Raw genomic sequence first — 51,581 nt, forward strand, 5'->3', positions numbered from 1 at the left:
CAGCACCTGGCACAATAGTGTCTGCAAAGGCTCCAGCATTAGCCCGCCACGCAATTGCAGCGAGCCACGACCTTCGACGGCCATGGCAAACAGCGCGAGCATGTTTGCCATCCGTTGTGTTTCGCAAGGCATCACGCTGATCAGTTGCCGCGGGCATTCCAATGCCAGCGGCGTGCGTGCCTCCCGCCCCGTCCCTGCAACGCGCAGCCATGGCCGGGACAACGCCAGGTCAACCACCTCCATTGCCGCCGACAAACCGATCAAGCCGGCGCCTGTTTTCTCACGTAGCACTTGCAGCGCAGGCGAACCGGCCAATGCGCCTGCGTCCGCCCAGTAACCCCAGTCGATAACGGCGACCGCACAAGGCAAGTGCTGCGCCAAATAGCCGCCCAGTTCATCGATGAAACAGCACCCGGCTGCATAGTTGCTCTGATTGGGCGATCGCTCGAAGGCATTGATCGAGGAGAAAAACACCAGGAAATCCAAGGGCGGTCGTTGCAGCGCCTGCTCCAGCGCAGCGCCGGTAGCGACCTTTGCCGCCAGCACCTGGCTGAACTCCTCGCGGCTCATACGTTGAACACTCTTGCCCCGCATGACCATGGCTGCATGGATCACGCCATGCACCTGGGCGTGCTGGCCGTGCACCCAGTCCAGAGCCTCGCGCAACGCTTGCGGATCGCCCGCATCGGCAGGCAGGTAAATCGGGGCCGGCCCTTCACTCGCCAGACGCTCGATGTCGGCGCGGATGTTTTCGTCCAGAGGTCGCCGGCCTATCCAGTACACCTGAGCCTGGTAATCGACGATCAGGCGTCGCGTCCAGGCCACACCGATCCCGCCGGCACCACCGATGATGATGTAGCACCCACCCTTTCGGTAGACCGGAGGCGCCGCGCAATAATTGACCTCCCGCAGCACCTGGCAATACCACTGACCTTCGCGCCACGCCCCGCTCGCGCCTACCGGCAGGGCAGCCAGTGGCGCAAGCGACGGTGAAGCCGCCATCGGCGCCAGGGGCAGGTCCACCACGCGGACCTGCCACGTTGGGCACTCGTTCGCCAGCGTGCCCGCCAGACCGTGCACGGGCGCATGCGTGGGGTCATGGCGCTCGCCCGGCAGCACCTGCAGTGCCTGGCGAGTCACCACCAGAAACTCCAGCGGGTGCTCCCGCACCTTCAGCATCAACAGCCCCTGGCACAGCGCGAACAGCGCCATTACCCCGTGTTCCTGCGCAGCAGTGGCAGCCTGTGCAGACCAGGCTTCGCCGCTCGGGATCGGGGCCAGCCAGATCAGGCGTTCGAAAGCGCCGGCATTGCCGAGCGCGTCCCGCCATTGCTCTGCCGACCAATCCGATTGGCCTGCCAGCACGCTGGCCTGGGTGCTGCCAGCTGACCAGGCCTGTGCCTGTGCCGGGTCGGCGCTGATAATCAACGTGCAGCGCTGTGCCTCTGCATGCCCTTCTTCAACAGGGTGCAGCACACGCCATTCGACGCTGTGGACCTTGGCCTTGGGCGATTGCTCTTGTTGGACTGGGGCGGCCTTGAGTACAAAATCTTTGGCCGTGGCGCAAACGCGTCCGTCCTCGGCGATCCATTCAATATTGAATCGGCACTGCTGCGCGCCCGTCGTGGCAGCGCTGACATGCACCCAGTAGCGCTCAGGCAACGGAGCCGACAGCTGCAACTGGCCGACCGAAAATCCCAGCCTGGCTTGCTCACCGGATTGACGTATGGCCAAAAGCACCGCTGCTTGAAAAGCCGCATCGACAGCGGCCGGAGAAAACGGCAGGTCATCGGCCGCACCCGCAGGCACCACGACCAACGCCAGCAACGATTGATCACCTTGCAGGTGGCTGTCCTGCAACACCCGGTATGTTGGCCCATATGCCATGCCGACGTTGCGTAATTGCTCATACAGCACCTCCCGCGTCAGCCAGGCGTCAGGGTGAGCCCGCCTCAACGCGTGCACGTCACGCCGCACCTCATCAGTCTGGCCGGGCGCCAGTGTGCCGCTGCACAACGGATGCACCAGGCCCTCGACGCGCACCTCGAAATCGGTTGCCCCGGCGCTTGCTGGTCGCAGGCTCACACGCAGCAGCGAACCCTGTAGCGGCACGTCCAGGGCCTGCAGCCACGCCACCTGGCTGGCGCACCAGCCCCCCGCCGGCAGCGCCCCCCAGGCGCGAGCCGCGACCGCCAGCGTCACAGCCCCGGCGACCCGATGCTGGTCGGCAATCACATGGTCACCAATCGACGGGTCATGCCGTTGCAGGTGGTACTCCAGTAGATCGGTCGGCGCGGTGGGCAACCAGAAGCGGTCACGGGCGAACGGGTAACTCGGCAGGCCCAGGTGGTGGCGCGTCTGGTCACTGAACAGCACGCTGAACTTCACCGGCACCGCGCAGCAATAATGCTCGGCCAGCGTTTGCAGGTGGGCCAGGTAGGCCGACGGCTCGTGTGCCAGCGTCGGCAGTGCCTTGATCAGGCGTGCGGCATCAAGTTGGCGCACCGCTGCGCCCTCCTCGTCCATCTCAGGTGCCTGGACCTCGGCCTGCGAGGCAGCCAGTAGTTGAGCAATCAGCGTGTCGCGATCACTGACCACCCAGGCCTGCCGGCAGGCCAGGTGTTCGCGGCCGGTGAGCAATGCCTGGCTGAGTTGCACCAGGCTGGCAGATGCGCCGGCACCCTGCAGCCAGTCATGCAACGCGCTGCATTGGCGGCGCAAGCTGGCCGGTGTCTTGGCCGATAATGCGATGAGCCAGCCGGGACGGGCCGCCACGTCGACCTCGGCACACGCGGGCGGTTGTTCCAGGATAAGGTGACCGTTGGTCCCCCCGAATCCGAAGGAACTGACCCCTGCCCTGCGTACCCCTGACGCTGGTTCCCAAGGCTGCAGGCGGGTCACCGGGTAGAAGGGACTGCCTTGCAGGTCGATCCGCGAACTGAGTGCAGAAAAATGGCAAAGGGGAGCCAGTTGCCCGGCCTTGAACGAGAGCAAGACCTTGATCACCCCCGCAACGCCCGCCGCCGCCTCCAAATGGCCGATATTGGATTTGGCCGAGCCCACCCCACAGGTCTGCGGTTCGCTTGCCTGCGGACAAAATGCCTGGCGCAGGCCTTGGATCTCGATAGGGTCACCCTTGGGGGTGCCGGTGCCATGGGCTTCGATATAACTGACACTCGACGCCGGAATGTGCGCATCCCCAAGCGCCTGCTCTATCACCTGCGCCTGTGCCGCAGAGCTGGGGTAGGTCAGCGTATGGGTCTTGCCACAGTGATTGACCGCGCTGCCCTTGATCACGCCGTGGATCGGATCACCGTCCGCCAGCGCCTTGGCCAGGGGCTTGAGCAGCAGCAAACCGGCGCCCTCGCTGCGCACATATCCGTCCGCCGCTTCATCAAAACTCTTGCAGGCCCCCGTGGGGGACAACATGCCGGTTTTCGCAAACGCGATATGCCGGGTTGGTGTCAGCAGCAGGTTGACCCCGCCAGCCAGGGCCAGCTCGGTTTCACCCAGGCGCAGTGACTGCACGGCATGATGGATGGCACTCAGCGAACCGGAACAGGCGGTGTCCACCAGCACGCTGGGGCCGTGAAGGTCGTAGAAGTGCGAAATACGGTTGGCAATCACGGCCGCTGCGTTGCCCGTGGAGTGATGGGCATCGATGGGCAACCCGGCGCTTTCCAGCAGTTGCTTGTAGTCATAATTGAACGCGGCAACGAACACCCCGGTGCGCGAGCCGGCCAGCGCGGACGGCACCACGCCTGCGTCTTCAAGGCAGGCCCAGCTCAGCTCCAGCATGATGCGTTGCTGGGGGTCCATGATCCGCGCACTGGCAGGCGCGATGCCGAAGAAGCGTGCGTCGAACGCATCGACCGCATCGATGCACCCGGCGTGACGTGCGTGACTTCTATCGTCTTCACTCGTGGGGTCGCCCCAGAATGCTCGCCAATCCCAACGGCTCGCCGGAATCTCCGTAACGCTGTCCCGCGCGTTCGCCAGGTTCTCCCAAAACTGCTGGTAGTCGCCCGCGCCCGGTACCCGGCAGGCCATCCCGATGATCGCGATATCACCGGGGTGACGATGCTTGCCGGCCTCCGCGGCATCGCCGAAGCCTCCCTCAGTGTGCGTGTGCCCGGCCAGACGACGAATCAAGGATGACAGTCGATTCTTCATGTCCGCACACTCCCGGCCATGCGTAAGGGGGCGCCCTCGTAGGCGGGCCGCCCCTCCGTCTGCGCCGGCGCTGCGGGCGTCAGCATGGCGCGCAAGCGGGTGTTCAAATAAGCGGCGGCGGCGTTCATCAGCCGCTCGGCCACGAGGTCGACGTGCCGGTTGCGCCAGTCCTCCAGGTCGGTACCCTTGACCCATTGGTTAAACGCGCCCATCGAGGGCCCGCAATGCACCTGGTAATCAACGCGCTGCGCCTCGCTGCCAGTCATGGCCAAGCGTGTGCTGTGAATGAAATACCAGCGGAACACCAGCGCCATTTTGTGCTTGGGGTTGCTAAGAGCCTTGTCGATTTCCTGCGGCGCAACCTTGCTGTAGTAGGCACGTGTTTCTTCGAAGACTTCATCAAAGCTACGCTTGAAGAAACTGTCCTGAATCTGCCGGGCGGTCTTTTCATCCAGCTCGTCCAGTGAGTCGTAACGACGCCACAGGTCGTAGAGTTTGTTGGCCCGTGCCGGGAAAAACACCCCGCGCTTGAGTACCTGTACCCTGGCACCCAGTTCGAACATGTCACCGGCAGGCGCGTAATCGGTGTCCTGCACGTTGATGTCCTGCAGCAGAGTCTTCACCACATCGCTGGTACCGGCCTCGGGCGTGCATTGGTTGATCGAACCGGTCACCACAAAGTCGGCCCCCAGCATGAAGGCCGCCGCCACAGACTCGGGTGAGCCGATGCCGCCTGCGGCCCCCACCCGTACCCGTTCGGTATACCCGGCAGCCTGGCATAGGCTGTCACGCAAACGGATGATCGTCGGCAGCAAGACCACGGTGACGCCCATGTCGGTATGCCCACCGGAATCGGCCTCTACGACCAGATCGTCCGCCATCGGCACCGACTGCGCCCACTGCGCCTGCTCGGGCGTCACCAGCCCTTGCGCAAGCAGCTTTTCCACCACCCGCGCAGGAGCCGGATCAAGAAACTGCTGGGCCACCTCCGGCCGCGAGACTTTGGCGACGATCCGGTGGCGCGCCTCGATCCGGTCACCCACCTTGATCAGGCCGCGCAACCGGTACAGCGCCAGCGCCGGGGTGATTTGCATGAAGGCCGCGGCTTCTATCACCGTAACGCCTTTACGCATGAACAACTCGACCAGCTCGATTTCCTTGTGGGGGTTGGACAGGTTGCAGACCAGGTTCATGCCGAAAGCGCGCGGTTGGGTGCGTTGAGCGATTTGGACAATGGCCTGTTCGACCGCTGCGGTACTCAAGCCGCCCGCGCCGAAGAACGCCAGATACCCTGAGTTGACAAGCTTGACCACCAGTTCCACCGACGCGATGCCCTTGTACATGCCACCGGCCATATAGGCATACCGCAGGTTGTAGGCCTGGCGGAATGCGGCGCTCCCCAACCCCTCGGCTGTCAGCGCCAGGCCCGGCACGCCGTCGTCATGCCGCGCAGCCAAAGGCAGCGGTGCAACCACGGCAGATGCCACGACTGGCTGGGCTGGCGAACGGTTTTTTTCGATTTTCGCTTGCAGATTGGTCAATACATTGCCGGGGCCAATCTCCTTGAACTGGGTGATGCCGGCCTGCAGTAAATACTCGATGCTTTCGACCCACTGCACCGATGACGTCATTTGCCGCGCCAACTGGCTGGCGATAGCTTCCTGCTCATAAGGGCGTGCGTCGACATTGGCGATCACCGGCAGCGTCAGGGGCTTGAAGGTCACACGGGCCAGCTCAGCCGCAAACGCTTCTTGGGCGCCACGCATGTAGCGGGAGTGGAAAGGCGCGCTGACATTCAACGCGACACAAATACCCGAGGCGTCTTCAATCTGCGTACGCACGCTTTCCAGTGCGTCGAGCGGTCCGGCCAATACGGTCTGTTGCGGGGCATTGAAGTTGGCGAAATCCAGCTGTGTACTCCCAGCCTGGCGCAACACCTGTTTGATCGTCGCAAGATCCAGATTCAGCACAGCCGACATGCCGCCCCCGGTGGCCTCGGACATGAGTTCGCCGCGCCGCTTGACCAGGCGCAATCCGGTTTCGAAGTCATAGGCGCCGGCGGCAAACAAAGCGCAGAACTCGCCGAGGCTGTGCCCGAGCACATAGTCGGGGGGCGCGGCATCGCCAGCCTGAGCCAGGTACGACAGTACATTGACCACATACAGGGCAGGTTGGGTGAAGCGGGTCTGGCCAAGTTCGTTGCGCGGATCGTTTTCGCACAGCTCACGGATCGAGTAGCCCAGCACGCGATCGGCACAGGCCGTCAGTTCGGCAAAGCGTTCGAACAAGCCCTCACCCATTCCGCGAAACTGCGAGCCTTGCCCGGGAAACATGTACACCGTTTTGCTTTGTTTCATAGCCATGATCTCCGCGCTGACAACGCGCTGTGCCGAAGAAGTGATGCGCCGCTCGAAGGAGCGTGCCGAGGTATCGAAGGGACTCAGAATGAGGCTGTCGGTGGATGCCGAGTGGGCACTGCGACAGCGTTTGGCGAAATTGGCCATCGATCCGGACGGGCCGGCGTCGAGGTATTCATGGGGGCCCAGGCCTTCAAGGTATTCAATGGCGGGGGCCAACTGCAGTGTCGAGCGCACCACATGCCACAGGTGCTCGGGGGCGAACTGGCTGACGGGGCCGCCAAGGGTTGACGAGACATAGCCCATCCGCGGTGTGCGCAGTTGCAATGCCTGGCTGGTTTGAATGAATGCGTCGCGCAATGGATCCATGTGCGAAGAATGAAATGGGCGGTTCACATCAAGCCTCTGAAACACCACGTTGCGCCGCGCCAACTGCATTTGCGCCGCAGCCAATGCAGAGACTGTCCCGCTGATGACCAGATGTTGCGGATAGTTGATCGCCGCCAGCTCAACCTCGATGCCGTCGGCCTGCAATTGCTCGAACACGGCGATATCGGCCAGTACGGCGGTCATCCCTCCCGCCGGGCAATGCTCATGGAATAATCGAGCCTGACGAACCACAAAGCCCAACGCCTGCTCGGCGTCAAGCGCACCACTCACAGCCGCCGCAGCCACTTCTCCCAGGCTGGAGCCGAGTACATGGTCGGGGTATACACCGTGCTCGATCAGCGACTGCGCCAACGCATACTCGACCATGAAGATGGCCGGGTGCGTCACCAGAATGTCGTCCAGCGCCGCTGCCTGGGGCTGGTCGCCATACAACCCATCCAGCACCGAATACCCGCCGGTTTGTCGCACGACCTCATCCAGCGCGCGCATGTGCCGGCCAAACCCGGCGTGCCGCTCATACAGCGCCCGCCCCATGTGACGGTATTGCGACCCCTGTCCTGAAAACATAAAAACAATGGACACGCTGGTTTCTCCTATGAACTGCTCAAACCCGGGCACGGCCGCGCCCTTGAGGCGGAGCCTTGCCGCTCCACCTTCAGAATTCGCCTGCGCGTCGCCCTTGGGACTTACCACCCGGTGTATCAAGGTGCAGGCGTAGCGCACGCGCCAAGGTATGGACGTTGCCCGGGTTGAGCATCGACATATGGCCACCGTCCACCGTGGCCACATGGGGGCTCGCGGTCAGGTAGGCGCAATAGCGCGCCAGGGTGTGGGGAAGACTGCTTGCGCCGAGAATGCTTTGCGCCGCGATGATCACGCAGGTGTCGCCGGTGAAGGTGTGGGTGGGGCGATAGTCGACACTCATGGCGATCTGCGCCGCCAGCCATGCACCCGGACCCTGTGCGGGGCCCTGGTTGAGGCTGGCATCACGCATCAGCTCGCGTACCTGCTTGAGGGACACCACGGCGCCTTTGTCCTGGGCGTCCAGCAGGCGTGCGCAGAGCGGTGTATCACCCAGGAAGTAGCGCAACTGCGCGCTGGTCAACACCTCACCTTGAAGCTCTTGAGGTACATAGAAAAAGCTGTCGAGCATGAACAACTGCACCTGGCGTCCGCGTGCCTGGAGTTCAACCGCCACCTCGAAAGCCACGCTGGCCCCAAAAGAGTGTCCGAGCAAACGGACGACGCCAGCGGGGCAGCGACGGGTGACGGTATGAACATGCGCAGCGACCATGCGCTGCATCGACAGATCTGGCGGTGCCTGCGTATCCAGCGGTGGGTACTCCAGCACCTGCAACTGCGCGACATCGCCAAGGGCCGCGGCCAATGCATGAAAAGACTGCGCGGCCGCACCCGCGGCGGGGAAACAGAAGAGCCCTTGCTCGCCAGCGTGATTGAGCAGCGTCACGACCGGGGCGGGCTCACGCAACGGCGACGCAGGCATGCGGCTGAGCGCGGACGCTGGCGAGTCCGCGCCCGCCAGCGAACGCCAATCCACGTCCAGGCCCTGGGACCACAGCTGCAATAACGGCAAGGTGCCGCCTTGATCCAGCCAGCCCTGCACTTGATCGGCCAGGCCTGGCAATGCCATGACGCGATTGAGCACACTGGCATCGACCTCGGCGTTACCCACTTGAGCGTAAGCGCTGTGCTCATCGGTTTGCAGATAGGCGCGCAACTGCTCGGCCAATGCCTCCAGGCTGACCACACTGAGCCCCAACCGTACGGGCATCAAGCCACTGCCGGCCTGGGTCACCCTGGCGAGGGTGTGCAGGTCCACGTCATGGTCGGCCTGGCCGTCGATCAGGTGCAACAAGTTGTCCGCCACCTGCCGTAACTGCGCCGCACTGCCGGCCGATAACAGCACCACGACCGGGCTTTGCCGGTCGGCCCGTTGCTCAGGCTCCGCCAGGGTAACCACGCGTTGAGGAGCCGGGCGCTCCTGCACCTGCGGCACCCGCAGCGAAGCCGGCTCTGCGCCATGGCGCTGCGCCTGTACCTGAGCCACCAAACCGGCCACGGTCGCATCTTCCAGAACACTCCCGGGGTCGAGTTCGACGCCGTAGGTACTGCTGATCTGTGCCAACAGTTGAGTCAGCAGTACCGAGTCGAAACCGAAGTCATGCAGATCGGTGTGCGGGTCGATATCGCCCGCGACGGTTTTCAACAATTGACACACCAATGCCACCAACTCATCGAGCAGCGCTGTATCAGCAATTACCCCACCGCCAGCGCTGGGCTGGCGCTCGATATCGGCACACGCCATCACCACCTGGATGTCGGCAATCGCGGTGGTCAATTCAAGCACGTTGCCAAAAGCCTGGAACGTATCGGCGGCCAATTGGATATCGAAGCGTTCGTTGAGCAGCCCGGTCATTTGGACACTGCTCACCGAGTCCATCCCGTAGTCACTCCAGGGATCATCATCGCCGATGTCCTCCAAACGCACTTTGAGGGCCTCGGCGACCACTTCCCGCACGCCCTGGGCAACCTGCGCCCGGGTCAAGCCCGGTGCCGGCGGCTGCGATTCGGCCGTCCGCGCCCCTTGCAGGTGCGCCGCCAGTGTTTGCAGCGTCGGATGCTCAAACAGCGCCGCGGTACCCAGTTCGAGTGTGTAGGTGCGATTGATGGCGGTTGCCAGCTCGGTCAGCATCACCGAGTCAAAGCCCATGTCCGCAAATGCCGTGGTGTCGTCGATCTCTTGCGCGTCGACTTTGAGGATCTGCCCGACCAGCCCACGCAAAGTATCGCTTGGGTCCACCTGACTGCGCGGTGCCACGGCAGCGGCAACCCCCACGCCAAGCCCGGCTACCAGTGCCTCAAAGGTGGCGCCCTGCCCTGGCAGTACCAACCAGCGTGCGCCGCCTTGGTGGATGATATGGCGCAGCACCTGTAGTCCCTGCGTCGTCGCCAAAGGCCGCAGGCCGGTTGCCTTGGTCATCGCGCCCATGTGCTCAGGGCTCAACTGCATGCCTCCGTCCTCCCACAGCGGCCAGTCGATCGCGATGGTATGGCCCTGTCGAGTGCCGTCAGCCACCTGTCGATTACGATATTCAGCGAATTGATCCATGAACGCGTTGGCGCAGGCATAGTCGCTTTGACCCGCATTCCCCAAGGCACCCGCGATGGAGGCAAAGGCCAGGAAGAACTCCAGGGGCTGGTCTTGCGTCGCGCAGTCCAGGTTCCACAGGCCGTCAACCTTGGGCAGCAACACCTGGCGCAGGTGCTCGGCCGATTTGTTCCTGAGCAACCCATCCTGACGACAGCCGGCGATGTGCAGCACACCCGTGAGCGATCCCACGCGAGCTGATACTTCCTGCACAAGTGCGCGTAAAGCTGTCGCGTCCGCGAGGTCGGCCGTGCGATGCAACACCTGCGCGCCCAAGCTCTCGAGTTGCTCGATATGGGCCGCCATGTCGTCATCCGGCACTCCACGCCCCACCAGTACCAGGCTCACGCCCTCTGCTGCGCGGGCGATATCCAGCGCGATGCTGCGTGCCAGGGCGCCAGAAGCTCCCGTGAGCAGGTAAACCCCCGTAGGTTTCCACGGCGCGGCACCCGGCTCGGCCGGCAGTTGTTCGTCAGGCCGGCGCTGCCAGCTGGCGCTGAACAGTTGACCATCACGACGGTGCAGGGCGAGTTCCGCATCTGCGGTGCAGGCGCTCTGCAGCAGTGGCGGCAACGCATCGCCCGGCTGCAGGTGGAGCAGTTGCACCCGCAATGAAGTTTGCTCGCGGGCAAATGATCGCAGCAGCCCGAACAACCCGGCGAACAGGCCTGAGCTATCGTCGTCGGCGACGACCAGTTGCGCCAGGCAACCTTGCCCGTCGTGCGGTAATTGGCGCAGGTGCTCGCTCAATGCTTGCGCGGCCCGGCAGTAGCGCTCAGGCAATGTCAGCCCCTGATCATCGCCGGATTCGAGCAGTACGCATTGGGCTTGGGGAAAGTGCTCGGCAACCTGGGCGGCGTAAGCTTCGCTGCCCGGGCACAGGTAAATCCGGTGAGCGTGTGAAAGGCCGGCCCAAGCAGGTTCGACAAATGCCTCAAGGCCGGGTGTCATCAAGGCCAGGCTGGGCGGCGCAGGCGCTCGTGCCATGACCCGTGAGCGCAGGCCATGCAGATGCACACAGGGCTCGCCTTGAGCGTCGAACACCTCCACATCGAAGGCAAAGCTGCCACGACCGCCACCCGATGTGTGTGCAGTAAGCCTCACCCAGGCGGGTGTGCGCCTGGAACGGCCCAGGGTCAATTGCTCCAGGGAGAAAGGCACCTGGGGCCCTTGCGATGACTCACTGCCTGTGGTGAAACCCATGGCTGCCTGCAGTGCACTGTCGAGCAGACAAGGATGCAAGCGGAACTCATCACCCGGCTTGAGGAAGTCTGGCAAGCGCACATGCCCCAGCACTTGCTCGGCGCCGCCACGCAAGGCATGCAGGCCCTGATGGCCAGGGCCATATTCGATACCCACGGCGGCAAAATGGCGATAGAACTCGGTGGTCGACGCCGCGCCTTGCGCCAGCGCCGCGAGTGCGTTCACGTCCAGGTGGGCCAGGGGGGCGGGCTCTGCAGGCACCGACGCCTGGCCGCGGCAATAGACCTGGCGCACCGGTTCGCCCCCCGGCTCACGGGTAAGCCAGGCAAAGAACTCGAACTCCCAACCGCTGCCCTTACGAGCCTGTTCCACAGCCAGGGTAAGGGTGACTGGATCGTTAAAGCACTCGAAGGGGCGCACCCACAGGATGCTGTTCAGGGCCAGGTCGGCTTGCCCAGAAACCCGCGAAAGCGCCGCCAGCGCCATTTCGAGGTAGACCACGCCCGGCAGCACCTTGCGCCCGTTGACACGGTGGTGGTCGAGAAAAAATTCGTCGCCGCAAAACTGCGCTTCAAATTGCTGGCTGTCACCTGCCGTGATCTGTCGTGACAGCAGCGGATGCGGGCCGTCGCCGGGTGCAGCGAAGCGCCCGAGCACTGCAGTCTGCGGCGCAGGTGGCACCCAGCAGCGTTCCCGAACGAACGGGTACAGCGGCAGGCTGATTCGGGCCGGCTGGAACCCTTGATACAACTGCGCCCACTCGACCTGACCGCCGCTGACCCAGTGACGCATCACCGCCTGGTTATCGTCCATGGCCGGCGATTGCACTGGCACCGCCGTTTCGCCCGCACGCAGGCGTACCGGCTTGAGCGCCTGGCCAATGAGCACGTCGGGATGCTGGGCCCCGTCTGCCAACGCAACCAAGCGTTCCTTGAGCACCTGCACTGATTGGGCCGTGAACGCGGCCCGCGCGTCCAGGGCTTCGCGGCCCACCTGCAAGGTGTAGGCAAGATCATGCAAACCCGCCAGGTCGCAGGCCAGTGGCGTTTGCTCCAGGCGCCCCAGCAACAGCGCCGCTACCGCCTGCAGGCGCTCATGCGTGCGTGCCGACAGCACGATGAGGACGTCGCTCGGCAACGTCGGTACGTGGGTGTGGGCCTGCGCCTGGGGGGAATACTCCTCGACCACCAGGTGCGCGTTCGAACCGCCGGCACCAAATGACGAAATACCTGCACGGCGCGGTTGCACAGCATCGGCGGCGCCCTTGGGTAGCCAGGGCTCCAGGGTTTGTTGGACGTGAAACGGGCTGCCGGCAAAATCAATATTGCGATTGAGCTGCGTGGAGTGCAGCGACGGCACCAACTGGCGGTGCTTGAGCTGCAACAAGACCTTGGTCAGGCCGGCTATCCCCGCGGCGCTTTCACAATGGCCGATATTCGATTTGATCGAGCCGATGGCGCAGGTTTGCGGTTCAAAGCCGTCAGCTTCGAACACGGTGCGCAAACCTTCGATTTCGATCAGGTCGCCTAGGGCCGTGCCGGTGCCATGCGCTTCTATGTAGCTCAGGTCGCTGGACGCCAGGCCGGCCTGGTGCAACGCCGAACGCACGGCCACGGCCTGGGCCGACGATTTGGGCACGGTAAACCCGGTCGCCCGTCCGCCATGGTTGATTGAACTGCCCTTTATCACTGCATGGATACGGTCGCCGTCGGCGATGGCCTGGGGCAACGGTTTGAGCAACACGGCGCCCACGCCTTCGGCCGGCACATAGCCGTCGCCCCCTTGGCCAAAGGTCTTGCAGCAACCCACACTGGACGCGAAACGGCCCTGGGCATGCAGCAGGTACTTGTTGGGATGGATCGACACATTAACGCCACCGGCAATGGCGTACTCCGACTCGCCACTGCGCAGGCTCTGACACGCCAGGTGAATAGTGGTCAGCGAGGATGAGCACATGCTGTCGAGCGTGAGGCTGGGGCCGCGAAAATCACAGAAGAATGACACGCGGTTGGCGATGGAGGCAGGCAGTGCGGCGACCAGCGTCTGTGCGGTGCTGAAGGCGGTGTATTCGGTGTACTGAACGCCAACATAGACGCCAACCCGGCCTTTGGCGCTCAAGCTCTGGCGTGTGTAGCCGGCGTCCTCGAGCACGTGGTAGGCGCACTGCAGAAACAGGCGCTCCTGCGGGTCCATGATCTCGGCTTCACGCGGTGAAATGTTGAAAAAGCGCGGATCGAATTCATCGACTCCACGCAGGAAGCCGCCCCACTTGCTGTAGGTCTTGCCGGAGACACCCTTGGATGGGTCATAGATCGCGTCGTGGTCCCAACGTTGCGAAGGGACCGTGGTAATGCAATCGCGACCCAGCTTGAGGTTTTCCCAAAGCTCCTCGATATTTTCGGCCTGGGGATAGCGGCCCGCCAGCCCGATAATCGCAATGTCGAAAGCATGCGGGTGGGTATCCGACCCGGACGCATTGCCGGCATTCTCATTGCTGTCGAAGTCTTTGACCATGTTCAGTATCGACCCTTGGAGAATTCTTGAGGAATGGCCGCCAGGCGACCCCACATCATTCTCAACTTACAAGAATTCGATCCTGACCAAACCTATGAGCGGTTATAGGTTTGCCCACACAGCCAAGGTAGCCCGCCGGTTTCAGGCATCACTCACCCGTTGCAACAATGTCTGGCAGCGCAGCCCATCGGCATTGGCAGTCAACATCACCAGGCCGCCATGCACCTGCTGCGCACGCGCCTGGTAATCGCACAGGTTGATCAGCGAATCAGCGGAAAAACAATGCCCCACCCGCGTCACGTTATCCACATACAACTGTGTACCGCTCACCCCCTGCCGGCCTTCCTTGATCTTGAGCACTGGCAGGAACACGTTGCTGCACACCACCTGTTCCAGGTCCGCCGTATTAATCTGCTGGCGGTGCATAAACTGCTCATGCACCTCACGGAACAGCCGGGTGTCATCCTCCTTGGGGTCGTGTGCCAGCCCGGCATTTGACCTGGCCAGGCTGCCGAGCATCTCGAAGCCGCGGCGGCGCCCTGAAGTCACCAGGCAACTGGCAGCACCGTCACTGAACAACGCGTAATGCTGGAACCGGAAAGCTTCGTCTTCGATACGATTGGCCGAGACCACCAGCACATTGTCCAGCCCGGCCAATACCTGGGCGCGGGCGACCTCAAGGCCTGCCAACAGCATGGTGCAATCGCCCCATGTCACGCCCAGCGGGAAGGCGCGAGCCAGTTGCAGCTCGCGCAGCAGCGGCAGATAGTCCACCACCTGGCCCGACTCGAAATTGCTGCTGCACACCACCAGCGCATCAATGTCACAGCCCCGTAAGCCGCTGCTGGCCAATGTGCCAGCGACTGACTCAACCAGCAGTTCGCCGACCGAGCGTGTCGTACGCCAGTAGGTGCCCCAGCCAAACACACTGGCGAAATCGGGCATGCTGTGTTGCTTGCACACCGCCTCGAAAGAAGCCGCGTCGCGATAATCATGGGCCTGTTCACCCAAGACATAGGCGGTGGAGGCCAAATAGGCAGTTCTCATCGTTACTTACCTGCGACATTGAAAGTCATGGTTGCTACCGCTGCGCCAACACGTCTTCGACCACTGCGCAAGCGCTGTCAGCCGCCAAGGCGCCACTCTGCACCTGGTTCAGGATCGTATCGAGCAAGTCATCGGAGCTGTGTACAACCTGCACCCGGCGATCGACCTCATCCGCCAGGGACTTGAGCGTGGGCCAGGTGTAGATCGCGTCGGCCGCTAGTTGAATGGAAAAGTGCCGGCTGACCCCGCGCATCCATTGTGTGCCTGTGACCGAGTCCATTCCCAGGTCCAGGAACTGCGCGCCACTGCGCAACTGCCCAGGGTCGAGAAACAACAGTTCACCCAGGCTTTGCTTGAGGTAGTCCTGGATCGACTCGCGTTGCGCACTTGCCTGCGCGCCAGGCTGCGGTGCCGATGCCACTGGCTCGCGCTGGACCGGCGCAGCCGTTGCTTGAGTTGGCTGAAGCTGGGTGCCCACCCATTGCGTAAAGGCCTTGAATACCGGATAGGTATAAATGCCGTCGGCGGGAATCTTCAACTGGTAGTGCTTGTTGATTTCACGGATCCATTGCGCGGCGATCACCGAGTCCAGACCCAACTCCAGGAAGCGGCTGCCGTCGCGTATTTGGCCTGGCTCGCAATACAGCATGGCCGCCAGGCTCTGGCGCAGGAACTGTGCACATTCGTCGTCGGCCACTGGGACAACCGGCGCCGCCTTGGCCGCTAAAGGCGCGGGTTGGCTGAGTATCCGCGGCGCGGGCGGCACGATGGGTGCGCTATCAGCCACAGGCAAAGTATCCAGTGCACGCAGGCGAATCTTGCCGCCCTGCGCCACGGACGCCACAGACTCAACCGAGACCGCCACCTCACTCGGCGCCCAATAACGTTGCCGGGCAAACGGGTACGTCGGCAGGCCAAGGCGCGCTGGACGGTGCGAGTGATACAGCGGTGACCAGTCAACCGCTTCGCCTTGCACCCAGCGACGCAGGATGCCCCCCAAGTCAGCCTGGTCGAACATCTGCCGAATGGCGGCGCAGGCTTGCTCACTGGGACGCGTCGCCAGGCTGTGCGCCTCGGGAAGGCAGCCGGACCACCAGGACGGCCCCTCTAGCGCGCCATCGATAAAGGCGCGCAGCTCACGCACCAGTTCGTCGCCCGAAGTGACCAACAGCGCCACCCGCCACTCCCAGGCCTCGCGCCCCACTTGCAGCGTGTAGGCCAGGGCTTGCAGGTCTGGCTCGCGATTGGCCGCAGCGTCCAACCACCAGTCCACGAGCCGCTGCGCCACCTCCAGCAAGGCTTCGCGAGAGCGTGCAGAGAGAACGATGGGTAACGGCGCAGTCACTGTCATCGCCGCGTGAGCAGCTTGGGCCAGCGGCGCCTCGCTGACGATCAGGTGAGCATTGGCCCCGCCGGCGCCAAAGGAGGAAATGGCAGCCATGCGCAGGCCCGGGACGCCATCGGAGCCGAGCGGGCGCTCCCAGGGTGCCAGCGTACGCTGCACACGAAAGGGGGTTTCGCTGAAGTCGATATTGGGATTGAGCGTTTCAGCGTGCAGTGAGCTCACCAGCAGTCCGTGCTTCATTTGCAGCAATACCTTGGTCAACCCGGCGATGCCCGCAGCGCTTTCGCAATGACCGATATTGGACTTGACCGACCCCAAGGCGCAGAACTGCCGGTCCGGCGTGTAAGCCCGCCACGCACGGGACAGGCCGGCCACCTCGATCGGGTCGCCCAACACCGTACCCGTGCCGTGAGCTTCTACATAACCGATCTGCCGCGGCTGCACATTCGCCTGGCGCAAGGCACGGCTGATCACCGCGGCCTGGGCTGCCGGATTAGGCACTGCATAACCGTTGGTTCGCCCGCCATGGTTGATGGCACTCCCGCGAATCACTCCATAAATACGGTCGCCATCGGCCTGGGCCTGATGCAGCGGTTTAAGCAGTACAGCCCCCACACCCTCACTGGGCACGTAACCGCTGCCACTGGCACCGAAGCTTTCACAGCGGCCACGTCGGGAGGCAAATTTGCCTGCCCCCAGCATGAGGAACTTGGCGGGGTGAATCGATACATTCACGCCTCCGGCCAGCGCTACTTGGCATTCGCCACTGTGCAGGCTCTGGCAGGCCAGGTGAATAGTCGTCAGTGAGGACGCACACATCGCATCGATGGCCATGCTTGGCCCATGGAAACCGTTGACGAACGAAACGCGATTGGCAATCGACGATGGGCTCATGGACAGCACCAGCGGCCGCCCCTCGGCAGTCTGTTGCGCCCCATACAGTTGGTACTCTTCGTACGTTACGCCGACGAATACACCGACCATGCCCTCGGCATCTTCGTGACGGGCGCTGGCTGCCAGGCCCTGGCGGGTATAACCGGCGTCTTCAATGGCCTCGTGAGCGGTCTGCAGGAACAAGCGCTCCTGGGGCTCCATGGCCATCGCTTCACGCGGCGAGATACCGAAAAACGCCGGATCAAATTCAGCCACTCCATCAATGAACCCGCCCCAGCGCGCGTAGGTCTTGCCCGGCGCGTCTTCATCAGCGCTGTAATAACGGGAGTGGTCCCAGCGCTCGGTGGGAATCTCACTGATACAGTCGCGCCCTTGGCTGAGTACCTGCCAAAACTCTTCCAGGGTGCGGGCCTGGGGATAGCGCCCGGCAAGGCCGATGATGGCGACGTCAAAGCGTTGCGACGTCTCCTTGGCGGATGCAGGCGATTGCGCGGCGTCGGCAGGCACGGGGTCGTGGCTGGCAATACCGGCCACCCGCGCCTCATCGGGGCCTGACGCCAGCGTGCCCGCTACGTCGGCGACCAGCGCCACCAACGTCGATGCATGCTCGCGACACAGGTATGCGGCCAAGGCGCGCAGCGTCGAATACTCAAAGAACAAGGTTTTGGGCAGCGCGCCGAATTGCGCCTCCAGCGCGGCGGTGATCGTCATGACCATCATCGAGTCCAGCCCGTAGCGCTCCAGCGGCTCATCACTGTCCAGACGATCCTCCGGCCATTGCACCACAGGGGATAGCACCCGTTTGAGCACTTGCAACGCATGCTCGAGCAGCACTTGCGCTGAGGCGGTGCCGGCCACGGCACGCGGCGCAGTGCCGGCGTGTAGCTGGGCAGGCAGGTGGGCCACCAGATCGTCGAGGCAACGCACTTGCCGATAAACCAATGGCGACACCTCAAGCCCGCATTCGCGATCAAGTGCCTGGATCAATTGATTAAAGCGCGCCTGATCCAACCCATAGCTGTCAAAGTCGTGGTCACCCTCAAGCTCGCTGGTCGCGATGCCGAGCACTTGCCCCGCCAACCTTTTCACCACGTCAAGCATGCGTGTATCAGCGGGCAGCGTCGCCTCGTTCGACAGCGGATGCAGACGCCGGCGCAGGCGCTGTTCATCCCCTTCTATCACCACGATTCGGCACGCATCACTGTCCATCACTTGATGAAACGCCGCAACGCCGTGTTCGCGACTCAACGGGATCATGCCCGACTCACGCTCCAGCAACGCACTGGCCTGTGCATCCAATTGCATGCCGCCGTCGCGCCACAGCCCCCAGGCAATCGAAACGGTTCGGCCTCGACGCTCGCCCATCTGGACCTGCTGGGTGCGCTGTTCGGCGAACCCATCCATGAAGCCGTTGGCCGCCGCGTAGAACGCCTGGCCCGGGTGCCCGACGGCTGCCGCGGCGGATGAAAACAGCACGAAACAGTCCAGGTCGCAGTGACGCGTCGCCTGATCGATCGACCAGGTACCGCCCACCTTGGCCGCCAGCACCCCATCGCCGTGTTGGTGTTTGAAATTACGCAAGAACTCATCGTGCAGCGTTCCTGCACAATGCAGCACACCATTGAGCGCACCGTACTGGGCTTGCACATCAGCCACGAGCCGTTCGGTAGCCGCCTCGTCACTGATATCGACTTGCTCATAGCTGACCTGGCCGCCCATGCGCCGCAGGGCATCCAGCCGATCCTGGCCGGCCTGGCCCAAGGGGGAGCGCCCCACCAGTACCACGGTTGCGCCTTCGACACGGCTGAGAATATCGGCGGCGAAACACTGCGCCAACCCGCCCATTCCCCCTGTCAGCAGATAGACACCCGCGTTCTTCCACCTACAGCGGTGCGTATCATCCAGTACTGTCGCCTGCGTCCACTGACGGGCATGGCCACCTTGAGCGTCGAACCGCAACCACGGATGAACCTCCAGGGCCGCAGCCTGCTCCACGGCGTGCCGAACCTGCGTAAAAGTGAAGCTCTGGTCGATTTCAACCAACTGCGTTCGCAGCTTGCTGCTTTCAAGTTGCGCCGACCTCAGCAGCCCATGAATGCCACTCAGCCACGCAGATCGATTGACGGGTATTACCACTTGTACCGAGATAACTTCGTGCGCCGCATCGACAATGATCTGGCGCAAATGCTCAGCAATTTGCCCGACACAGTGCACGTAGCGTTCTGTCGGCAAGCCCTTTGGCGTCAGCACCTGCCACCCTGGATGATCCGACCGTTCTCCAGGCCACTCACACAGGATGACGTGGCGCCGCCGAGGCGCCGCCGCCGCAGGTGAGGCCTGCACCGGCTGCCAGCGCGGGCGCACCAATAATGTCGCGGCGGTGGTAGGTGGTACGGGCGCCCTGCCAGGCTGCGCCGGGGGCCGGGCCACGCTGCCAAGAGGCACCAGTTGCGGTGCCCTGGGGATGGGTTCACGGTCGAACGAATAGCCCGGCAAACTGATAAGACGGGCAGTACCCGGCGCCACCAGGCGCGCCCAGTCGATCACCTCCCCCGCTCTCCATAACTGGGCTAATTGCGCCCATTTGCTCTCGGCATACCACTGATCAAGCAACGTCAGCGCTGATTCATCTTGACCGAACAAACTCAGGCGGTCGGCGTCCTTGAGCGTCGTGGACTGCACGCCCGGGTGGGCCTCACCGGCACAATAGCGACGCAATGCATCCATGAGGTCGGCAGTCGACGTGGCGATGCAACTCAATCGCGCATTCATGGCCTGGCGGCCCACCTGCAGCGTGTAGGCAATGTCACGCAAGGGCAGCGACGGATTGCGTTCCAGAAACACTAACAAGGTGTCCACTTGTCGTACAAGTGCAGCCTCATGGCGTGCCGAAAGGACAATCAGGTAGTCGGCCCGCACATCTTCGGCGGGTTCGGCACGCACAGGGGCCTGGCGCAGGATCACGTGGGCATTGGCACCGCCGGCACCGAAGGATGACAGGCATGCAATGCGCTCTTGCGCGCCCTCGCCGTCGACGTCCCACGGTTCCAGCGCCTGAGGCACGCGAAAAGGCGAGAGGCTGGCGTCGATATCCGGGTTCATCTGCTGCGAATGCAGCGACGGCGCGATTTGCCCGTGGCGCATCTGCAGGAGGACCTTGCTCAGGCCGGCAATACCAGCCGCAGCTTCAAGATGGCCGATGTTGCTCTTGACCGACCCCAGGCGACAGAAGCCGGTGCGCTCGGTGTCCTGGCGAAACGCCTCGACCAGGCCGCGAAATTCGATGGGATCGCCCAGCGCCGTACCGGTGCCGTGGGCCTCCACATAGGTAACCTGGTCAGCACTGACGCCGGCCCGGTCCAATGCCAGGCGAATCATGGCGCGCTGGGCTTCGGGGTTGGGCACCGTGTAGCCATTGGCTTTGCCGCCATGGTTGACCGCACTGGCGGCGATGACGCCGTGAACCATATCACCGTCCGCCAGCGCGCGTTCCAGCGGCTTTAGCAACAGCGCCCCCACTCCTTCGCCGGGAACAAACCCATTGGCCCCCGCACCGAACGCTCGCGACTTGCCATCGGCGGATAACACGCCCAGTCGTGCGAACTCGGCAAAGGTGGAAGGGTGGGTGTAGGCATTGACGCCACCGACAACCGCCACGGTGCACTCGCCTGCCTGCAAGTGCAGGCAGGCCTCATGCACCGCGGTCAGCGAAGAAGAACAGGCGGTATCCACGGGCAGGCTAGGCCCGGTAAACCCGAAGCGATAAGACACGCGGTTGGCGATCGAAAAAAACGAATCTTTATAGTTATCGTGCCCGGCCTTGGACACTCCCACGAATACGCCGACCTTCTCCTGCTCCAGAGACGCAGGCGTATACCCGGCATCTTCCAGGGCATGCCATGCGCACTGGATGAATTGACGTTCCTTGGGGTGCATGTAGGTAGCTTCGGCCAGGGAAAAGTTAAAGAACATTGGGTCGAAGTCATCCAGGCCTTCGATGAAACCACCCCATTTACCGTAGCTTTTACCCTCTTGGATCGCACGCTGGCGGTCCGCGTTAAAATGCTCGTCAAGGCTCCAGCGTTGCTCGGGCACGGTTTCGATGCAGTCCCCTGCGTTTGCCAGGCAATCCCAGAACGCCGACAAATCCGCTGACTTGGGATATACCCCGGCCATGCCGATTATCGCGATCTGCCCACGCGCGCCCGGACTGGGCAGGTGGTAAGGGGCGGCAATGCGCTGCGCAGGCGCGCAAGCCAGCCAGGCCACCAGTCGCGCCGGCGTAGCGTGCTCGAACAGTACCGCTGGCTCGACCACGATGTCCTGGTCGCGCATATGCCGGCAGAGTTGACGCACCATCATCGAATCAAAACCCAACTCACTGAACTGCGCGTCCAGATCCAGTGATGCCGCAGGCTGTTCCAGCGCTTGGGCCAATGCTTCACGTACCGCTTGCTCGGCGGCGTCCGGGCTCCAGGCTCGGCGCCCTGTACGCGATGTACCAGGAGCCGGATACGCCGCCATGGGTGCAGGCGCGTCATACCAGAACGACTGGGTATCAAAGGGGGTCGTCGGCAGGGGCACCCGTGGTGCGCGGGTGGCCTTCGCCATCGGGCGCTCACCCGCCAGCCAGAGCTCGGCCCAAGGGTCAAGCGCCGCGTCCGTAGGCGCTGCGACGTCCTTGGCGAAGACAACTGCGCCCGTAAGATCGCCCGTGTGTAACTGGGCTAGCACATCGAGCAAGCCTGGGCGCTCCATGGCCACGATGACCACGGCGGCGGCAAATTTCTCGCGCCCGAATTTGAGCGTGTCGCTGACACTTTCCAGGCACAGCGTCGGCTCATCGATCAAGGCCTGGTGCATTTGTGCCGCGAGCAGCGCCAGCAGCGCCGGGGTCGGCGCGCTAAGGGGGAACAGCAATGGGGCCTGACTCGGCACCACACGACCGGGCGCTTGGTGCACGTATTCTTCGACTAGAATGTGTGCGTTGTTTCCGCCTGCGCCATAGGAATGCAAACCCGCCAGGCGCGGGGTAGCCTGGCGTGGCCAATCAACGGTATGGGTAGCGAGCCTGCAAGGCTGTCCGGCGGTATGCAGGTGGAGATTGGGCTGCTCAAAGTCGAGGATTTTATGAATCTTTTCGGTCTGCAAGCTGCGGATGATCTTGAATAGCGCGCCAATGGCTGAAGCGGCATGCATATGTCCGCTCATCGGCTTGAGCGTGCTGATAGCGCACTGGCCTTCCTGCAACTGCACGCCTTGCTCCCGTCCCAAGGCCAGCAAGCCATGATTAAGGGCATCCCACTCAGCGATATCTGCCACGGGGTTGCCCATGCCCTGGGCTTCGATGTAGCTGACGTGGCGTGGATCGATCCCCGCCCGTCGGTAGCAATCCTGTACCAGGCTTGAATGTGCGGACACACTGGGCGCAGCGATTGACGCCGCGTCGCCGCCGTTGTAATTGACCGCCGTATTGCGGATCAGCCCATAAATATGATCGCCGTCGGCCTCAGCCTTCGACAACGGCTTGAGCAACAGGCTGCACACGCCTTCGCCGCGCAGGTAGCCGTCAGCGCCGGCGCCGAAGGATCTCACGGTCGGTTCGGGGCTCATTTGCCCGCTTTGCGACAACGTCACGAACACGTCCGGGCGCAGCAGCAAATTGCAGGCACCGACGATCGCAGCATTGATCTGGCCACTGCGCAGCGCGGTGACCGCGTGATGAAGCGCGACGGCACCGCCGGCACACATCGCATCGATTCGTTCGCTTGGCCCACGCAGGTCATAGAAATGTGACACCCGGTTGGCGAGCATACTGGCCGCCTGGTCCAGCCCTTCGCCGGGATCAATCTGGGCCTGGAGTAGGTTGAGGTGGTATTCGTTACGCTCGGCGGCGATAAATACACCGGTGGCCGAGCCTTTCCAGTCAGTGTGGCGATAACCGGCGTCTTCAAACGTCTGGCGCACCGACATCAGCAACAAGCGTTGTTGCGGATCCATCTTGCGCGCCTCCGCCGGCAACATGCCAAAAAAGACCGGATCGAATTGATCGATGGCGGGTATAAACCCGCCCCAACGGGTGCGCATTTTCCCTTCTTCAATATTCGATCCGGCGTACCAGGACGTGAAGTCAAAGCGCGTCGCCGGGATCTCCTCGATCAACGAACGATCATCATCCAGCGCCTGCCAGAACTGACGTACGCTAGCCGACTGCGCGACGTTGGCGGACAACCCGATGATCGCCACCGGTTCAGGAAAGGACGGGGCAGGCTGGGCCTTGAGCGAGGCATTGATGGCGGCGGCGAGGCGAGCTTTCTTGCGTTCGATATTCACTGTGCTGACCGCTCCTGGAACGAGGCTACGAGTTGTTCAAGGTAGGGCAAGGACTGATGCACCACGGCGTAGTCCACGCCGAAATCCATCAGGCAGGCAATCTCATCGACGCCGGTCTCAAGCACTTGGCCGACTCGATACCGAACCTCATCGACCGTACCGAACAACGCGCCGGTTTCGTAATACCGCTCAAATGCGTATTGCAGGACGTTTTCCTGCTCTGTGGCATCCAGGGGACGACCGTCAGGCGTCGCCCGTGCTTTCATGTGGGCTACCAGTGAGCTGCGGATATAGTCTTTGAACGGTGCTTCGACGGCTCGGCGAACCCAGGCGCTATCGGGCCCGACCAGGGTATGCAGCATAAGGGTGACGCGCCCGGAAGCCGGGTCGAATCCCGCATCGCGGCGCGCTTGGCGATAAAGCCCAATTTTTTCGGCCAGGTCCGGCAGGTCAATGCCGTACAACATCGTGAAGACGTTGAAACCCGCCTTGCCAGCGGCAATGAACGACTCTGTATTCTGCGCTACCAGGATCCAGACATTCAGGCTGGTCTGTAGGGGTCGGGGAAAGGTGACGACCGACACTGGATCGCCACCAGGCCCCGGGAATGAAAGGCGCTCACCCGCCCATAAGCGACGTACCTGCTCAATGCGTTGCCACATCACCTCGCGCCGGTCCTCGTAGGCGTGCGGCGCCAAGAGAAAATCAGGCCGGCTCCAACCTGAGCCGAACCCAAGGTCTACCCTTCCGCCAGAGAGTACATCGTTCATCGACCAACTTTCGACCACGCGCGCCGGGTGATGCAGGGGCAAACTGATGCCTGCGGTGCGAAAACGAATGTGTCGGGTTTGGGGGATGAGTGACGCCGCCATTACTGCGGAATCGGGGTAAATCGCGCCAAACTCGTGGAAATGACGCTCAGGAAAATACACGGCCTCAAAACCCTGCGCATCGCCAAACAACGTCAACGACCGAGCGAACTCATATTTCTCGCTGGCGCTGATGTCTTCGCGCACATCGGAAAAAAACAACAGGCTGAAGGCAGGCTGACGCGGCGCACGCGCAGCGTTCGTCACACCCAGGCCGAGTAATTGTTCAACTGACATGTCTTGAGGCCTCTTGTAGATACATCGGGTTCACGCCACCACAGACGGTCGGCTGAAACACTGTTCCAGTTCGAAGAACTGCGGCTTCATAAACGCCAGGGGGCCACGTAACTTGTCCAGCTCCTCTCGGGGCCCATGCACTTCATAGCGAACAATTGAAGCCAGGTGAAACGCCTCGGAATTCAGCTCAGCGATATTGACCAAGTGGTTCAAAAGCCCTTGGGCATCGCTGTAGACCTCCCGGCAATGGCCTTGAGTGCCATTGAAGCTGAAACCGTAGTACAGGCATCCGGGCTCTTTAGAGGTCTTTTCGATAAACACGGCGCAATACGCCTTGAACGCTTCAAGGTGACGTTCGGGGATTTCGAAATAAGGCATGGCCATGCAGGTGCGATTCATCTTCGGCCGTTCCGTTAGAACCAATGTCCACGAGACCTTACCGCAGCAAGACGAACTGGCACTCCTATCAGCACTTAGGATTGACAAGGTTCTTCAATAGGGATAAAGGCTGCGCACGAACCCTGAAGGCGTGACGATTGACAGCGCAGGATTGGCGACCCAAATAAGACGATGAGGACGCTAGGATGGGCGAGCGAACGCTATGGTTGGAGAGCAACGGCGAGAAAAAATCCGGGCACAAAAAAAGCGGCCAATGGCCGCTTTGTTCGTAGTTTCCAGGTGTTCAGTGGGCCTGGAAGCAAAATATGGCGCAGCGGACGGGACTCGAACCCGCGACCCCCGGCGTGACAGGCCGGTATTCTAACCGACTGAACTACCGCTGCGCGTAACACTTGAAGCGAATGGTGGGTGATGACGGGATCGAACCGCCGACCCTCTGCTTGTAAGGCAGATGCTCTCCCAGCTGAGCTAATCACCCTTCGTTTCGGTGTGGGCGCATCATACACCAAAAAATCGTAATGTCTTGATTTAAATGCAATTTATTTAAAAAAAGTTCCGCGTACGATTTTTTGCCATATTCCGGACAAAGAAAAGCCCGCGATTAAGCGGGCTTTCTGTGGTGACCTGGCGTTCAGCGTTCCAGGTGACCGAATATGGCGCAGCGGACGGGACTCGAACCCGCGACCCCCGGCGTGACAGGCCGGTATTCTAACCGACTGAACTACCGCTGCGCGTAACACATGAAGCGAATGGTGGGTGATGACGGGATCGAACCGCCGACCCTCTGCTTGTAAGGCAGATGCTCTCCCAGCTGAGCTAATCACCCTTCGTTTCGGTGTGGCGCGCATTCTACGTAGCGACCCCATGTCTGGCAAGCACTTTCTTAAATCTTTTTTTTCAGCCCTTCCAATGGCTTAGGCAGGGTTGGCCTACGGCGTGATCAAGAGAATAATGCCCCCCTTTGTATAGAGGAGAGACTCACCCCATGTGGTTCAAGAACCTGCTTATCTATCGCCTGACCCAAGATCTGCCTGTTGATGCCGAGGCGTTGGAAGCGGCCATGGCCACCAAGCTGGCGCGCCCGTGTGCAAGCCAGGAGTTGACCACTTACGGTTTCGTTGCACCCTTCGGTAAAGGTGAAGACGCTCCCCTGGTTCACGTCAGCGGAGATTTTTTGCTGATCGCCGCGCGCAAGGAAGAACGCATCCTGCCAGGTAGCGTGGTGCGTGACGCACTGAAAGAGAAAGTCGAAGAGATCGAAGCCGAGCAAATGCGCAAGGTCTATAAGAAGGAGCGCGACCAGATCAAGGATGAAATCATCCAGGCCTTCCTGCCGCGTGCCTTTATTCGTCGCTCGTCGACCTTTGCTGCGATCGCGCCGAAACAGGGCCTGATCCTGGTCAACTCGGCCAGTCCCAAGCGTGCGGAAGATCTGCTGTCGACCTTGCGTGAAGTGATCGGCACCCTGCCCGTCCGTCCGCTGACGGTAAAAACCGCACCGACCGCAATCATGACCGACTGGGTCACTACCCAGAAACCGGCCGATGACTTCTTCGTCCTCGACGAATGCGAACTGCGCGACACCCATGAAGACGGCGGCATCGTGCGCTGCAAGCGCCAGGACCTGACCGGCGAAGAGATCCAACTGCACCTGACCACCGGCAAGGTCGTGACCCAACTGTCCCTGGCGTGGCAGGACAAGCTGTCCTTCATGCTCGATGACAAGATGACCGTCAAACGCCTGAAATTCGAAGACCTGCTGCAAGACCAGGCGGAACAGGACGGCGGCGACGAAGCCCTGGGCCAACTGGATGCCAGCTTTACCTTGATGATGCTGACCTTCGGTGAGTTCCTGCCGGCGTTGGTGGAAGCGCTGGGCGGGGAAGAAACCCCACAGGGCATCTAAACAACACCGATCCAATGTGGGCACGGTCAGTGTGGGAGCTGGCTTGCCTGCGATAACGGAGTGTCAGCCAGAGTAGTGCCGACTGATACACCGCTATCGCAGGCAAGCCAGCTCCCACATTTGATCGCGTCGCCCTATTCAACACTCTAATAACAAGGACATCCCCATGCGTGCACTCGCTGCCTTGAGCCGCTTCGTCGGCAATACCTTCGCCTACTGGGTGTTGATATTTGCCGTGCTCGCCTTCCTCGAACCCAGCTGGTTCATCGGCCTGAAAAGCGCCATCGTCCCGCTGCTGGGCCTGGTGATGTTCGGCATGGGGCTGACCTTGAAACTTGAAGACTTCGCCGAAGTCGCTCGCCATCCATGGCGCGTGGCCTTGGGTGTGGTCGCGCATTTTGTGATCATGCCGGGCGTGGCATGGTTGTTGTGCCAGGTCTTTCACCTGCCGCCGGAAATTGCCGTCGGCGTGATCCTGGTCGGCTGCTGCCCAAGCGGCACCTCGTCCAACGTGATGACCTGGCTGGCCCGCGGCGACCTGGCGTTGTCGGTGGCGATTGCCGCCGTCACCACCCTCCTCGCCCCACTGCTCACACCTGCGTTGATCTGGCTACTGGCCTCGGCCTGGCTGCCGGTATCGTTCATGGAGCTGTTCTGGTCGATCCTGCAAGTGGTGCTGCTGCCGATTGTGCTCGGCGTGGTGGCGCAACGGGTGCTGGGCGAGCGGGTTCGTCATGCGGTGGACGTGCTGCCGCTGGTGTCGGTGGTCAGTATTGTGATCATCGTCGCGGCCGTGGTTGCCGCAAGCCAGGCGAAGATCGCCGAATCGGGCCTGCTGATCATGGCGGTGGTGATGCTGCACAACAGCTTCGGTTACCTGCTGGGCTACTTCACCGGGCGCTTGTTCAAGTTGCCGCTGGCGCAACGCAAGTCGTTGGCGTTGGAAGTCGGTATGCAGAACTCCGGGCTGGGTGCCGCGCTGGCCAGTGCGCACTTTTCGCCGCTGGCGGCGGTTCCCAGTGCGTTGTTCAGTGTCTGGCACAATATTTCCGGCGCATTGCTGTCGACGTATTTCCGCCGCATGAGCGAAAAGGAAGACCGTCGCGCCCTGGAAACCGCCCCGTAAGCTTGATCGCCTGATCCGTTTTCGGCACTCTACCAAGCTTCGCGAGGACGACCTCGCGACGCTATCAGGCGCTTACCAGGGGACGACCCCACTTTGTAGAAGCGAGGTCATCATGTCCTGGATCATTCTGTTTTTTGCCGGGTTGTTTGAAGTTGGCTGGGCCGTCGGCCTGAAATACACCGACGGTTTCAGCAAGCCACTGCCCACCGCCCTGACGATTGCCGCCATGGCCGTCAGCCTTGGGTTGCTGGGGCTGGCCATGAAAGAGCTGCCGCTGGGCACCGCCTATGCGATCTGGACCGGCGTAGGTGCCGTGGGCACTGTGATTGCCGGGATTATCCTGTTTGGGGAGTCCATGGCGTTGTTTCGGTTGGCGAGTGTGGCGTTGATTATTTGCGGGCTGATTGGACTCAAGATTTCCACTTAAGCCACTACGCTATCGCAGGCAAGCCAGCTCCCACATTTGACTGTATTCACAATTCAAAAGGTGGGAGCTGGCTTGCCTGCGATGAGGCCCTGACAAACAACGGAAAACTACCTGACACTCCCCCGCAAACCACCCACTACTGCCTGCAACTGCACTGGCGTTGCCGCCTCCACAACAATCGGCTCACCCGCCACCAACACCACCCGCGACCAGATCCGATGAAAGAAGCCCTTGTGCGGATCGCGACTGAAGAAACTCCCCCACAGCCCCTGCAACGCCATCGGAATCACCGGCACCGGTGTCTCCTCCAGAATGCGCGTCACCCCACCACGAAATTCATTGATCTCGCCATCGGCTGTCAGCTTGCCTTCCGGGAAGATGCACACCAACTCACCTTCCTTCAGATACTGGGCGATCCGCGCGAACGCCTGTTCGTAGATCTGCATATCCTCATGGCGCCCGGCAATCGGAATCGCCCCGGCGGTGCGGAAGATAAAGTTGAGTACCGGCAAACGGTAGATCTTGTAGTACATGACAAAGCGAATCGGCCGACGCACCGCGCCGCCGATCAACAGCGCATCGACAAACGACACATGGTTGCACACCAGCAACGCCGCGCCTTCATCCGGAATAGCCTCCAGGTTGCGATGCTCCACGCGGTACATGGAATGGCTGAGCAGCCAGATCATGAAGCGCATGGTGAATTCGGGGACGATCCTGAAGATGTAGGTGTTGACCGCAATATTGAGCAGCGACACCACCAGGAACAACTCGGGGATCGACAGCTTGGCCACGCTCAACAGCAGGATCGAAACGATGGCCGAGACCACCATGAACAATGCGTTGAGAATGTTGTTGGCCGCGATAACCCGTGCCCGTTCGTTCTCGGCAGTGCGCGATTGGATCAGCGCATACAGCGGCACAATATAGAAGCCACCGAATACGCCCAGGCCGAGGATATCGAACAACACCCACCAGGCCTGGCCGTAGCTGAGCACCGCGAGCCAATCGTTGGCCTGGACGTTCTGCGGGAAGCCGCCGGAGTGCCACCACAGGAGCAGGCCGAACACCGTCAGGCCAAACGAGCCGAAAGGCACCAGGCCGATTTCCACCTTACGCCCGGAAAGCTTTTCGCACAGCATCGAGCCCAGGGCGATGCCCACGGAGAAAACTGTGAGGATCAGGGTCACCACGGTTTCGTCGCCGTACAACCACTCCTTGGCGTACGCCGGGATTTGCGTGAGATAGATCGCACCGACAAACCAGAACCACGAGTTGCCGACAATGGAACGCGACACCGCCGGCGTCTGCCCCAGGCCCATGCGCAACGTCGCCCAGGACTGGGTGAAGATATTCCAGTCCAGGCGCAGTTGCGGCGTCGAAGCCGCCGCGCGCGGGATGCTGCGGCTGGCGAGGTAACCCAGCACCGCCACGCCGACAATCGCCACCGCCACCACCGGCGCGTAATGGGTGGAAGACATCATGATCCCGGCACCAATGGTGCCGGCCAGGATCGCCAGGAACGTGCCCATTTCCACCAGGCCGTTACCGCCGACCAGCTCGTCGTCGTGCAATGCCTGAGGCATGATCGAGTACTTCACCGGGCCGAAGAGCGCCGAGTGGGTGCCCATGGCAAACAGCGCCAACAGCATCAATTCAAGATGATTGGTCAGGAAGCCCGCCGCGCCGACGGCCATGATCACGATCTCGCCGATCTTGATCGCACGGATCAACGCGTCCTTGTTGAATTTCTCGCCAAACTGTCCGGCCAGTGCCGAGAACAAAAAGAACGGCAGGATAAACAACAAGGCGCACAGGTTGACCCAGATAGAGCGGTCGCCCTCGATGCTGAGCTTGTAAAGGATGGCCAGGATCAGCGATTGCTTGAAGATGTTATCGTTGAACGCGCCCAGCAACTGGGTGATGAAAAACGGCAAGAAACGCCGTGTGCGCAGCAAGGTGAATTGGGAAGGATGGCTCATCGTCGTCCGTGTTCCTGCGTGGCCTTTATTTATCAGGCCACGACTTTACCTAATCCTGCTTACTTATTCGCTAGTCCTGCAATGCAGGGCGAAACAAAAAGCTCGCCTTTATAAGCCCCCTGCACGGTGCGCTTGGCCACGATCAGCCACATCAACGCCAACGCCACCACCAGCGCACTGCCGAAGATGCTGAAGAACCCCAAATGCAACACGTTCGCCAGTTTCAGCGTGGCCAAGGCGTAAACCCCCAGCGGGAAGGTGAAGCCCCACCAGCCCAGGTTGAACGGGATCCCGGCGCGCAGGTAACGCAGGGTGATCAGCACGGCGATCAACATCCACCACAGGCCAAAACCCCATAGGGTGATACCTGCAATCAGGCCCAGGCCATGGGCCATTTCACCGACATTCTCCAGGCCATTGGCGGCGAAGATCGCTGGCGCATCGCCCCCCAACAGCAACATGCCCAAGGCACCGGTACCAATCGGCCCCAGCGCCAACCAGCTCGACGCCGCCATATTGGCGTGGGGCAATTTATGCAAGGCCATGCGCAGCATCAGGATGGTCAGGATGCTGAACGCCACCGGCAGGGAAAACGCCCATAGTACGTAGCTGGTCACCAGCATCACCAGTTGCGCATGGGCATCGGCCAGGTGCGGCGCGAGCAAGCCGCCGCTGGCCGCCGCCACTTCGGCCGCCACCACGGGCAACAGCCAGACGGCGGTCATCTGGTCGATGCTGTGCTCCTGGCGGGTGAACATCATGAACGGGATGAGTACGCCGCAGGCCAGGGACATGGCCACGTCCAGCCACCACAGGGCTTCGGCCAACGGGATGACATCACTGCCCCAACGTGGCAGGCCGAACAACAGCAATCCGTTGAGAATGGTCGCCAGCCCCATGGGGATGGTGCCGAAGAACATCGAAACCGTGGAGTGCCCGAAAATGCGCCGCGCCTCGTGGAAAAACATCACCCAACGGGCGGCATACAACACGCTGAACAACACGAACAGGCCGATGGTGAACATCCACAGGCCTTCAGCGACAGCGTGCAAGCCTGGCAAAGTGACCGGCAACTGAGCCAGGGCCAGCGCCAGCACCCCGGTGCCCATGGTGGCGGCAAACCAGTTCGGGGTGAACTGGCGAATCACTTCCCGGGGACGGGTCAGGTGGCTGAAAGGTTTGTAACGGTGGGTGGTCGAGCAGGTCATGATTTGATCCTCTTCCTCGCATGAGGTTGAGGTCATGGTAGAACCTGAATGAATATCTATATAACGGGTAATATCTCTAACTGTTATCTACTTTATAGATATTTGCCATATCTACGCAGCTGCCCGGCCCCGGGCAGAGCCCTGCCACAACTGCCCGCCAAGAGCCCCCAACGCCAACAGAATAAGGACCGCAGCGTAGCCATCTGTGGTGACGACGAGGCCAAACTCCCGGCTCAGATTGCCCGCCACCAACGCCGGTACGCAGAATGCCAGGTAGCTCAGTACATAGAATGCCGACATCAACCCCGCGCGCTCATGGGGCAACGCCAACCCGACGATACTGCGCACGCTGCCCATAAAGCCGCCGCCGAAACCAAAGCCGGCGATCACACTGGCGACAAAGAACAACCACAGGCTGGCCGTCTGTACGGCAACCAGCAACAGCCCCATGCCGACGGCCAGCAGCGCCGCCGACAGGCGCATGACCTTGTCAGCCGCACGGTTGCGCAGGCTGTAGATCATGACCGCGCCACTTAACGTGACCACCGCGACCAGCCCCCCGCCGATCAAATGCGAGGTCGACCCGGTGGCGACCCGCACCAGCGAAGGCGCCAAAGAAGAAAAGAACCCACCCAGCGCCCATACCGCCACATTCAACGGCATCGCCAACCACAAGGCCCGACGCGCTTGCGGTGGCACATGCAGGGTGGGCGCCAGGGACTTCAAGGCCCCCGGTATACGACTGACCGTCTCGGACAACCGCCAGACATACACGGCCTGCAGCACCATCAAACCCAGCAGAGTGAGATAGATCAATTGCGTCGGCCGTGGCGCGTACTCCACCAGCAAACCGCTACCCAGCCCGCCACTGGCCATGCCCAGCATCGGCGCAAGGCTGTTGAGCATCGGGCCGCGCACCCGGTCAGTATCGAGCAGCGTCGCACTCAGCACCGCTGTGGCAGTACCGGTCGCAAAACCCTGTAATGCACGTGCAGCGAGCAGATAGGCCGTACTGTCCGCGTTGATAAACAGCAGCATCGCTACGATATTCAGCAGCAACGCGGCAAAGATCACCGGCTTGCGCCCCAGGTAATCCGAAAGCGAACCCACCGTCAGCAGCGCCGCCAACAGGCTTAGGGCATAGACGCCAAAGATAGCCGTCAGCATCGCGGCCGAAAAATGCAGGTTGTCCTGATACACCTGGTACAACGGCGTCGGCGCGCTGGAGGCGGCGAGAAAGGTCAACACTGTGATCACGAGGAACGTCAGGCTGGACCGCTGGGAATTGACGCTGATCATGGCACACTCCGCTAAAGCTAATATTTTGCTTTTGTGGAGTGTGCTACTCGCTGACGCTTAAAGCAAATTCTTTGTGTTAAGGTTTTAGCCATGGCAATCAAAGAAGGCCTCCGCCCGGGGGGCCGTAGTGCCCGGGTACAAGAATCCGTCCACAGGGCGGTGCGCCAATTGCTGGAAACCCATGAGCGTTCCGGTGTCACCGTGCCAATGATTGCGGCGTGCGCAGGCGTCACGCCGTCGACCATTTACCGGCGCTGGGGCGACCTGTCAGTACTGCTCGCCGACGTCGCCCTGGCACGTATGCGCCCCGATACCGAACCGGCCAACACCGGTAGCCTGCGCGGCGACCTGCAAGCCTGGGCTGAGCAATATCTGGATGAGATGAGTTCGGACGTTGGGCGCAATATGATGCGCGACGTGCAAAGCAGCCCGACGCCGGGGTATTGCGTGAGCATCCTGAGCGGGCAGTTGCAGGTGATGGTTGATCGCTATCCGCTATCAGCGCCACCGAGCGTCGACCGGCTGATCAACCTGCTCGCGGCGCCGACGGTGTTTCGTATTCTGTTTTCGGCCCAGCCTTTGGCGGTTGAAGAACTGCATGCCCTGATAGAGCTGGCCCTGAAAAACTAAAAACCTACACAAACCAAATGTGGGAGGGGACTTGCTCCCGATAGCGATCTCTCAGTCACTGCATGTGTGACTGAACCACTGCTATCGGGAGCAAGTCGAATCGTCGCACCGCCCCTCCAACATTTTTACTGCATTAAGCTCAGTACTTATGTACGCATCCCGCGCCCACTCACCAGCAGCCGCGCACAACCGATATACAGCACCACGGTCGCCACGATCATAAAGGTGATCGCTACGCTGATCTTGATATCCGACACGCCCAGAATGCCGTAGCGGAAGGCGTTGACCATATGCAGCACCGGGTTGGCCAGCGACACGGTCTGCCAGAACGGCGGCAGCAAGGTAATGGAATAAAACACCCCGCCCAGGTAGGTCAGCGGCGTCAGCACGAACGTCGGGATGATCGAAATATCATCGAAGTTGCGCGCGAACACGGCGTTGATAAAGCCCAGCAGCGAGAAAATCGTCGCCGTGAGCACCACCACCAGAATGGTGACCCCAAGGTGATGCACTTGCAGGTGGGTAAAGAACAGTGACAGCAGCGTCACGATCACCCCGACCATCAGGCCACGCAGCACACCGCCCAGCGTATAGCCGATCAGGATGGTGTGCGGTGACACCGGCGAGACCATGAGTTCTTCGATGGAGCGCTGGAACTTGCTGCCGAAGAAACTGGAGACCACGTTGCCGTAGGAGTTGGTGATCACCGACATCATGATCAGGCCCGGCACGATGTACTCCATGTAGGTGAAACCACCCATGTCGCCAATCTGCCGGCCAATCAGGTTACCGAAGATCACAAAGTACAGAACCATGGTGATCGCCGGCGGCAGCAGGGTCTGCGGCCAGATCCGGGTAAAGCGTTTCACTTCGCGATAAACGATGGTTTGCAGCGCGACAAGGTTGGGTTGCAGTTCGGAACTCATACCGCCACCTTCGCCAGATTTTTCTCCACCAGGGACACAAACAACTCCTCAAGGCGATTGGTTTTGTTACGCAGGCTCAACACTTCGATGTTCTGAGTCGCCAGCTGGGTGAACAGCGCGGTGATGCCCATGGCTTTGTCCACCTGCACCTCCAGGGTGTGGCTATCTACCAGGCGGCTTGGGTAACCCAGCAGGTGCGGCGCCACCGACAGATTGTTCTTCAGGTCGAGCAGGAAGGTTTCCACATGCAACTGGCCCAGCAGGTTGCGCATGCTGGTGTTCTCGACAATGGTGCCGTGGTCGATGATGCCGATGTTGCGGCACAACTGCTCAGCCTCTTCCAGGTAATGGGTGGTGAGGATGATGGTGATGCCTTTCTCGTTCAGCTCGGTGAGGAAGGTCCACATCGAGCGACGCAGTTCGATGTCCACGCCTGCAGTGGGTTCGTCGAGGATCAGCAGGCGCGGCTCATGCACCAGCGCACGGGCGATCATCAGGCGCCGCTTCATGCCGCCGGACAACGAGCGCGAAGGCACATCGCGCTTGTCCCACAGGCCCAGTTGGGTCAGGTACTGCTCGGCGCGTTCCTTGGCGATTTTCGCCGGGATGCCGTAATAGCCAGCCTGGGTCACAACAATGTCGAAGGTCTTTTCGAACTGGTTGAAATTGAATTCCTGGGGCACCACACCGATGGAGCGCTTGAGCGCCGCCGGGGACTTGTCCAAGTCGTGGCCGAAGATGTTCACCGTGCCGCTGGTCTTGTTGACCAGGGTGGAGAGAATGCCGATGGTGGTGGATTTGCCGGCGCCGTTGGGGCCGAGCAAGGCGAAGAAATCACCTTCGGCGACGTCCAGATCAATACCACTCAGGGCCTGGAAACCGTTGCCGTAGGTTTTGGTTAGCTGCCGGATGGACAGAGCGGAACTCATATCGGAATACGCACCAAAGAAGGGAATAGAAAGAATAGATGAGGGCACAGCGCAGGTAGTTCAACCGACGATGCAATGCAGGCATGGTGCTTGCCCATGCCGCACAAGTACAGTCACCCGTATTAATAGTGTGTATTAAGTCAACGCGGTCATCACCGCTTTGCGATACGCCGGGCGCTGTTGCAGGCGCTGGTACCAGGCCTCCAGATGGGGCATTGCCGGCCGCTCGATGGGCATCTCGAACCAGGCATAGATGAAGCAACCCAGAGGGATATCACCCATGCCGAACGCCTGACCGGACAGGTAGGGTTGCTCGGCAAGGGCCTGGTCGACGGTTTTGAGCGCGTCGATACAGGCTTGGCGCCCGGCATTGATACTGTCCCAGTTTTGCCTGTCAGCCGGGGTGCGCACGATCCCCCAGAACACCGCCTTGAACGGGTCGGCGAGCGTGGAGGTGGTCCAGTCCATCCACTTTTCGGCATTGGCCCGGGCTTGCAGGTCGCATGGGTAGAAGTCCGATGCCTGTTTGGCGCACAGGTAGCGCACGATGGTGTTGGATTCCCACAGCACAAAATCGCCATCTTCGATCATCGGCACCCGGCCATTGGGGTTCAGGGCCCGATATTGCGGGGTGTCGACCACACCAAAAGCCCCGCCCGCATCAATTGCCTCATAGTCCAGGCCGAGTTCCTCGGCGCACCACAGTGCTTTCCTGACGTTTGATGAATTTTTACGACCCCAGATTTTCAGCATGACCGCGCCTTATTGTGGATGAACTTGGCTGGATGAAGGCAGCAGCATACGCCGGATCAGCCACGGCTTAAATCGTCCTGCAGATCGCCCAGCAGGGTCGGTGCATTGTCGGCAAACAAGTGCGGGTAACACTGGCGGATATGCGCGAAAAAGAATGCCTCGGGGACGTCAACAAATTGCCCGTGATCCGTCACATATTCCATTGAGCGACGGCCCTGGCGATTGAACGCATGGAAGACACTGTCATGCAAGCCATCGAATTCCAGTGGCGGCACATCAAACACGTCGCACAGTTGCTGATTGAACGCCGCAGTCGCTTTGACCCAGCGGCCGTTCAGGTACAACTCGGTATAACCGTGCATGGCGAACACGTCACTTTTGAGCAGGGCAAGCAGGCGCGGTGTGGACAGGTGGTTGCGCACGTCTGCCAAGCCAATGCGCGCGGGGATGCCACAGTGACGGGCGCAGGCGGCCAGCAAGGTGGCCTTGGGCACGCAATAGCTTTCGCCGGCAGCCAGTGCGAAGCTGGCATTCAATGTGTTGGGGTCGCGGCTGAAGGTGTAGGGGTTGTAGCGAATCGCCTCACGTACGGCGTAATAAAGACTGACTGCCTGGTCACTTAAATCCGTGCGGGTTCCGCGATGTTTTTCGGCGAACTCCACCACCGCAGGGTGGTCACTATCGATGAAGCGGCTGGGACTCAAGTACGCATTCATAAGCTTGATCTCCGAAGTGAGCCTGGAGTTTAACGACAGGCCTGCCACAGAGATAACGACGATTACGCCAAATGTCGGCGCCTGCTGATGGGTATCCCCAGTACAACTTGTAACACCCTGATCACCCGGCTTGTTCGGATGCGGACTAAGCTCCCTGGTGGTTTCGCCCCTGGTTTCACGGAGGATTGCATATGCTGTTGTTGTGGATACTGGTGCTGGTGGTCGGCATTGCCTACCTGGCACACCGCCGAACTGCCCCCCTGCCCGCCCTGGGCGTGGTCGCCGTCTACCTGCTGGCGATGGGCGCCTGGAGCCACGCGCCGGGCTGGCTGCTGCTGATCTTCTGGGTGCTCATCGCCGTGGTGGCCGCGCCGTTGCTGCTGCCTGACCTGCGCCGCCAATACTTCACCAAGCCGCTGTTCAGCTGGTTTCAGAAAGTACTGCCACCGATGTCCGAGACCGAACGCGATGCGATCGATGCCGGCACCGTCTGGTGGGACGGCGAACTGTTCAGCGGGCGCCCCGACTGGGATAAATTGCTGGCCTACCCCAAGGTTCAATTGACCGAAGAAGAACAGGCGTTCATCGACGGCCCCACCGAAGAACTCTGCGCCATGGTCAGCGACTGGGAGATCGGTCAAGCCATGGACCTGCCGCCAGCGGCCTGGGAGCACATCAAGACCCACGGTTTCTTCGCCCTGATCATTCCCAAGGAGTATGGCGGCAAGGGCTTCTCTGCCTATGCGCACTCTCAGGTTGCGATGAAGCTTGCGACCCGCAGCGGTGACCTTGCGTCCACCGTGATGGTCCCCAACTCCCTGGGCCCGGCCGAGTTGCTGCTGCACTACGGCACCGAAGAACAACGCAACCACTACCTTCCGCGCCTGGCGCGTGGCGACGACATCCCGTGCTTCGCCCTCACCGGCCCGCTGGCCGGTTCCGATGCAGGCGCCATGCCCGACACCGGGGTGATCTGCAAAGGCGAATGGCAAGGCAAGGAAACCCTCGGCCTGCGTCTGAACTGGGAAAAACGCTACATCACCCTTGGCCCGGTCGCGACCTTGCTCGGCCTGGCGTTCAAGGCTCATGACCCAGACCACCTGCTGGGCGAAGAAGAAGACCTGGGCATCAGCCTCGCGCTGATTCCAACCGATACGCCCGGCGTAGAAATAGGCCGTCGTCACCTGCCCCTCGGCGCTGCCTTCATGAACGGCCCCAACTCCGGCAAGGACGTGTTCATTCCCCTGGAATACCTGATCGGTGGCCAGGAAATGCTCGGCAAAGGCTGGATGATGCTGATGAACTGCCTGTCGGTAGGCCGCTCGATCTCCCTGCCTGCCGTCGGCACCGGTGCCGCCAAGTTCACCAGCCTGGTGACCGGGCAATACGCGCAGGTGCGCGAGCAGTTCAATGTGCCACTGTCAGCCTTCGAAGGTATCCAGGAAGCCCTGGCGCGCATCGGCGGCAATGCCTGGCTGATGGACAGCGCGCGTATGCTCACCGCCAATGCCGTTGACCTGGGGGAGAAGCCCTCGGTGTTGTCGGCGATCCTCAAATATCACCTCACCGAGCGTGGCCGCGAGTGCATCAGCCACGCCATGGATGTGCACGGTGGCAAGGGCATCATCATGGGGCCTAACAACTACCTGGGCCGCAGCTGGCAAGGTGCGCCGATCTTCATCACCGTGGAAGGCGCGAATATTCTCTCGCGCAACCTGATGATCTTCGGCCAGGGTGCAATTCGCTGCCATCCTTTCGTGCTCAAGGAGATGGCCCTGGCCGGTCGCGAAGACCATGACCAGGCGTTGAAAGAGTTCGACGGCCTGCTAATGCAACACATCGGTTTTGCCGTGAGCAACGCCGCCAGCACCCTGGTGCTGAACCTGGGCTTCGGCCATTTCGAAAAAGCCCCCGGCAACCGTTTGAGCCAGGGCTACTTCCGCGCCCTGAACCGCCAGGCGGCTGCATTTGCCCTGCTGGCCGACCTGAGCATGATGCTGCTGGGTGGTGAGCTCAAGCGCCGCGAACGCCTGTCCGCCCGCCTGGGTGATGTACTGAGCCATATGTACCTGGCGTCCGCAGCGCTCAAGCGTTATCACGACCTGGATTCGCCAGACCATCTGGAGCCGCTGTTTGCCTGGGCCATGGAAGAGAGCCTGGGTGAATCGGAACGCGCACTGGATGAACTGCTGAGCAACTTCCCGAACAAGGTACTCGGCTGCCTGCTGCGGGTGATCGTATTCCCGTTCGGGCGTCGGCATACCGGGCCCTCCGATGCACTGGATGCCGAAGTGGCGGCGGTAATCGGTCGTGCCAAGGGCGACCCGACCCTGGAAGAACTGCTAGCCGGGTGCTATCGACCGCAAGCGGCGGAAGATCCAGTAGGCGCTCTGCAACATGCCTACGATTTGCTCGGCGCCAGCCATCCGTTGCAGAAAAAACTGCATACCGCGCTTAAAAGCGGGCAGGTCAAACCGACTGCCGGTGAGTCTGCCATCGATGCCGCCTTGCATGCCGGCGTGCTGCAACCAGGTGAAGCGCAAACCCTGCGCGATGCCGAAGCGGCACGGCGCAAGGTGATTGACGTGGATGATTTCAGCAAGGAAGAGCTGATGCAGGTTGAGGGTAAAGTCCGCTGATACCGGCGGTCATATAAAAACGGGCGCGAGAGGCATATACTCTCGCGCCCGTTTTTGCTTTAGAGGACTTATCTCGTGTCCAACGTCGTTGCCGATCATCTCGTCTTGCTCGACCACTTGCGCAGCATCCTGGTTGCCGTCGGCGAAGCCGAACAGGTACCCGAGGAAAGCCACTCGCTGTTCCTGGAGCGTTTCGACGAACTGCGCGCCCTGTTGCCGATCGATCCGATCGAAAGCCAGTACCTGGGCCAGGACCTGATGAGCCAGGTCATCCTGCGCTACCCGCAAATCGCCCACTTGGTGCCACGCGACCTGCTGTGGTTCTTTGGCGGCGACTGCCTGCACTTCATGCCCGACGAAGAACTGGACCTGTACCAGGCCCTGGAAGAACGTCGCTATGAGGCCGAACAGAACGACGAACCGTTCGACTGGAACCAGGAAAAGCAACTGCTGGCCATGCCCCAGGACCAGAGCAAGCACTGACTTTTCAAGCACTGAGATTCAAATGTGGGCGGGGGCTTGCCCCCGATAGCAGTGGGTCAGTCAATGTAAAGGTGACTGACAGACCGCTATCGGGGGCAAGCCCCCTCCCACATTTAGCTTTGGCTCCTTGGCCATGCACTCCACCAGATAATCGATAAACACCCGCAACTTCGGCGGCAAGTACCGCGTTGGCGAATGCAGCAACCACGCCTCGCCATGGTAAGACGCAATAAAGTCCCACGCTGGCAACACTTGCACCAACTGGCCCGCCGCCAACGCATGCCGCGCCGTGAAATACGGCAAGCTGCCAATCCCCACATGCTGCAATACCGCATCCAACCGCACCCCAGTGTGGTTCGCTGCATAACGCCCGCGTACGCCAACCGTCACCGCCTTGCCGGCCTGGCGAAATTTCCAACGTGAATCGCCGGGCGTTTCCCCCAGGTAAATGCAACTGTGCTCGAGCAAATCATGAGGATGGCTTGGGGTGCCATGCTCGGCCAGGTACTGCGGCGTCGCGCACAGCAGGTGTTCGATGGGCAATAGCTGGCGCCCGACCAGGCCGGGAGGTGGACTGTCAGTGATACGAATGCTCAAGTCGACATTGTCGTCGATCAGGTCCACATGCCGATCTTCAAGGATCAATTGCACATCCACCTTGGGGTAGCGCCGCAGAAATTCCGGCATATGCGGATGCACCACGAACCGCCCCACCGCCTTGGGCACGCTGACCCGTACCAGGCCCTCGGCTTCATCGGTGAACTGGCCGCTGATTTCCATCACCGAGCGGGCCGCGCTGACCATCTCCTGGCAACGCTTGAACACCTCTTCACCGCCCTCGCTCAGGCGCAGTTTGCGCGTTGTGCGTTGCAGCAAGCGCGTGGCCAGGGCTTGCTCCAGGCGTGAAATGCTGCGGCTCACCGCCGAGGGGGAGACGCTCAGTTGCCGCGCCGCTTCGGAGAAGCTGCCGGTTTCCACGACCTTGACGAAAATCGCCATTTCACCCAACAACGGCAAAGGAAGATTGATGCTCATGACGCACAGGTCCATTGATAATTGAGCGGATTATCACTCATCTGCGCACTATTTATACTGCCCACAGAACCCTGATGCGGATGTAGACCATGACCGAGCGCCTGTTTTTTACCCATGACCACCTGACAGCCGAGCTGGAAGTGCTCAGTTGCACCCCGCACGAAGAGCAATTCGCCGTGATTGCGCAGTCGACGATTTTTCATCCCCAAGGCGGCGGCCAGCCGTTCGACACCGGCTGGCTCGGCGATAGCCAGGTACTGCGGGTCGTGCAGGAAACCGAACAGGTGGTGCATTACGTCGACCGGCCTCTGGAACCTGGACCGGTCATTGCACGAGTCGACGCACAGCGTCGAGCCTTGCACAGCCGCCTGCATTCGGCGGGCCATTTGATCGGCAACGCCGGCGAACGTCTGGGCTGGATGCCGATCAAGGCCCACCACTGGCCGGGCGAAGGCAAGATCACCTTTATCCGTGGCCAAAGCGCGCAAGACATGGATGCGCAAACGCTCCAGCAATGGGTCAACCAATGGATCGCCGCTGACTATCCACGGCATATGACGCTGGATGAAGGCACCCGCGAAGTCGGCTTCGGTGAATTGCCGGCTTACGCCTGTGGCGGCACTCATGTGCAAGCGTTGAGCGAGCTGGGCCAGGTGACGATCCTGGCGCTATCGGAGAAAAAGGGCGCATTGTCGGTGCGCTATGAAATTGAAACTAATGTGGGAGGGGGCTTGCTCCCGATAGCGGTGTGTCAGTCAGCTTACCTGTAACTGATCCACCGCTATCGGGAGCAAGCCCCCTCCCACAGTGGACCGATGCGCCACAGAGAAATAGGCTAGACGGCAATCGCCCCTGCCCTGCCCGGCTCGACCACGAACGACTTCAACGTCGACACCGTCGCCGCCGGGTCACGCGGGTCACTGATCGCCCGAAAATTCGTCAACATGCTATCGGCCGCCAACTCCACCGACACATACCCGCGCTGGCGGCTGTCGAAGAACTTCACATGGGGGTTAAGCGGCATGATCTTCATGAACGCGTCATAGGGCGGGCCGTCAGAGGTCACCGACGAGCCAACGAACTCGGTGGCAACCACCGCCGAGTCCGGATTGTCGGCGTTAGCATGCAGGTCAGTGGCCCAGAACGAATGAATGTCCCCGCCCCAGAACACCGGGTTCTTCACGCGATTGCGCACAATCGACGCCAGCATCCGTGAGCGGTTAGCCATGTAGCCATCCCACCCATCGGTCCAGCGCCCCGGCTTGTGGTTGGTGAGATCGCGCTGGATCAGCGGCGCCACCAGCAAATCCTGGGCGATCACATTCCAATGCGCCTTCGACTGGGCAAAACCCTGGTCCAGCCAGGCTTCTTGTTGCCAGCCGAGCAACGTGCGGGCGGGGTCGCGCAAGTTGCTGCAAGGGGTGGTGACAACATGCCCCTGGTGGCTGCCATTGGCTGCGATGCACGGTTGCTCGGAACGATACTGACGCCCGTCGAGCACATGGAAACGTACAAGCCGACCGTAGTCCAGACGTCGATAAATACGCATGTCCGCGCCCTTGGGCACGCTACTGGCGCGCAAGGGCATGTGTTCGTAAAACGCCTGGTAAGCCGCCGCCCGTTGCTGGAGAAACTGCGCCACCGCAACCTTGGGATCCTGGGACCAGCGGTTGGCATAGTCATTCTGCACTTCATGATCGTCCCAGGTCGCCACGCTGGGTGCGGCGGCGTGCAGGGCTTGCAGGTCCGGATCGGTCTTGTACAACGCGTAGCGGTTGCGATAGTCGCTCAGGCTTTGCGCATTGCCACTGCCGTGGGCACGAAAAACCTTGCCCGAATCCGCCGCGTAGGAGCTGTCATAGATATAGTCGCCGAGGAAAAACACCAGGTCGGGCTGCTCCGCGGCAAGGTGTCGGTAGGCGCTGAAGTAACCGCGCTCCCAGTGCGAGCACGACACAAACCCCAGCCGGGCCGATGCCATGGCCTGCAGCGGCGGCATCGTGCGGGACTGGCCCACCGGGCTCTGCGCACCGAGCCCTTCAAACTGGTACCAATACGGCCGATCCGCCGCCAGCCCCGCCACTTCGACATGCACTGCGTGAGCGAAACGCTGCGTCGCCAGCACCTCCCCCTGCCTAACAATACGCGTCATCGCCGCATCGCTGGCCACCCGCCAACGCACTGGCACTGAGCGACTCAGGCCGCCACGGCCATCCGCGGCGTTGAACAACGGCGCCAGGCGCGTCCATATCACAAAGCCATCCGGCAACGGGTCGCCGGAAGCCACGCCGAGGGTGAACGGATAATCCACCCCGGCACTGCGCGCAAACGGGCTGAGGATCGAAAACGCGGTAGCGACCGCCAGCCCGCCAAGTATCCGGCGCCGGTTGTGGTCTACCCCGCCGCTCACAGACAGCGCTCCCAGTCGTCACGCACGGCGGCAAGGGTAAAAAGCACCTCGGTCTGACGCATTTCAAGCGCTCGTAACAGCAGGCGTGCGTTAGTCAATTGAGGCAATGCTGTGTCCATGGAAGCTGGCTCTCAAGATAAATTTCTCAAGCATGTACGCCCCGAGTGTCAGTTTCATTACGTGCCAAAACTGACCGGTAAGTTTTCTGAAAGACCCGTCCTAGAGCCTTTAAACCGTCAATTAAAGTTAACCATTCGGTCATTTTTGCTTGCTAGCGTGTTGCCCCTAATTCAATAACGGGGTAACGGAATGAGAACCTGGGACGAACCCAAGAAACGCAAGGCGCACATCGAACTGATCCCGATGATCGACGTGATGATGTTCCTGCTGGTGTTTTTCGTACTGGTGAGCCTGAACGTGATTCCCGCGCTCGGCATGAAGACCCAATTGCCCAGCGCCAGCAGCTCGCAGCAGCTCAAACCGCAAAACAAATTCATCCTTACCCTGGGCCTGGAAGGCCAGTTGCAACTGGACGGCAAGGACCTGACGGTGGATGCCCTGGTGCCGGCCTTGAAGGCGGCCGAGAAGCCCGACACCAAGTCGACGATCATCGTCAACAGCGACAAAGGCGTAGAGGTTTCGCGCCTGGTGGAAGTGATGGACACCCTGCGCCTGGGTGGCTTCACCTCCGTGTCCATTGCTACGCGTAAGTCTTGATCATGTACGTTCTGTTTCGTGCGCGTCAGCTGCTGGGCAGTGTCCCGGCCCTGATCGCCCTGGTGCTGATTGCACTGGGTATCCAGTCCCAGACCTTGAAGGTCGAGCCGGTGTATGACGAGTCGGCGGTCGAATTGGCCTTGGTCGAGCCGGAACCGGAAGTCATACCGGAACCGGTGGTGGAACAAGAACCGCCACCGCCGGTAATAGAAGAGGAAGAGGCCGCGCCGGCGCCACCGCCACCGCCCAAGCCGCTGCCTAAACCCGAACCCAAACCCAAGCCAAAACCTGTGCCCAAGCCGGCGCCCGTGGTCGCCAAGCCCGCGCCAACGCCGCCACCGGTGGCCGCCAAGCCAGCCCCGGTCGCCGTCGCCCAAACGGCACCGACGCCCGCCCCACCGGCGCCACCGAAGGTCGACGGCCAGGCCCTGGAAGGCGGTTACCTCAAAGGCTTGCGCAACGAGTTGGACACCTACAAGCAGTACCCCACCGGGCGCCAGGCGTCGCTCGAACGCCCCAGCGGCGAGGTGGTGGTGTGGTTGCTGGTGGACCGCCAGGGCCGTGTGCTCGATTCCGGCTTGCAGACTCAGGCCTCAAGCATGTTGCTCAACCGGGCCGCCACCAACAGCTTGCGTCGCATCAAGCAAGTCAAACCGTTCCCCGAACAAGCCTTCGGGGGCCGCAATGAGCAGCGCTTCACCGCCACCTTCAACTACAGCGTGCAATAAGCACCCGACATCAGGACGACAGTGATGAAGTTCACCCGCATTCATCTGGCACTCGTTGCCGCGACCAGCATGAGCCAGGGACTGGTCATGGCAGAGACCAGCGACAGTGATGTCGGCACCATTGGGGTACAAGGCAAGGCGAGCGCAGGGGGCGGTTACATGGTCCCGGAAGAAAGCATCAAGGGCCGCTCCACGGTGACCAAGGAAGCACTGGACAAGCAGGCAGCAACAGGCAATGCCATCGATAAGCTCAAGTACACCCCAGGCTTGAACATCTCCAGTGAAGACAACACCGGCCTCTCGGGTTTTCGCTTCACCATGCGCGGCATGAACTCCGACCAGGTGGGCATGTCGGTGGACGGCATGCCGATCAACGACTCCGGCAACTACGCGCTGTACTCCAACCTGCTGGGCGACCCGGAAAACATCGACCAGATCTTCGTCACCCAGGGTGCTTCGGAATCCGACGGCCCGCACATTGGTTCCAGCGGCGGCAACATCGGAATCGTGACCATTCGCCCGACCAAGGAAACCGGCGCGTTCGTCAAACAGGTGGTCGGCAGCAACGCCACGCGCAAGACCTTCGCCCGCCTCAATACCGGTGAAATCAACGGCCTGAGCAACTGGTTGTCGGTGTCCCATACCGAAGGGGAAATGTGGCGTGGCTCAGGCGCGGTGCGTGCGGACAAGGTGGAGTGGAACAGCTTCTTCGACGCCGGCAACGGCAACACCGCCAACCTGATCCTCAAGTACCACGAGCAGGACAACAACAGTTACAGCCAGTTGACCAAGGCGCAGTTCCAGCAGAACGGCCGCAAGTACGATCCCTACCCGGCCACGCCGAGCGTGGGCAGCAACGGCAAGTACAACAGCTACTACGCCCTGGCGCAGAACCCGTTCCAGACCTTCACCGCCGTGCTCAACACCCAGTTCAAACTGGCCGACAACCTGGCGCTGTCGGTGATCCCGTATTACTACTGGGGCAACGGCAGCGGCGTCGGCTCGTCCGCCTATGCGCTCAACCGTGGCTCCAACCAGGGTGGCGTGTTCGACCTCGGCAACCTGCCCACCGCCGCCCAGTACAACGCCGATGGCACACCGAACAGCGGCGTGTACTACCGCCCCTCACGCACGCAAACCTGGCGGCCGGGCATCACCACCAAACTGACCTGGGACCTGGGCGACCACAGCCTGCAATTCGGCTACTGGTACGAGCGCGCACGCCAGAGCCAGACCCAGCCGTTTATTCCCCTAAAGAGCAACGGCAAGCCAGTGGATACCTGGCCGGATTCCAACAGTGCCATCGTCGATGCCAACGGCAACCAGGTCCAGGGGCGCGACCGCTTCACCGTGACCCCGGCGCAAAAGGTCTGGGCCCAGGACACCTGGTACATCAACCCGGATTGGACCTTCATCGCCGGCCTGGCCTACATGAACGTCGAGCGTGAAGGCACCAACCATGGCAGCCTTAACGAACGCCCGGAAAAACGTAACCAGACCTACAACAAACTGCTGCCCAACGCCGGCCTGAAATACCAGCTGGACGAGCGTGACCAGTTGTTCTACAGCCTGTCGCGCAACATGCGGGTACCGCAGAACTACGTGCTCTACGACAAAGGCGCCGGCTCGATCGACGCCGAACCGGAAACCAGCTGGAACCATGAACTGGGCTGGCGCTACAGCGGCGACGACATGACCCTGGCCGCCACCCTGTTCTACATGGACTTCAAGAACCGCCAGGTTTCGTCCCGGGACATCAACGGCGACTTTGCCGACATCAACGCGGGCTCCGTGGTCAACAAAGGCCTGGAGCTGGAATGGAGTGGCCAGTTGCCCCACCACTTCAACTACTACACCTCCTACACCTACACCAAGGCCGAGCAGCAGGATGACCTGACCGTCTACAACGCCGGCAAGCCCATCGTGCTGCCCACCAGCGGCAAGCAGTTCGCCAACGTGCCCAAGAACATGCTGGCGGCCAACATTGGTTACGACGACGGGCGCTTCTACGGCACCTTCGGCGGCAAGTACACCAGCAAGCTCTATGGCGACCTGACCAACGACGAAGCCATTTCCGGACGCACCGTGTTCAATCTTGGCGCCGGTATCTACCTGCCGGTGGACAAGAAAGTCGTCAAGGACGCGACCCTGCGCCTGAACGTCGACAACCTGTTCGACAAGAAGTACCTGGACGGCGTGTACACCACCAAGACCAACGCGGCCAGCTACAGCGGTTTTCGCGATGGCGACCCGGCCTACATCGTTGGCCTGGACCGCACCGTAACGGTTTCGCTGGAAGCGAATTTCTAAGACTGACCCAAGAGGAACACCAGCATGGATATGAACCTGCTCCACGACGTCACCTTCTATGTGATGTACGCGGCGATGGCCATTGCGATCTTCATCGCCATCGAACGCGGCATCTACTTTGCCTACGTGCGCCGCCAGGCTCGGGCGTTGATCGACGCCCTCGGCGCCCCCGTGCACAGCGAGCGTGACCTGCCGGAAAACCTGAGCCGTCGCGACAGCCTGCCGCTGAACATGATCCTGCCGGTGCTGGCGCAGAAAGCATCCAACGGTTCACGCAAGGACCTGGACGACGAAATCGACACCCAATACCTCAAGACCCGTGCCCCGCTGGCCCGCAGCCTGTGGATCATCGAGACGATCACCACCGCCGCCCCGCTGCTGGGCTTGCTGGGCACCATCCTCGGCATTATCGACACCTTCAAGGCGCTGGCCACGGCGGGTGTTTCCGACCCAGGGCAGATTTCCGGTGGTATCGGCACGGCCTTGTTCGCCACCGGGCTGGGTATTGCCATCGCGCTGTTCTGCGTGGTGTTCCACAACTTTTTCCAGGACAGTCTGGAACGCATCAACGACCAGTTGAAGATCCTGTTGATCCGCGCGGCCAGCGGAGCCCGCGTACAAGGCGAAGTACCGCACCTTGTACCAACCTCCTTGCACAGCCGCACAGCGTGACCCGTCGGGCGGGCGCGTAATACGCCCGCCCCTTTGTTTTGTCCGATGAGACGCCTATGTCCCTTTCGATGAAGTTGCGTATCGCCAGCCTCGCCGGCGTGTTGCTCAGTCCGCTGGCCCAGGCGGACTTTTCCATTCCGGGGTTTGAGCTGGTGCACACCGTGCCGGTGGATACCGCCCTGGTCACCGCCGATTTGCGCCAGACTGGCCCGGTATGGATCGAGCTGTTCGACAGTGCGAAGAGCCGCATTGATATCGGCCAGTTCTACGCCGTCGACCATCCCGGCTCGGTGATGAACACGGTCATCGAACGCCTTGAGGCTGCCGGCAAGCGCGGCGTGAAAATTCGTTTTTTGCTGGAAGAAAAAGGCCTCAGGCTGTCGGAAGCTGCCACCCTGGAACGCCTGCGTGCGATCCCCAACCTGACCTTGCGGGTGCTGCCCTACGGGCAACTGAGCGGCGGCATCATCCACGCCAAATACCTGCTGGTGGATGGCACGCAGGCGTTTATCGGCAGCCAGAATTTCGACTGGCGCTCCCTGGAACATATCCACGAAACCGGGCTGCGCATCAGTGACGCAGCCGTCGTGGGCCAAGTGCAGGCGATCTTCGATCAAGACTGGCAAGCCCAGGCTGCGCTCGCCGATAAACAACCGGTACCGCTGCCCGCCCCCGGCCAAGTTCCCTTGCGTACCGGCAACTACCTGGTGGCCAGCCCGCAACGCTACAACCCGCCAGGCGTAGGCGACTCACAGCTGGAACTGCCACGCCTGCTGGGCGAAGCCAAAAAAGAAGTGCGTGTGCAATTGCTCGATTACGCGCCACTGTCCTACGGGCCTGATCGAACCCGCCCGTACTACGCGGTGATCGACAACGCCGTGCGTGCCGCTGCTGCCCGTGGGGTGTCGATCAAACTGATGGTGTCCAACTGGAACACCGATAAGCTGGAACTGCCCTACCTCAAGAGCCTGGCGGTATTGCCCAACGTCGAAATCAAGATCGTCACCCTGCCCGAAGCCAAGCAAGGTTTTATCCCTTATGCCCGAGTGATCCACAGCAAGACCATGGAGATCGACGGGCAAGTGGCGTGGATCGGCACCAGCAACTGGTTGGGCGGTTACCTGGATAACTCGCGCAATCTGGAGGTGGTGATGCGCAGTGAAGCGATGGCCAGGCGTGTAGGGCAATTGCATGAGCAACTGTGGGACGGGCCCTACGCCAGAGCCTTGAGCGTGACGGATGAATACCCTGAGCCCCATCCTGGCAAGCATTGACCTTGGGCACCTGAGTAGTGGTAGTGTGTGGAAATGTTTCCGACTTGCCTGTCAGAAACACCCTACTCACTACCTGCAAAGGAATGCCTTAAACAATGCACTTTCCACTCAAGCAATTGGCCGTTGCCACCCTGTTCGCGGCTAGCCTTTCGGCACTCTCAACCCCCGCTTTCGCCAACATCAGCGCAGACCAAAGCGCGGCGATTGTGAAGAGCTTCGGCGAGACATCGGTCACCGATTTCCGCAGCTTCCTCGGCAACCTGGCCAAGGGCGAGCTGGGTAAATCGGCTGACGTCGGCCCGGCTATCAGCGCCTTTCTCGACAACAAAACCCTGAACGCCGAGCAACAGAACGAGATCAATCGCCTGCTCGGTATCTACACCCGTGTGAAGTACGGCAAGGCTGCCCTGGAAACCTTGCGCGAACTGGTGGAGATTCCGACCTTCAACGTAGACGGGCTGCCACAGTACAAAAACCCGGAATTCCTCAAGATCGCCGACAAGATCCAGGCCCTGGCCAAATCCTTCAACCTGAACTTCCGTAATGTCGATAACCGTGTGTACGAAATCTCCCTGGAAGGCAGCGGTGATGAAGTCGTCGGCGTACATGCCCATGCCGATGTGGTGCCGGTCACGCCGGAAAACTGGGTGCTGCAAGATGGCACCAAGCTCGACCCGTTCAAGGTCACGCTGATCGGCGACCGCATGTATGGCCGTGGGACCGAAGATGACAAGAACGGCATCGTCGTGGCGATGTATGCCATGAAGGTGATCAAGGAAGAAAAACTGCCGCTGGCGCGCACGTTCAAGCTGCTGGTGGACACCACCGAAGAAACCGCCGGTGACGCGATTCCCTACTACTTCGAACGCAACCCCGTGCCGCAATACAACCTGGCGCTGGATGGCGGCTACCCGGTGGTGATCGCCGAGAAAGGCTCGGGCACAGTCATGGCGACCTTCCCGGTGCGCAAAGGCGAAGGCACAGGCGCGGAAATCATCGCAATGACCGGCGGCAAGGCCACCAACCAGATTCCATCGGTGTCGGTCGCCACGCTGGTCAGCGATAAGCCTGCTGAGTTAGCGGCCAGCCTGCAGCAGGCCGGTAATGATTATGCCAAGCGCAACGGCGGCAATTTCCAGGTCAGCGCCAAGGTCGATGGCAAGGACGTCAAACTCACTGTCACCGGCGTATCCGCCCACTCCTCCGAACCCGAAACCGGGGTCAACCCGGTGGCTCGTATGCTGGAACTGATCCACGGCGTCGACGGCAAGATTGCCCTCAAGCACAACCACATCACTGATGCGGCGCGTTATGCAGCGGACAACTGGGGCCTGGATTACCTGGGCGGCAAATTGGGCGTGGGCTTCGCCGATGACTTCATGGGGCCGTTGACCACCTCGCCGACCTTTGTCGGCCTGGATGACAAAGCCTTCAAGCTGGCGGTGAACCTGCGGGCGCCGAAGGGTAAAACTCCGGAGGCACTCAAGGCACAGATCGAACAGAAACTGAATGCCTGGAACCAGCAAGCCAAGGTCAACGTGAGCTTCGCCTATTCGCTGGATACACCGATGTACCGCAACCCTGAAGGTGAGTGGGTCAAAGCCTTGCTGGCGGTCGCCACGGAAAACCTGGGCATGCCGCACAAGTTCGGCACCTCGGCCGGTGCAACCTCGGTGCACGACTTGCCCAACGGGGTGCAATTTGGCCTGGCCCGTCCGGAAGAGAAGTACACCGGGCACACCGACAGTGAGTTCAAAACGGTTGAGCAGTTCCTGCTGGACCTGCAGATCGTCACTGAAATGATGGGCCGCGTCGGGCAGTTGCCGAAGCTCTGACCCATGCTCATCGCCTGAACCACCGCTTTCGCAGCCTCGCTAAAGCTCGACAGCTCCCACAGGGGATCGGCAGTGCTGGGTTGATCTCGGTTGGCAGGGCCATCGCGCCAAGCACAACTCCCGACAACAACACCGCCCAAATGTGGGAGCTGTCGAGCCCCGGCGAGGCTGCGATGGCGGCGGCACAGGCAACATTTTCATCGCCTGAATCACCGCTTTCGCAGCCTCGCTGAAGCTCGACAACTCCCACAGGGGATTGGTGGTGTTGGGTTGATCTCGGTTGGCAGGGCCATCGCGCCAAGCACAACTCCCGACAACAACACCGCCCAAATGTGGGAGCTGTCGGGCCCCGGCGAGGCTGCGATGGCGGCGGCACAGGCAACATTTTCATCGCCTGAATCACCGCTTTCGCAGCCTCGCTGAAGCTCGACAGCTCCCACAGGGGATCGGCGGTGTTGGGTTGATCTCGTTTGGCAGCACCATCGCGCCAAGCACAACTCCCGACAACAACACCGCACAAATGTGGGAGCTGTCGAGCCCCGGCGAGGCTGCGATGGCGGCGGCACAGGCAACATTTTCATCGCCTGAATCACCGCTTTCGCAGCCTCGCTGAAGCTCGACAACTCCCACAGGGGATCGGCAGTGC

General features: G+C 61.3%; 30 protein-coding genes and 4 tRNA genes. 13 read left to right on the forward strand and 21 right to left on the reverse strand.

All coding sequences use genetic code 11. From position 1 onward, the window contains the following. From JH25_RS22230 to JH25_RS22190, 11 genes are all read right to left on the reverse strand, one after another. A partial coding sequence (locus JH25_RS22230) for an SDR family NAD(P)-dependent oxidoreductase (RefSeq protein WP_032877028.1) occupies positions 1-4,173 on the reverse strand: 4,173 nt, incomplete at its 3' end. After that, the gene (gene fabD / locus JH25_RS0126895; RefSeq protein WP_164699498.1) at positions 4,170-7,502 is read right to left on the reverse strand and encodes an ACP S-malonyltransferase; all 3,333 of its coding nucleotides are present in this window, start codon (positions 7,500-7,502) and stop codon (positions 4,170-4,172) included. The genes JH25_RS22230 and fabD, both read right to left, overlap by 4 nt. 73 nt (positions 7,503-7,575) lie before the next feature. Then, positions 7,576-13,806, reverse strand: a complete 6,231-nt coding sequence (locus JH25_RS27610; RefSeq protein WP_050549326.1) for an SDR family NAD(P)-dependent oxidoreductase — start codon at positions 13,804-13,806, stop codon at positions 7,576-7,578. A 141-nt stretch (positions 13,807-13,947) separates the two neighbouring features. Beyond that, positions 13,948-14,853 carry a hypothetical protein gene (locus JH25_RS22225; RefSeq protein WP_032877029.1) on the reverse strand — a complete coding sequence of 302 codons (906 nt, stop codon included), beginning with the start codon at positions 14,851-14,853 and terminating at the stop codon, positions 13,948-13,950. Between the two features lie 34 nt (positions 14,854-14,887). Beyond that, a complete protein-coding gene (locus JH25_RS22220) occupies positions 14,888-23,425 on the reverse strand; it encodes an SDR family NAD(P)-dependent oxidoreductase (protein ID WP_032877030.1) in 8,538 nt (2,845 codons plus the stop codon). Next, positions 23,422-24,531, reverse strand: a complete 1,110-nt coding sequence (locus tag JH25_RS22215) for a MupA/Atu3671 family FMN-dependent luciferase-like monooxygenase (protein WP_032877031.1) — start codon at positions 24,529-24,531, stop codon at positions 23,422-23,424. Before JH25_RS22215 ends, JH25_RS22220 begins: the two co-directional genes overlap by 4 nt. Positions 24,532-24,561: 30 nt before the next feature. Further along, on the reverse strand, positions 24,562-24,930 hold the full coding sequence (locus JH25_RS22210; RefSeq protein ID WP_032877032.1) for a putative quinol monooxygenase: 369 nt from the start codon (positions 24,928-24,930) through the stop codon (positions 24,562-24,564). 306 nt (positions 24,931-25,236) lie between these two features. Further along, positions 25,237-25,313 (reverse strand) — tRNA-Asp (locus JH25_RS22205). A gap of 19 nt (positions 25,314-25,332) precedes the next feature. Next, a tRNA-Val gene (locus JH25_RS22200) sits at positions 25,333-25,408 on the reverse strand. A gap of 176 nt (positions 25,409-25,584) precedes the next feature. Beyond that, positions 25,585-25,661, reverse strand: a tRNA-Asp gene (locus JH25_RS22195). Positions 25,662-25,680: 19 nt separating this feature from the next. After that, a tRNA-Val gene (locus JH25_RS22190) sits at positions 25,681-25,756 on the reverse strand. Positions 25,757-25,915: 159 nt separating this feature from the next. On the opposite strand from JH25_RS22190, the gene rdgC reads away from it, so the two are divergent. From rdgC to sugE, 3 genes are all read left to right on the forward strand, one after another. Then, complete coding sequence (gene rdgC, locus JH25_RS22185) at positions 25,916-26,836, forward strand: recombination-associated protein RdgC (protein WP_003172886.1); 921 nt, start codon at positions 25,916-25,918, stop codon at positions 26,834-26,836. Positions 26,837-27,002: 166 nt separating this feature from the next. Further along, on the forward strand, positions 27,003-27,962 hold the full coding sequence (locus JH25_RS22180) for a bile acid:sodium symporter family protein (protein WP_032877033.1): 960 nt from the start codon (positions 27,003-27,005) through the stop codon (positions 27,960-27,962). 112 nt (positions 27,963-28,074) lie between these two features. Further along, positions 28,075-28,389 carry a quaternary ammonium compound efflux SMR transporter SugE gene (gene sugE, locus JH25_RS22175; protein ID WP_010211634.1) on the forward strand — a complete coding sequence of 105 codons (315 nt, stop codon included), beginning with the start codon at positions 28,075-28,077 and terminating at the stop codon, positions 28,387-28,389. Positions 28,390-28,496: 107 nt separating this feature from the next. Here sugE and JH25_RS22170 read toward each other — a convergent pair whose 3' ends face one another. From JH25_RS22170 to JH25_RS22160, 3 genes are all read right to left on the reverse strand, one after another. Continuing rightward, positions 28,497-30,371 (reverse strand): MFS transporter, encoded by a 1,875-nt coding sequence (locus tag JH25_RS22170; protein ID WP_032877034.1) that lies wholly within the window; start codon positions 30,369-30,371, stop codon positions 28,497-28,499. A gap of 59 nt (positions 30,372-30,430) precedes the next feature. Next, positions 30,431-31,579, reverse strand: coding sequence for a TDT family transporter (locus tag JH25_RS22165; RefSeq protein WP_032877036.1), 1,149 nt, complete (start codon positions 31,577-31,579; stop codon positions 30,431-30,433). 111 nt (positions 31,580-31,690) lie between these two features. Then, positions 31,691-32,878, reverse strand: a complete 1,188-nt coding sequence (locus tag JH25_RS22160; RefSeq protein ID WP_032877038.1) for an MFS transporter — start codon at positions 32,876-32,878, stop codon at positions 31,691-31,693. Between the two features lie 90 nt (positions 32,879-32,968). Here JH25_RS22160 and JH25_RS22155 point away from each other — a divergent pair, with 90 nt between their 5' ends. Beyond that, on the forward strand, positions 32,969-33,508 hold the full coding sequence (locus tag JH25_RS22155; protein WP_032877039.1) for a TetR/AcrR family transcriptional regulator: 540 nt from the start codon (positions 32,969-32,971) through the stop codon (positions 33,506-33,508). A gap of 146 nt (positions 33,509-33,654) precedes the next feature. Here the strand turns inward: JH25_RS22155 and JH25_RS22150 are convergent, their stop codons facing one another. From JH25_RS22150 to JH25_RS22135, 4 genes are all read right to left on the reverse strand, one after another. After that, positions 33,655-34,434, reverse strand: a complete 780-nt coding sequence (locus JH25_RS22150; RefSeq protein ID WP_005786689.1) for an ABC transporter permease — start codon at positions 34,432-34,434, stop codon at positions 33,655-33,657. Further along, a complete protein-coding gene (locus tag JH25_RS22145) occupies positions 34,431-35,363 on the reverse strand; it encodes an ABC transporter ATP-binding protein (protein ID WP_032877040.1) in 933 nt (310 codons plus the stop codon). Before JH25_RS22145 ends, JH25_RS22150 begins: the two co-directional genes overlap by 4 nt. Positions 35,364-35,498: 135 nt before the next feature. Then, positions 35,499-36,116 carry a glutathione S-transferase family protein gene (locus tag JH25_RS22140; protein ID WP_032877041.1) on the reverse strand — a complete coding sequence of 206 codons (618 nt, stop codon included), beginning with the start codon at positions 36,114-36,116 and terminating at the stop codon, positions 35,499-35,501. Positions 36,117-36,172: 56 nt separating this feature from the next. After that, a complete protein-coding gene (locus JH25_RS22135; protein ID WP_032877042.1) occupies positions 36,173-36,832 on the reverse strand; it encodes a transglutaminase-like domain-containing protein in 660 nt (219 codons plus the stop codon). Positions 36,833-37,023: 191 nt separating this feature from the next. Here JH25_RS22135 and JH25_RS22130 point away from each other — a divergent pair, with 191 nt between their 5' ends. Both JH25_RS22130 and JH25_RS22125 read left to right on the forward strand, forming a co-directional pair. Further along, positions 37,024-39,471, forward strand: coding sequence for an acyl-CoA dehydrogenase (locus JH25_RS22130; RefSeq protein ID WP_032877043.1), 2,448 nt, complete (start codon positions 37,024-37,026; stop codon positions 39,469-39,471). A gap of 75 nt (positions 39,472-39,546) precedes the next feature. Further along, on the forward strand, positions 39,547-39,954 hold the full coding sequence (locus JH25_RS22125) for a PA2817 family protein (protein WP_003190109.1): 408 nt from the start codon (positions 39,547-39,549) through the stop codon (positions 39,952-39,954). Positions 39,955-40,014: 60 nt separating this feature from the next. Here JH25_RS22125 and JH25_RS0126905 read toward each other — a convergent pair whose 3' ends face one another. Beyond that, positions 40,015-40,989, reverse strand: a complete 975-nt coding sequence (locus JH25_RS0126905) for a LysR family transcriptional regulator (RefSeq protein WP_050549327.1) — start codon at positions 40,987-40,989, stop codon at positions 40,015-40,017. Positions 40,990-41,078: 89 nt separating this feature from the next. Between JH25_RS0126905 and JH25_RS22120 the strand changes: the two genes are divergently transcribed. Beyond that, positions 41,079-41,759, forward strand: coding sequence for a serine-tRNA(Ala) deacylase AlaX (locus JH25_RS22120; protein WP_032877045.1), 681 nt, complete (start codon positions 41,079-41,081; stop codon positions 41,757-41,759). Positions 41,760-41,824: 65 nt separating this feature from the next. Here JH25_RS22120 and JH25_RS22115 read toward each other — a convergent pair whose 3' ends face one another. Continuing rightward, positions 41,825-43,399: an alkaline phosphatase D family protein gene (locus tag JH25_RS22115; RefSeq protein WP_032877046.1), complete on the reverse strand. Its 1,575-nt coding sequence runs from the start codon at positions 43,397-43,399 to the stop codon at positions 41,825-41,827. Next, entirely contained in the window at positions 43,396-43,518 is a 123-nt protein-coding gene (locus JH25_RS29190; protein WP_256858632.1) for a hypothetical protein, read from the reverse strand. The genes JH25_RS22115 and JH25_RS29190 overlap by 4 nt, the downstream gene beginning before the upstream one ends. A 190-nt stretch (positions 43,519-43,708) precedes the next feature. Between JH25_RS29190 and JH25_RS22110 the strand changes: the two genes are divergently transcribed. From JH25_RS22110 to JH25_RS22085, 6 genes are all read left to right on the forward strand, one after another. Continuing rightward, positions 43,709-44,116 (forward strand): ExbD/TolR family protein, encoded by a 408-nt coding sequence (locus JH25_RS22110; RefSeq protein ID WP_005786670.1) that lies wholly within the window; start codon positions 43,709-43,711, stop codon positions 44,114-44,116. A 2-nt stretch (positions 44,117-44,118) separates the two neighbouring features. After that, the gene (locus JH25_RS22105) at positions 44,119-44,844 is read left to right on the forward strand and encodes an energy transducer TonB family protein (RefSeq protein ID WP_032877047.1); all 726 of its coding nucleotides are present in this window, start codon (positions 44,119-44,121) and stop codon (positions 44,842-44,844) included. Positions 44,845-44,868: 24 nt separating this feature from the next. Next, complete coding sequence (locus JH25_RS22100; protein WP_032877048.1) at positions 44,869-47,154, forward strand: TonB-dependent receptor; 2,286 nt, start codon at positions 44,869-44,871, stop codon at positions 47,152-47,154. Positions 47,155-47,178: 24 nt separating this feature from the next. Then, on the forward strand, positions 47,179-47,826 hold the full coding sequence (locus JH25_RS22095) for a MotA/TolQ/ExbB proton channel family protein (protein ID WP_005786664.1): 648 nt from the start codon (positions 47,179-47,181) through the stop codon (positions 47,824-47,826). Between the two features lie 56 nt (positions 47,827-47,882). Continuing rightward, positions 47,883-49,100 carry a phospholipase D-like domain-containing protein gene (locus JH25_RS22090; protein WP_032877049.1) on the forward strand — a complete coding sequence of 406 codons (1,218 nt, stop codon included), beginning with the start codon at positions 47,883-47,885 and terminating at the stop codon, positions 49,098-49,100. A 95-nt stretch (positions 49,101-49,195) separates the two neighbouring features. Continuing rightward, the gene (locus JH25_RS22085; protein WP_032877050.1) at positions 49,196-50,935 is read left to right on the forward strand and encodes a dipeptidase; all 1,740 of its coding nucleotides are present in this window, start codon (positions 49,196-49,198) and stop codon (positions 50,933-50,935) included. Positions 50,936-51,581 lie beyond the last annotated feature (646 nt).

Source organism: Pseudomonas sp. BRG-100, assembly GCF_000737955.1.
Classification (GTDB): Bacteria; Pseudomonadota; Gammaproteobacteria; order Pseudomonadales; family Pseudomonadaceae; genus Aquipseudomonas; species Aquipseudomonas synxantha_A.

Bases quoted from the DNA above. Each gene is read 5' to 3' on its own strand.
- JH25_RS27610 (WP_050549326.1), bottom strand. From the start codon at position 13,806: ATGGTCAAAGACTTCGACAGCAATGAGAATGCCGGCAATGCGTCCGGG.
- JH25_RS22225 (WP_032877029.1), bottom strand. From the start codon at position 14,853: ATGAGAACTGCCTATTTGGCCTCCACCGCCTATGTCTTGGGTGAACAG.
- JH25_RS22215 (WP_032877031.1), bottom strand. From the start codon at position 24,531: ATGTCAGTTGAACAATTACTCGGCCTGGGTGTGACGAACGCTGCGCGT.
- JH25_RS22210 (WP_032877032.1), bottom strand. From the start codon at position 24,930: ATGAATCGCACCTGCATGGCCATGCCTTATTTCGAAATCCCCGAACGT.
- rdgC (WP_003172886.1), top strand. From the start codon at position 25,916: ATGTGGTTCAAGAACCTGCTTATCTATCGCCTGACCCAAGATCTGCCT.
- JH25_RS22180 (WP_032877033.1), top strand. From the start codon at position 27,003: ATGCGTGCACTCGCTGCCTTGAGCCGCTTCGTCGGCAATACCTTCGCC.
- sugE (WP_010211634.1), top strand. From the start codon at position 28,075: ATGTCCTGGATCATTCTGTTTTTTGCCGGGTTGTTTGAAGTTGGCTGG.
- JH25_RS22170 (WP_032877034.1), bottom strand. From the start codon at position 30,371: ATGAGCCATCCTTCCCAATTCACCTTGCTGCGCACACGGCGTTTCTTG.
- JH25_RS22165 (WP_032877036.1), bottom strand. From the start codon at position 31,579: ATGACCTGCTCGACCACCCACCGTTACAAACCTTTCAGCCACCTGACC.
- JH25_RS22160 (WP_032877038.1), bottom strand. From the start codon at position 32,878: ATGATCAGCGTCAATTCCCAGCGGTCCAGCCTGACGTTCCTCGTGATC.
- JH25_RS22155 (WP_032877039.1), top strand. From the start codon at position 32,969: ATGGCAATCAAAGAAGGCCTCCGCCCGGGGGGCCGTAGTGCCCGGGTA.
- JH25_RS22150 (WP_005786689.1), bottom strand. From the start codon at position 34,434: ATGAGTTCCGAACTGCAACCCAACCTTGTCGCGCTGCAAACCATCGTT.
- JH25_RS22145 (WP_032877040.1), bottom strand. From the start codon at position 35,363: ATGAGTTCCGCTCTGTCCATCCGGCAGCTAACCAAAACCTACGGCAAC.
- JH25_RS22140 (WP_032877041.1), bottom strand. From the start codon at position 36,116: ATGCTGAAAATCTGGGGTCGTAAAAATTCATCAAACGTCAGGAAAGCA.
- JH25_RS22135 (WP_032877042.1), bottom strand. From the start codon at position 36,832: ATGAATGCGTACTTGAGTCCCAGCCGCTTCATCGATAGTGACCACCCT.
- JH25_RS22130 (WP_032877043.1), top strand. From the start codon at position 37,024: ATGCTGTTGTTGTGGATACTGGTGCTGGTGGTCGGCATTGCCTACCTG.
- JH25_RS0126905 (WP_050549327.1), bottom strand. From the start codon at position 40,989: ATGAGCATCAATCTTCCTTTGCCGTTGTTGGGTGAAATGGCGATTTTC.
- JH25_RS22120 (WP_032877045.1), top strand. From the start codon at position 41,079: ATGACCGAGCGCCTGTTTTTTACCCATGACCACCTGACAGCCGAGCTG.
- JH25_RS29190 (WP_256858632.1), bottom strand. From the start codon at position 43,518: ATGGACACAGCATTGCCTCAATTGACTAACGCACGCCTGCTGTTACGA.
- JH25_RS22110 (WP_005786670.1), top strand. From the start codon at position 43,709: ATGAGAACCTGGGACGAACCCAAGAAACGCAAGGCGCACATCGAACTG.
- JH25_RS22105 (WP_032877047.1), top strand. From the start codon at position 44,119: ATGTACGTTCTGTTTCGTGCGCGTCAGCTGCTGGGCAGTGTCCCGGCC.
- JH25_RS22100 (WP_032877048.1), top strand. From the start codon at position 44,869: ATGAAGTTCACCCGCATTCATCTGGCACTCGTTGCCGCGACCAGCATG.
- JH25_RS22095 (WP_005786664.1), top strand. From the start codon at position 47,179: ATGGATATGAACCTGCTCCACGACGTCACCTTCTATGTGATGTACGCG.
- JH25_RS22090 (WP_032877049.1), top strand. From the start codon at position 47,883: ATGTCCCTTTCGATGAAGTTGCGTATCGCCAGCCTCGCCGGCGTGTTG.
- JH25_RS22085 (WP_032877050.1), top strand. From the start codon at position 49,196: ATGCACTTTCCACTCAAGCAATTGGCCGTTGCCACCCTGTTCGCGGCT.